Raw genomic sequence first — 55235 nt, 5'->3', positions numbered from 1 at the left:
GCGGGCCAGCATCTTCGCCACGTCCATCTTCACGCCGGTGGCCGTGATGCCGTGCTCGGCAAAGTGCTTGTTGGCGTGCTCGAAATGCTCGGACGATTGCAGCAGCGCCTTGGAGGGGATGCAGCCCACGTTGGTGCAGGTTCCGCCCGGTGCGGGGCCGCCCTTGTCGTTCTTCCACTCGTCGATGCAGGCCACGTTGAAGCCCAGCTGGGCAGCGCGGATGGCGGCGATGTAGCCGCCGGGGCCGCCACCGATGACGATCACGTCGAATTGTTTGCTCATATATATTTCCTTCTAAATCAGGTCAGGCGCTCGAATCGCCAGCATTTAAACGCCTATTTATATGCAGTCTCGCGACTTTTAATAGTTGGTGTCCATTTGGGCACTTCAATCTATTGAAGTTCCAACTCGGGAGTCCCTTGTCATCGCGCGGAATCAAGCTACCAGTCGAGTATTTCTTTCTGCATTCCATGCAGACAACATCGGATTCCCCGGCCCTTACCAACTCATCAGCAACATAGATGAATCGACCCCAAATTGATGGAACGGACACAGGATCAAATTTTGTCTCATCGAAATCGCTCACCCATTTGAAAATTGCGCCCTCATCGTCCCCTTGTAGAACTGGGATGAGTAGGAGTTTTTTTTCAAGAATTGCAGCTAGATCATCCCGTTTGAAAAGAAATTTTCCCAAAAAGATTTCACCACCACTTGCAGGCTGCTGATAACTTACAAAATTACCGCACTTCACACCATTTAGTGCCTTTGCGTTTTCTTGCGCGAGTTCAATTTTCCTGGTTTGAATTAAATTTTGAAAATACTCCCGATCAATGGCAGGTTTTTCAGCAATCCGAAAAATACGCCTTAAGAAAGGGAGCATAAAAATCGCCTTGATCGTGTTAGATATCGAACAGCAGGCGCGATGGGTCTTCCAGCGCTTCCTTCATCGCCACCAGGCCCAGCACGGCTTCGCGGCCGTCGATGATGCGGTGGTCGTAGGACATGGCCAGGTAGTTCATCGGGCGGATCACGATCTGGCCGTTCTCCACCACGGCGCGGTCCTTCGTGGCGTGCACGCCCAGGATGGCCGACTGCGGCGGGTTGATGATGGGCGTGGACAGCATGGAGCCGAAGGTGCCGCCATTGCTGATGGAGAAGGTGCCACCGGTCATCTCTTCGATGCCCAGCTTGCCGTCCTTGGCCTTCTGGCCGTACTCGGCGATCTTCTTCTCGATCTCGGCAAAGCTCATCTGGTCCGCATTGCGCAGGATGGGCACCACCAGGCCACGGGGCGAACCCACGGCGATACCGATGTCGAAGTAGCCGTGGTAGACGATGTCGTTGCCATCGACCGAGGCGTTGAGCACAGGGTACTTCTTCAGGGCATGCACGGCTGCCTTCACGAAGAAGCTCATGAAGCCGATCTTCACGCCGTGTTCCTTGGTGAACGCGTCCTGGAACTTCTTGCGCATGTCCATCACCGGCGCCATGTTCACTTCGTTGAACGTGGTCAGGATGGCGTTGGTCGATTGCGACTGCAGCAGGCGCTCGGCCACGCGGGCACGCAAGCGGCTCATGGGAACGCGCTGCTCGGGGCGGCCGCTCAGGTCTTCCTTGCCAGCCGGTGCCGACACCTGGGGCAGTGCCTTGGTCGGCACGCCCGTGGGGATGGCACTGGGGGCTGCCACGGCGGCCTTGGCCGCACCGCCAGCACCACCGGCCACCGCGCCGAGCACGTCGCCCTTGGTCACGCGGCCATCCTTGCCCGAACCGGCCACATCCGATGCGGACAGGTTGTTCTCGGCCAGCAGCTTGGCAGCCGCAGGCATGGCCACGTCGCCCTTGGAACCACCGGTAGCCGCTGGTGCGGCAGCAGGGGCCGATGCGGTCGCAGCGGCAGGTGCTGCTGCGGCAGCGGCAGCGGCCGCAGGCGCAGCTGCGCCGGCCTTGCCTTCGGTGTCGATCTTGGCGATGAGCTGCTCGGCCACCACGGTGGCGCCGTCGCCCTGCACAATTTCAACCAGCACGCCAGCCGAGGGGGCGGGCACTTCGAGCACGACCTTGTCGGTTTCGATCTCGATCAGGATCTCGTCCACTGCGACCGCTTCACCGGCCTTCTTCTTCCAGGTGAGCATGGTGGCTTCTGCCACGGACTCGGACAGCTGGGGGACTTTGACTTCTACGATAGCCATATCAATTCTTTCGGAATGGGGTTCTGTTCTGTGTAATCGGGGGTTGCCGGCCTTACTTGGTCAGGACAAAACCCTTGAGCTTGCCAAACGCGCCGTCCACCAGTGCCTTTTGCTGTTCCTGGTGCAGGTGCGAGTAGCCCACGGCAGGCGATGCGGACGCCGCGCGGCCAGAGTACCCCAGCTTCTGGCCGTCGAGCATGTTCTCGTGGATGTAGTGCTGCACGAAGAACCAGGCACCCTGGTTCTGTGGCTCGTCCTGGCACCACACCACGTCGGTGGCGTTGGGGAAGCGCTTGAGCTCGTTGGCAAACGCCTTGTGCGGGAAGGGGTACAGCTGCTCGACGCGGATGATGGCCACGTCGTCGTCTTCGCGCTCGGTGCGCTTCTTGACCAGGTCGTAGTAGACCTTGCCCGAGCAGGCGATCACGCGCTTGACCTTGGCGGCCTTCTTCACGATGGCTTCGTTCTGCTCCGGAATCACCGTCTGGAAGCTGCCCTTGGTGAACTCCGAAAGCGGCGACGTGGCGTCCTTGTTGCGCAGCAGCGACTTGGGCGTCATGATGATCAGCGGCTTGCGCAGATCACGCACCATCTGGCGGCGCAGGATGTGGAAGATCTGGCTGGCCGTCGTAGGCTGCACCACCTGCATGTTGGCGTCGGCCGACAGCTGCATGAAGCGCTCCAGGCGGGCCGAGCTGTGCTCTGGGCCCTGGCCTTCGTAGCCGTGCGGCAGCATCAGCGTGATGCCGTTGACACGGCCCCACTTGACTTCACCCGAGGCGATGAACTGGTCGATCACGACCTGCGCGCCGTTGGCGAAGTCGCCGAACTGGGCTTCCCAGATCACCAGGGTGTTGGGGTCGTTCGATGCGTAGCCGTATTCGAAGCCCAGCACCGCCTCTTCGGACAGGATGGAGTCGATCACGACGAACGGAGCCTGGTTCTCGCTCACGTTCTGCAGCGGCACGTAGGTGCCGATGTCCCACTTCTCGCGCTTTTGGTCATGGATGACCGAGTGGCGGTGCGTGAACGTGCCGCGGCCGCAGTCTTCGCCCGACAGGCGCACCGGGAAGCCGCTGGCCACCAGCGAGGCAAACGCCATGTGCTCGCCCATGCCCCAGTCCACCGGGATGTCGCCACGGCCCATGGCGGCGCGGTCGTCGTACACCTTCTTGACCAACTGGTGCGGCGTCACGCCTTCGGGGATGGTGGTGATCTTCTCGGACAGGCGCTTCCACTCGGCCAGAGGGATCGCGGTGTCGCCAGCATCGGTCCACTTCTTGCCCAGGAACGGGCTCCAGTCCACGGCGTACTTGCTCTTGAAGTTGGTCAGCACCGGATCGACCGTGTGCTTGCCCGCGTCCATGGCGGCGCGGTAGGCCTTGGCCATGTCGTCGCCCAGCGTCTCGCCCATGCCCTGGGCCGCCAGCTTGTCGGCATACAGCTTGCGCGTACCGGGGTGCTGGCCGATCTTCTTGTACATCAGCGGCTGGGTCAGCGCGGGGGTGTCCTGCTCGTTGTGGCCCAGCTTGCGGAAGCAGATGATGTCCACGACCACGTCCTTCTGGAATTCCATGCGGAATTCAAGGGCGAGCTGGGTGGCCAGCACTACGGCTTCAGGATCGTCGCCGTTCACGTGCAGCACGGGCGACTCGATCATCTTCACGATGTCGGTGCAGTACAGCGTCGAGCGTGCGTCGCGCGGATCGGAGGTGGTGAAGCCGATCTGGTTGTTGATGATGATGTGCACCGTGCCGCCCGTGGAGTAGCCACGGGTCTGCGCCAGCGCCAGGGTTTCCTGGTTCACGCCCTGGCCGGCAAAGGCCGCGTCACCGTGCACCAGCACGGGCAGCACCTGCTTGCCCAGCGGGTCGGCGCGGCGGTCCATGCGGGCACGCACGGAGCCTTCGACCACGGGGTTCACGATTTCCAGGTGGGACGGGTTGAACGCCAGCGACAGGTGGACCGGGCCGCCAGGGGTGGTCACATCGGAGCTGAAGCCCTGGTGGTACTTCACGTCGCCCGAGGGCAGGTCTTCGGGGGCGGTGTGGTCGAACTCGGCGAACAGGTCCGCAGGCATCTTGCCCATGGAGTTCACCAGCACGTTCAGGCGGCCACGGTGGGCCATGCCGATCACGATTTCCTGCACGCCCTTGGCACCGGCAGACTGGATCAGCTCGTCCATGGCGGCGATGAAGCTCTCGCCCCCTTCAAGGGAGAAGCGCTTTTGGCCGACGTACTTGGTGTGCAGGAAGCGCTCCAGGCCCTCGGCGGCCGTCAGGCGGTCGAGGATCTGCTTTTTCTTCTCGGCGTTGAAGCTGGGCTTGCTGCGGATGGTCTCCAGCTTTTCCTGCCACCAGCGCTTTTGGTTCTGGTCGGTGGCGTACATGTACTCGGCACCGATGGAGCCGCAGTAGGTTTCGCGCAGGGCGTTGATCAGCTCGCGCAGCGGCAGGGATTCCTTACCGAAGAAGGTGTTGCTGATGTTGAAGACGGTTTCCTGGTCCGCGTCGCTGAAGCCGTAGAACGAGGCTTCGAGTTCGGGGATCGCAGGGCGCTCGGTGCGCTTCAGGGGATCGAGGTCGGCCCAGCGCTGGCCCACGTTGCGGTAGGCGGCAATCAGCTGCTGTACGGCGGTGCGCTTGCGGCCCAGTTCCGAATCGGCACCTGTGGCGACGACGACCTTGGTGCCGCCCTGCTTTGCGCGCTCGGCGAAGGCATTGACGACCGGAAGGTGGGGAACGTCCTTGGCATTGGAGCCATCGACGGCAGGCACATGCTGCAGTGCGTCGAAATACTCGCGCCAGGTGTCAGGCACGCTGCCGGGGTTGGCGAGGTAGTTCTCGTACATCTCTTCGACATAGGGCGCATTGCCGCCGAAGAGGTAGGTGTTGCCTTGGTAGGCTTGATAGACGGATGTCGTATCGCTCATATTCCGCTGACCTCCGCTTCCCTGAGGGAAGCATTAGCTGGTTGAGAAACCTTCCGCGACACGGCTGGACCGGTTGGCGGATGCGACTGTGGCTGGGGAAGGGCCTTGGTACGGGCTGCATTGTGCCACTGATCTGCATCAAGCCCAAAAAACGCAGTCCATATGTATTCATGCACCGTGGACATGCAGGGCCCACTGGCACCTCGCGTACATTGCGGGTACACGCGATAGGGCGGGTATACGTTCTCAACAGGTTCCAATGAGCCCCAACACACTCCAAGACAAGACTTTCCTGCTGCTACTGGTGCTGGTCACCGTGGCCTTCGGCGCCATCCTCTGGCAGTTCCACGGTGCGGTGTTCTGGGGCATGGTGCTGGCCATCCTGTTCGCACCGCTGCACCGCAAGGTGCTGCGGCGCCTGCGCCCGCGCACCAACCTGGCCGCGTTGATCACACTGGGGCTGTGCCTGGTGATCGTGATCCTGCCGGTGGCCTTCCTCACCGTCTCGCTGGTCCAGGAGGCCACGGCCATCTACGAGCGCACGCGCACGGGGCAGCTCAACTTCGGCATGTACTTCCAGCAGGTCATCGCTGCCCTGCCCCAGTGGGCCGTGAACCTGCTGGACCGCTTCAACCTGACCTCGGTGGCGCAGCTCCAGGAGCGACTTTCGTCCGTGGCCGTGCAGGCCAGCCAGTTCATCGCCACCCAGGCGGTCAACATCGGCCAGAACACGCTCGAGTTCCTGGTGGGCTTCGGCATCATGCTGTACCTGCTGTTCTTTTTGTTGCGCGATGGCGCCGCCCTGGGCGCCCGCATCGGCCGCGCCATCCCTCTCGAGACCGATCACAAGCGCCAGCTGGTCACCAAGTTCACCACCGTGATCCGCGCCACGGTCAAGGGCAACATCGTGGTCGCCGCTTCGCAGGGTGCCCTGGGCGGGCTGATCTTCTGGATCCTGGGCATCCAGGGCCCCGTGCTCTGGGGCGTGCTCATGGCCTTTCTGTCGCTGCTGCCCGCCGTGGGCGCCGGCCTGATCTGGCTGCCCGTGGCCATCTACTTCCTGGCCACCGGCGCCGTATGGCAAGGCGTGGTGCTGATCGCCTACGGCATCGGCGTCATCGGCCTGGTGGACAACGTCCTGCGCCCCATCCTGGTCGGCAAGGACACCAAGATGCCCGACTACGTGGTGCTGATCTCCACCCTGGGCGGGCTTGGGCTGTTCGGGCTCACGGGCTTCGTCATCGGCCCCGTGATCGCGGCGCTGTTCATGGCGACCTGGGATCTGTTCTCGCCCGAGCCGGACCAGATACACCGCGATCCGAGCTGATCGAAGCCTGCACACCATCTGGGAGCACTCGTTGGCAGCCGCTCGCAACGCAATTTTCCTGATCGCAGGCGCATGGTTTGCTGGCGGCCTTGCATTTGCGCAAGCTCCCGCCTGCAAAGGCCACACGACCTACCAGGGAGGTGCACTGTATTCAGATGGCGGCTCGGTCGAAGTCTGGTTGCAGCGCCCCTGCAAGGAAGGCATCACTACCCTGGCAGTGAAGCGCACCCTGACCGACGAGATCTATCCGCTGACAGTCGATGGACAGGTGCTGCCCAACGGGTCCAAGGAAGAGTCGGCGCAATTGCGGGAGCTCGATGCCATCGTCACCAGGCGCGCAGGGGCGAAAAGCCTCTCCGAGTTCATGAAGGAGCAGCTCGCCACGTTCCTCGAGCTGAGCCCGGAAGACAACTACATGGCTGCATCGGCCCTGATCCAGAGCAGTTGCGGCTCGCTCAAGACATTGGCGAAGAATCCCATGCTTTGCCTCAAATACGCAGTAGGCTCCATCCCCTAAAGCCCGTGCCGGACCGCTGGGCGGGGCCCACTAGGTTCACATCACCCGCACCCCCAGCTCGCTCACCAGCGCCGCCGCCTGGTCCTGCGAGATCACGGCGCCCTTGAAGAACTGCGCCACATTGGCGATGCGCAGCCCCGCCAGGTCCACCGCGCGCAGGTCTGCGCCGTCGAAGCGGGCGTTCTTGAGGTTGGCATCGCGCAGGCTGCCGCCTTCGAACACCGCATCGCGAAAATCGCAGCCGCCCAGGTCGGCGTCACTCATGTCCAACTGGCCAATGGTCTGCTTGCGAAACGACATGCCGCGCAGGTCCGCCCCTACCAGCAGCGAATCGTGAAACGCGAGGCCCAGCGTGTGCGCCTCGCGAAAGCCTGCCCCGGTGAGCTTGACCTCGGCGAACACGGCAGAGCCCAGCTTGCTGCGTGCCCAGCTGGTGTTGTTCAGGTCGCAGCGGTACCAGCGCGCATCGGTCAGGTCCGCCAGGTGGAAGTTGGCCAGCCCGGCCCGGCAGCCCAGCCAGCGGCTGTCGGCGAGGTTCGACTTTTCAAAAGACGCCTCGGCCAGCACGCACTCGGTGAACTGCACCCCGCGCAGCTCCAGCCGCGACAGGTCTGCCCTTTCGAAGTCGCATTGCTCGAAGTGCAGTGGCCCAGGCCCACGCTCCAGCAGGGCCAGCACATCCGTGCGCGACAGGGTCTGGCCCGTGATGGGTGCGACCGCCGGCAATGTGGCGGACGACGAAGAGCAGGCATAGGAGGCGGTCATGGCATCACCAGAAAAATCAGGAAAAAGAAAGCGTGCTCAGTGGCCAACGCTCTTGGAAAACAGGTTCACGACGAGCACCCCGGCAATGATCATGCCCAGGCCGATCACCGCCGGCAGGTCGAGCTTCTGCCCGTAGACCACCCAGCCCACGGCCGAGATCAGCACGATGCCCACGCCCGACCAGATCGCGTAGGCAATGCCGACCGGCAGCGTCTTGAGCGTGAGCGACAGCAGGTAGAACGACAGGCTGTAGGTGACCACCGTGATGGCGCTGGGCCCCAGGCGGGTGAAGCCCTCGGAAGCCTTGAGCGCCGAGGTGCCGATCACCTCGGAGACGATGGCAATGCCAAGCAACAGGTAGGCAGTGGTGAGATTCATGGGTACTCGCTTTTTGAAATCAGTTGCACAGATCAAGCAGGGTTTTGAGGATGCGGGCCTTGCGCGCTTCGTCCATCGGGTACACGTCGAGCATCTGGCTGAACCAGTAGCCGTCTGCCGCCAGGCGGCAGGCCAGCAGGCGGTCGGCCATCTGCGGGTTATCGCCATCCTCCGCAAGGGCGGCCTGCATCGTGGCGCTCCACTGCTCCCGGCAGTGGGGCAAGGTCAGCGCCAGCAGGCCGATGGCGCGCTGGGCCTCCACCCGGTTGCAATCGGTGCCTTCGTCGAACGCCGTGCGGATGTAGGCCCGGGCATGGCGGCCTGGCCGGCCCTCCTCTTCCATGGCCAGCGCCTGGGCATAGCCCTGCTGGAATTCCTCGAACAGCTGGTCGCTCAGCGCATCGAGCAGTGCCTGCTTGCTGCGAAAGTGGTGCTGCAGCCCGCCCTTGGTCACGCCGGCGCGGGCAGACACGGCATCGAGCGTGACCGCATGGGGCCCCTGCTCGACCAACAGCGTGCGCACCACGGCCAGCAACTGGCTGCGCACCAGTTCGGGGTGTTTCTGGCGGCGGTGGGCGTCGGTCATTTCAAAAACAAACCATCTGGATGGAATGTTTAATGTAGCAGGAAAAAATCACTCACGCATGGTAGGTTAGAGGACTCAGACAAAGGGGATCAGCAGATGAGCGCACAAGCCTCGATTGAAAAAATCGGATTGCTTATGTCCAACTTTCAGGAAGTTTTTGAAAATCGTCCGGGTATGTTGGGATCGCCGATTGAGGTCTATTCGATGTTTTTTTACATTGATCGCGTGACATTCATCGTCCAGCATGGCCGCGAAATGGACCCGCTGAGCGAGTCATGGCTGATCTTCATGAATGAAAAGGGTTACACCAAAGGTGCGAACGATTTGGTGCGACGAAAACTGGAACAAATGGGATCGGATTTCTCATATCTGCAGGCTGTCAGGGCTGAGTACACAAGCTGGTTAAAGGCAAAGTTCCCACCAAGCAAGAGTCAGGACAGCTCGTCAAAATAGGTACGTCTGCCTCCGCCGACGCACCAACACACTCAGCTGTTGACCTGCGTCCACAGCTTCTCCAGCCGTTTCACGCTCACCGGCTGCGGCGTGCGCAGTTCCTGCGCAAAGAAGCTCACGCGCAGTTCTTCCAGCAGCCAGCGCAGCTCCTGCATGCGGCTGTCCACCTGGCCCTTGCGTTCGGCTACCAGCCGCCAGTAGCGCTGCTCCTGCGGGCGGACCTCCGCCAGCTTGGCGGCGTCGCGCGCGGGGTCGGCGCGGTATTTGTCCAGGCGCAGGGTGATGGCCTTGAGGTAGCGGGCGTAGTGGGCCAGTTGCGTCCAGGGCGCGATGGCGATGAAGTTCTTGGGCATCAGGCGGGCCAGTTGCTGCTGGGCGTCCTGCGTGGCCTCGGGGGCGTTCTTGGTGTCCTTGATCTTGCGCGAGGCTGCAGCAAACTCGATGAGGATGGTGCTTGCCAGGCGCGCCACCTCGTTGGCGATCAGGGTCAGGCGGCCCCTGCCCTCCTCCAGCCGGCGCTTGAATGCGTACTCGTCGGTGGGCAGCGGGTCAAGCAGGAAGGCGCGGTCCAGCGCCACGTCGATGACCTGGCTGCGCAGCTCCTCCTGGGTGCCGCCGCCGGTGCCGTCGGCGTTGCGGCCCACCTGCATGTAGGCCACGGCCATCTTCTGCAGGTCGGGGATGTTCTTTTCGAGGTACTTGAGCGCGTCCTTGATCTGCAGCGCGAACAGGCGGCGCAGGCCGGCGCGGTGCTTGGCGGCAGCCACCTCGGGCTCGTCGAAGACCTCGATGCTCACGGCGTCGCCGCCATCGATCAGGGCCGGAAAGCCGATCAGCGTCTGCCCGGCCTTGCGGATCTCCATCAGCTCGGGCAGCTCGCCGAAGGTCCAGGCGGTATAGCGCTGGCCGGCCGGTGCAGCAGGTTTGGCGGCCGGCTGGTTGGATGACGGTGCGGATGGGCCCTTGGTGGCACCGGGTTTGGCAGGCGCCGGCGCGGCAGCCGGCGCATCGGCCTGTGCCGCAGCACCACTGGTAGCGGCCAGCTTGAGCCCGGCCAGCGCCTGGAAGGCGCCGCGCGCCTTGGCGCCCCATTCGGCCTTCAAGGCGCCCAGGTTGCGGCCATGGCCGAGCTGGCGGCCGTGCTCGTCCACCACGCGGAAGTTCATGAACAGGTGCGGGCTGAGCATGTCGAGCTTGAAGTCGGCCCGCTTCACATCGAGCGAGGTCTCGTCGCGCACCTGCTTGAGCAGCACGTCGGTCAGGCTGCCCTGGCCAAAGCGCTCGGGCGTGCCCAGCAGGCCAGCCAGTCGCGTGGCGTTCTCGGGCAGCGGCACAAAGCGGCTGCGCGGGCGCTGGTGCAGGCTCTTGAGCAGTGCCTGGATCTTGTCCTTGAGCATGCCGGGCACCAGCCATTCGCAGCGCTCGTCGTTCACCTGGTTGAGCACGAACAGCGGGATGGTCACGGTGATGCCGTCGCGCGCGTCGCCCGGCTCGTGCAGGTAGGTGGCGGCGCAGTCTACGCCGCCCAGGCGCACCGTCTTGGGAAAGGCGTTGCTGGTGATGCCCGCGGCCTCGTGGCGCATGAGCTCCTCGCGCGTGAGCTTGAGCAGCTCGGGCTGCTGGCGCGAGGCCTCGCGGTACCAGGCCTCGAAGCCGTGGCCGCTGCACACGTCGGGCGGCAGCTGCTGGTCGTAGAAGGCGTAGATCAGCTCATCATCCACCAGCACGTCCTGGCGGCGCGACTTGTGCTCCAGCTCCTCCACCTTGGCGATGAGCTTCTGGTTGGCGGCCAGGAAGGGCAGCTTGCTCTCCCAGTTGCCACCCACCAGCGCTTCGCGGATGAAGATCTCGCGCGCCGCATGCGGGTCGATCTTGCCGAAATTGATGCGCCGGCCGTTGTAGACCACCAGGCCGTAGAGCGTGGCGCGCTCGAGCGCCGTAACCTCGGCCGACTTCTTTTCCCAATGCGGGTCGAGCAGTTGCTTCTTGAGCAGGTGGCTGCCCACCTCTTCGAGCCACTGCGGCTCGATGGCGGCGATGCCCCGGCCGAACAGGCGCGTGGTCTCCACCAGTTCGGCCGCCACGATCCAGCGGCCGGGCTTCTTGGCCAGGTGGGCGCCCGGGTGCTTGTAGAACTTGATGCCGCGCGCGCCCAGGTACCAGTCTTCCTCTTCGCTGCGCGCGCCGATGTTGCCCAAAAGGCCCGCCAACATCGACAGGTGCAGTTGCTCGTAGCTTGCGGGCTGGCTGTTGATGGCCCACTTGTGCTCGGCCACCACCGTGAGCAACTGGGTATGGATGTCGCGCCACTCGCGCAGGCGGCGGATGCTGATGAAGTTCTGGCGCAGCAACTGCTCGTACTGGCGGTTGCTCAGCTTGTGCGTGGGCGCAGGCGCCTCGGCACTGGCCACGGCGGGCGCTGGCGCTGCAGCGGCCACCATGCGCTGCGCTACAGGCAAAAAGGCCTGCGAGGGCGCACGCTGGTTGGCCATGGCCTTTTGCGCGCGGGCCGACGGCAAGGTGGGCGCACCGCCCCGGGCCTCGTTGATCCACTTCCACAGCTTGAGGTAGCCGCTGAACTCGCTCTTTTCGTCGTCGAACTTGGCGTGGGCCTGGTCGGCCTGTTGCTGCGCCTCCAGGGGGCGGTCGCGCACATCCTGCACGCTCAGGGCGCTGGCGATCACCAGCACCTCGTCCAGCGCCTTGCGGTCGCGTGCCTCCAGGATCATGCGGCCCACGCGCGGGTCGAGCGGCAGGCGCGACAGCTCCACGCCCATGGGCGTGAGCTCGTTGGCCTCGTCCACCGCGCCCAGCTCGCCCAGCAGCTGGTAGCCGTCGGCAATGGCGCGGCCCGAGGGCGCCTCGATGAAGGGGAACTGCACCACGTCACCCAGGTGCAGCGACTTCATGCGCAGAATGACGCCGGCCAGCGAGCTGCGCAGGATTTCCGGGTCGGTGAAGCGCGGGCGGGCGTTGAAGTCCGCCTCGTCGTACAGGCGTATGCAGATGCCGTTGGCCACCCGGCCGCAACGGCCGGCGCGCTGGTTGGCCGCCGCCTGGCTGATGGGCTCCACCAGCAGTTGCTCCACCTTGCTGCGAAAGCTGTAGCGCTTGACGCGGGCCGTGCCCGCATCGATCACGTAGCGGATGCCGGGCACCGTGAGCGAGGTCTCGGCCACATTGGTGGCCAGCACCAGGCGGCGGCCGGTATGGCCGTCGAAAATGCGGTCCTGCTCGGCCTGCGACAGGCGGGCGAACAAGGGCAGCACCTCGGCGTTGCGCATCACCGGCTGGTGGGCCAGGTGCTTGCGCAGGTGGTCGGCGGCCTCGCGGATCTCGCGCTCGCCGGGCAGAAAGATCAGGATGTCACCGGCCGCATTGCCCTGCCAGAGTTCATCCACGCCATCGGCAATGGCTTCATTGAGGCCGTAGTCGCGCGTGTCCTCGAAGGGCCGCCAGCGCTGCTCTACCGGAAAGGTGCGCCCCGATACATAGATGATGGGCGCCGGCCCCTTGGCCGACTCGAAGTGCTTGGCAAACCGGTCCGCATCGATGGTGGCCGAGGTCACCACCACCTTCAGGTCCGGCCGGCGCGGCAGGATCTGGCGGATGTAGCCCAGCAGGAAGTCGATGTTCAGGCTGCGCTCGTGCGCCTCGTCGATGATGATGGTGTCGTAGGCCTTGAGCAGCGGGTCGGTCTGCGTCTCGGCCAGCAAGATGCCGTCCGTCATGAGCTTGACCGAGGCGTCGCGCGAGAGCCGGTCCTGAAAGCGCACCTTGAAGCCCACCACGTCGCCTAGCGGCGTCTTGAGCTCTTCGGCGATGCGCTTGGCCACACTGCTGGCCGCAATGCGGCGCGGCTGGGTGTGGCCGATCATCTGGCCCTTGTGCCCTGCCGGCGCATTGCACTTGCCCCGGCCCAGGGCCAGCGCGATCTTGGGCAGCTGCGTGGTCTTGCCCGAACCGGTTTCGCCGCAGACGATGACGACCTGGTGCTGGCGGATGGCCGCCATGATCTCCTCGCGCTTGCCCGAGACGGGCAGGGATTCGGGGAACTCGATGTGCAGCTTGGCGGGGGGCCTGGCAGGCGCGACGGGCTGGGCGGGCTGGGAAAGGGGAAGCGTGGAGTCGGTCATGAAGCCCGCATTATCCGAGGCTGGGCGTTGGCCTTGTGCAACAACGGCCATGCGCGAGCGGCCAGGGGGCACGCGGCCGCCCCATAGGGTCGAATTTTCGGTGCGCAACAACGGTCGGAGCAGGCGATTTTCAGGATGTAATCACCCCATTACCACCCGGCAATGTCGTCACGCTGCGCGCACCCCAGAATATCCCGAATGCCCCCGCAGACATCTGCTTCCAAGCCTCCCCTGGACGAACGCCTCCCCACCCCATCGCGCCGCGACTGGCTGGCATGGACCGGCACGGCGGCCCTTGCCCCCTGGCTGCCCGGTTGCGGTGGCAGCGGCGCCCCCGCGCCCAACCTGGATGCCACCATGGCCTGGGGCCGCCGCCAGATCCGCCAAGCCATGCAGGCCAGTGACACACGGGCCGCCTCGATTGCGGTGATGTACGGTGACCGCATCGTCTGGCAGGAGGCCTTCGGGGTGCTGCGCGATACCTCTGCCAACCCAGCCACCCCGGCCGCCCCCGCCACGCCGGAAACCCGGTTCAACGTAGGCTCGGTCAGCAAGGTGGTCGCGGCGCTGGCCGTCATGATCCTCGCGGACCGCCAGCTGGTGCAGCTCGATGCCCCGGTGGTGCGCTACCTGCCGCAGTTCAGCATGCTGTCACCCGGCTACCGCGACATCACGGTGCGGCATTTGCTCAGCCACGCCTCGGGCCTGCCCGGCACCTACCTGCACAACATGTTCGCGTTTGCCCCGATTCCAGGGTATGCGGCCGGGGTGGAGGCCGCGCTGGCCGACATGCACCTCAAACACGCCCCCGGGGCCATGGCGGTCTACTGCAACGATGGCTTCACGCTGATCGAGCGCATCGTGCAGGCCGTCACGGGCCAGAGCTACCCCGCGTTCGTGCAGTCGGCCATCCTCACGCCGCTCAGCATGGGCCGCTCGGGCTTCACGCTGCGGCCCCTGCCCGAAGGCAGCTTCGCGCCGGGCTACATCGGTCAGGCCCGGCAAGGCCAGGAGTTCGTGATGGGCTACGCCACGAGCGGGCTGTGCACCACGCCCGGCGACATGATGCGGCTTGCCGCACTGCTGATACAGGGTGGCGAGCAGGATGGCCAGCGCGTGGTCTCGAAGGCCGGCGTGGCGGAGATGGGCCGCGACCAGAACCAGGGCATGCGCATCGACCTCGCCCCCGACTGGCACTGGGGCCTGGGCTGGGACAGCACGCAGCAGCCGGGCCTGGACGCCGCCGGCGTGCGGGCCTGGCAAAAGAGCGGCAGCACGGTGTTCTGCGCAAGCGACTTCTACGTGCTGCCCCAGGCCGGCATGGCCTTGCTGCTCACGGGCAACGCACCGGGCTTTCGCCCCGGCCCCATCGCCGAAGGCATCTTGCTGCGGGCCCTGCAGGAGACAGGCCATCTGCAGGCCCTGCCTGCCAAGGTCAGCACCACCGTGCCTTCGGTGGCCACGTCATCCACCACCGACGTCGATGCCGTGCTTGGCATCTATGGGCGTGCGTCCAAGCCGTTGAAGGTGGTTTCGCCCGACAGCCAGCAGATCGATATCTCGGTGTGGTCCGCAGCGCTCAAGGACTGGGAGCCGCTGTGCGAGGGCCTGCGCCTGCGCAGCGATGGCTGGTGGTGGGCGGATGCCAAGCCCGGCACGCACTACCGCTGGGAAGAGGCCGATGGCCGCCGCTACCTGCTGTCGCGCGAGCCGGCCCGCGCCGGGCACTACTGGGTTACCACGCCGATGGCACAGCAGATGCCCCGCGCGAGCGCCCCGCTGCCCGCCGCCTGGGCCGACCGCCTGGACACCACCTGGATCCAGGCCAACGAAGCGCCGGAATCGATCCTGCTGGCAGCCGGCAGCATGGCCACCGCCACCCTGAGGGAGTTGCCCGAGCTGCGCGGCTACCTGTTCTGGGATGACCGCCAGTTCCTGCTCCCCCTGTCGGCAGACCGCGCCGGCATGGCGGTGCAGGTGCCGCTGCACGAAGGCCGCGACCTGGTCGAACTGGTCGTACGAACGCAGGACCAGCAGGAGTGGCTGCACGCTGCGGGCTGGGTCTATCGCCAGGGCGATTGACCGGCGCACGCCGTCACTGTTCCTTTCACGCGACAGTCAGCGTTTTTTGCAACGCCCCCGGCTTGCCACACGCTGCGCGGCTCGCCACAATTGCGCCTTCTTTCCGCAACGCTTGGCCATGTCGGCCACCGCTGAAAGCCCTGGAGGTCACCGCTATGTTTGTTCCCTTGTTCGCTCCTGCCTGACCACAGTCCACCGCCCCGGCTGGACTGTGCATTCACGAGTCCAGCCACGGCAAACAAGCGCACCTTGCACCCAGTGCAGCGCTCCACAAGCCCTGGCTACCTTGCCGGGGTTTTTTGTTTGTGGAGTGCATATGAGTGCCCAAAAATTGTCCCGCGCCTACGCCCAGGGTGAAATCAAAAAGCTGCGCCGCATGAAGCAGCCCCTGGTGCTGAAGCTCGAACCCTCGGGCCCGCCCCGAAACCCTGTGGCCACCGCGCTGGCCCGGCGCAGCCTGTCCAGCGCGGCAGGCAAGCACATACGCAGCCGCGGGGCCCAGCGCCGCGCGGACAACGTCGCCCTGCGCAAGGCGACCCAAGGCAAGCTACAGAACGATTGATTGATTGACGACATGAATCCATTCACCAACGACGTGCCGCCGCACCTGCGGCACCCCCTGCACCCCACCGTGGCCCTGGCCGTGGGCGGGGTGCCCACCACCGCAGCGCAGGCAGCGCCGGCCCCCGTGCATGCGCATGGGGGCCCTGCCCCTGCGGGCGCCGTGACTGCAGCCGAGTTGGCCGTGCGCCAGCAGGCGCTGGCCCAGGCGGCCGCGCAGCTCAAGGCCGAGCTCTTCGGCATCGACGACGTGATCGACCGCGTGATTGATGCCGTGCGCGCCTGGTATGTGCTGCCCCAGCTCATCAGCCGCCCGGTCATCGTCTGCCTGTGGGGCCTCACGGGCACCGGCAAGACGCAGCTCACGCGGCGCCTGGCGCAGCTGCTGGGCTTTTATGACCGCTTCGTGGAAGTGCAGATGGACGGCTTCAGCCATGGCGCCAGCTACCGCAGCTCCACCATCTCGGGCATGCTGGGCGACTCGGGCATCCACGAAGGCGCACCGGGCGTGCTGGTGCTCGACGAGTTCCAGCGCTTTCGCACCATGGACCGCAAGGGCGAGGACGTGAAGGTCGAGCGCTACCAGGACGTGTGGACGCTGCTCTCCGACGGGCGCCTGCCGCCTGCGCTGAGCGCGCTGTCCAACATCGAGCGCAAGCTGGCCGATGCCCACTACGAGGCCGAGCGCGCCGAAACCGACGATGACGCGCGTGCGGGCAAGGCCCCCTACCGCTTCCAGCTCGACGCCTGGGACGGGCAGGAGCTCAAGCGCATGCTCAAGCTGCAGGAGCCGCTGGCCGAGATCATGCAGTGGCCGCCCGCCAAAGTGCAGGCGCTGTTCACGCGCTTTCAGCAGTCGCACCACTCCTGGGAGACCGACTACAGCAAGCTGCTGGTCTTCGTCTGCGGCAACCTCGACGAGATGTACCACGAGACCGCCCAGCGCGTGGAGGATTGCGATACCGACGCAGACATCTTCCACCGCCTCACGCGCAAGCTGTCGCTGATCGACGTGAAGAAGGCCCTGGGCGAACGCTTCAAGCCCGAGCAGATAGCGCGCCTGGGCAACGAGCATGTGATCTACCCCTCGTTCAGCAAGGCGACCTACGAGCAGCTCATCCGCAACCTGTGCACGCGCTATGTGGACGACATCGCTGCGCAGTGCGGCGTGCGCTTTGCCATCGGGCAGGACGTGCTCGATGAGCTGTATGCCAATGCCGTCTTTCCGGCGCAGGGCACGCGGCCGCTGTTCTCGTCGGTGCACGCCATCCTGAGCGCCAACCTGGTCAACGCGGCGCTGTGGGTCATGCAGGAGCAATTGCCGCTGGGGCAGGAATTCCCCATCAGCCTCGCGCCTGGCAAGCGCCACCTGCTGGTGCAGGGCCTGGGTCCGCAGGGGCCGGCAGAAACTACCTTCCCGGTGGTGCTGGAATTGAACCGCCTCAAGCAGCGCGCCAACGCCGACTTTCGCGCTTTGCTGGCGGTGCACGAGGCCGGCCACGGCCTGGCGTACTGCGTGCTGTTCGGCCATGCCCCGCAGGAGGTGAAGATCAACATCGCCTCGTTCGAGGGCGGGTACAACAGCTTCTCCAGCCTGAAAGCCACCACCCGCCAGAACGCGCTGGACATGATGTGCGTGGGCCTGGCCGGCCGCGTGGCCGAAGAGCTGGTGTTCGGCGAAATGGCCTGCACCACCGGCGCCGAGCAGGACTACAAGCAGGTGACGGCCGAGGCCGCGCGCTACATCCGCCACCACGGCTTCGGTGCGCGCCTGGCCCGCACCGACGTGACGGTGGAGATGGACAACCACGTCAACACCGACGTGGCCCCAAGCAACGAGGCCATCGAGGCGCTGATGCAGCAGCAGTACCGGCGCGCCCAGGAGCTGCTGCAGACCCACCGCGAGGCCCTGGGCCGCACGGTGGACGCGCTGCTGCACCAGGGCACCATCGCCCCGGTGGAGATGGTCGCTTTGCTTAAGGACTGCGGCATCGCGCTGGCAGCCCCGGTGCAGGGTGGCCTGCCGGACGAAGGGCTGGTGCTGGAGCCGTTTGCGGCCAAACTGGGCGCGTTCCGCCAGGCTGTGTGAACCGGCCCGCAGCGCGGGGCGGGGTACGCCCTTATGATGCCGGCCTGCCAACGCATTCTTATTATTCGGTCGCCCCACCCCTCGCTGCCCATGTCCGCCGTTTTCAATTTCACCTTCGTCCCCTGGTTCCGCTCGGTGGCGCCCTACATCCACAAGTTTCGCAACCAGACCTTCGTGATCGGGCTGACGGGTGAAGGCATCGCGGCCGGCAAGCTGCACAACATTGCCCAGGATCTGGCGCTGATCCAGGCCATGGGTGTGAAGATCGTGCTGGTGCACGGCTTTCGCCCGCAGGTCAACGAGCAACTGGCGGCCAAGGGGCATGAGGCCAAATACTCGCACGGCATCCGCATCACCGACTCGGTGGCGCTCGACTGCGCGCAGGAGGCCGCCGGCCAGCTGCGCTACGAAATCGAAGCCGCCTTCAGCCAGGGCCTGCCCAACACGCCCATGGCCGGCGCCACGGTGCGCGTGATCTCGGGCAACTTCCTCACGGCACGGCCCGTGGGCATCATGGACGGGGTGGACTTTCAGCACTCGGGCCTGGTGCGCAAGGTCGACGTGGCCGGCATCCAGCGAACGCTGGACATGGGCGCGCTGGTGCTGCTCTCGCCGTTCGGCTTCTCGCCCACCGGCGAGGCCTTCAACCTGAGCATGGAAGAAGTCGCCACCAGCGTGGCCATCGAGCTGCGCGCCGACAAACTGATCTTTCTGACCGAGGTGCCCGGCATCCGCATGCTGCCCGGCGAGCCCGAGGGCGATGACAACCCCATCGACACCGAGCTGCCGCTGGCCGCAGCCCAGGCCCTGCTGGCCACGCTGCCCACCGCACAGCAGCCCACCGACACCGGCTTTTACCTGCAGCACTGCGTGAAGGCCTGCAAGGCCGGCGTGGAGCGCAGCCACATTCTGCCGTTTGCGGTGGATGGCTCGCTGCTGCTGGAGGTGTACGTGCACGACGGCATCGGCACCATGGTGATCGATGAAAAGCTCGAGGAACTGCGCGAGGCCACCATCGACGACGTGGGCGGCATCCTGCAGCTGATCGAGCCGTTCGAGAAGGACGGCACCCTGGTCAAGCGCGACCGCACCGAGATCGAGCGCGACATCTCCGCCTACACCATCATCGACCACGACGGCGTGATCTTCGGCTGCGCGGCGCTCTACCCCTACCCCGAGGCCAAGACGGCCGAGATGGCCGCCGTCACCGTGTCGCCGCAAAGCCAGGGCACGGGCGACGGCGAAAAGCTGCTCAAGCGCATCGAGCAGCGCGCCCGCGCTGCGGGCCTGGACAGCATTTTCGTGCTGACCACGCGCACCATGCACTGGTTCATCAAGCGCGGCTTTCAGCCCGCCGACCCCGACTGGCTGCCCGAGGCGCGCAAGCGCAAGTACAACTGGGACCGGCGCAGCCAGGTGCTGGTCAAGAAGCTCTGACGAATTTGCCTTCAACCGGCTAACGTTGTTGGGGAGCCTTGCCGTGCTACAGCACTGTCTGCGGCTCCCCGCCTAGTTATCCGATTGAATGCAAATTCGTATGAGCACCAATATATGACCCGGTCCGGCGTCCTGTTTGTTTTCCAACCAACCCTGGTGATCCCCCGATGAACAGCTTTGATGCCGACACCCTGCTGACCCGTTGCCGCACGCTGACGCCAGCGCGCACTGCCATCGTCCACGCGGTCAGCGCCAATGTGCTGCAGGCAGCGCGCGAGGCCCACGAGGCCGAGCTGATCACCCCCGTGCTGGTGGGGCCCGCCGCGCGCACCCGCGAGGCTGCCGAAGCGGCGGGCGTGGACATCTCGGCCTGGCAACTGGTCGATGCCGAGCACAGCCACGACGCGGCCGCGAAGGCGGTGGCACTGGCCGCCGCGCGCGAGGTCGATGCGCTGATGAAGGGCTCGCTGCACTCCGACGAGCTGATGGGCGCGGTGGTCAAGAGCGACGCCGGCCTGCGTACCGAGCGGCGCATCTCCCACGCCTTTCTGATCGACCAGGAGAGCTACTCCAAGGCCTTCATCATCACCGACGCAGCGGTGAACATCGCGCCCGACCTGGCCACCAAGGTCGACATCGTGCAGAACGCCGTCGATCTCTGGCATGCGCTGTTCGGCGCCGACGTGCTGCCCAAGGTGGCGGTGCTGGCGGCGGTAGAGACCGTCAGCCCGAAGATGATCGCCACGCTTGATGCCGCCGCCCTGTGCAAGATGGCCGACCGCGGCCAGATCACGGGTTGCCTGATCGACGGGCCGCTGGCCTTCGACAATGCCATCAGCGTGGAGGCGGCCCGCACCAAGGGCATCGTCTCGGCGGTCGCGGGCAACGCCGACATCCTGCTGGTGCCCAACATCGAGGCGGGCAACATGCTGGCCAAGCAGCTCATCTTTCTGAGTGGTGCCGAGGCCGCCGGCATCGTGCTGGGTGCGCGCGTGCCCATCATCCTGACCAGCCGGGCCGACAGCCAGCGGGCACGCCTGCTGTCGTGCGCCGTGGCGCTGCTGCTGGCCCATGCCCGCAGCAAGGGGCTGATCAAATGAAGAGGGCCACCCCGGTGCTGCTGGTGCTGAACGTCGGCTCGTCCAGCATCAAGTTCCAGGTGTTCGAGCGCGAGTCGCTCGCCGTGCTGATGGCGGGCAAGGTGACCGGCATCGGCACCAGCGCGCAGCTGTCGGCCACGCTGGCCGGGGCCGAGGCCCCGCTGCGCAAGCCCCTGCCTGCGGCCGACCACGACACTGCCATGGCGGCCGTGATCGCGCTGATCGACCAGCACGACGACGGCTGGCACCTGGCAGCCGTGGTGCACCGGGTGGTGCATGGCGGTGCGGACTTTCGCGAGCCGGTGCTCGTCACGCCCGACATCGTGGCTCGCCTCCAGGCCCTGGCCCCGCTGGCGCCCCTGCACCAGCCGCACAACCTGGCCGGCATTGCGGCATCGGAGCGCCTGGCCAGCCATGCGCTGGACATCGCCTGTTTCGACACCGCCTTCCATGCGCGCATGGACCCGCTGTTTCAGACCTTTGCGCTGCCCCAGGCGCTGCGCGCCCAGGGCGTGCGCCGCTACGGCTTCCATGGCCTGTCGTACGAATGGCTGGCGCACGAGATCGCCCGCACCCGCCCGGATCTGCGCGAGGCTCGCGTAGTGGCCGCGCACCTGGGCAACGGCGCCAGCCTGTGCGCCATGCATGCAGGCCGCAGCGTAGACACCACCATGGGCATGACTGCCCTGGACGGCCTGCCCATGGGCACGCGCAGCGGCGCCATCGATGCGGGCGCCGTGATCTACCTGCAGCGCGAACTGGGCATGGATGCCGCGCAGGTCGAGCACCTGCTGTACCAGGAATCGGGCCTCAAAGGTCTGTCTGGCGTCAGCAGCGACATGCAGACGCTGCTGGCCAGCGCCGACCCGCAGGCGGCCTTTGCGGTCGACTACTTTGCGCTGAAGGTGGCGCAGTACACGGCCATGCTGGCAGTATCGATGGGCGGGCTGGATGCCCTGGTGTTCACCGGCGGCATCGGCGAGAACGCCGAGCCGGTGCGTGCCGCAGTGCTGGCGCGACTGCCGATGCTGGGCGGTTTCGAGACCCTGGTCATCGCCGCCAACGAAGAAAAGATGATGGCCCTGCACGCCCAGCGCCTGCTGGCACTGCAGGGTTGACCCGCCCCTAAGCTGCTGCCAGGGCCCACTGGGCCACCAGCGCCCCGATCTCTGCCATGGCGGCATCGCGCTGCTCCGGCGGCGCCTCGCCGCCGGTCAGGTAGCAGCTCACCACGATGGGCTTGCGCGCTGGCGGCCAGAACACGCCCGCGTCATTGCTGGTGCTGCGCGATGCGGTGCCGGTCTTCTCTCCGGCCTTCCAGCCCTCGGGCAGGCGGGCGCGCAGGCGCTTGTCGCCCGTTTTGTTGGCCAGCAGCCAACCCTGCAGCTTTTCGCGCGAGGCCGGTGACAGGGCCTGGCCCAACGCCAGCGCCTGGATGCAGTGCACCATGGCCACGGGCGTGGTGGTGTCGCGCAGGTCGCCGGGTTTTGCCTCGTTGAGTTCGGGCTCGATGCGGTCCAGCCGGGTGATGCTGTCGCCCAGCGAGCGCACATAGGCCGTGAGCGCGGGTGGGCCGCCGTTGCTGGCCAGCAGCAGGTTGGCGGCGGTGTTGTCGCTCAGGGTCATGGTGCCGGCGCACAGCTCTTCCACCGTAAGGCCGGCGCCATCGGCGTGCGGCTCGGTCACGGGCGAGTAGGTCACCAGGTCCTTCTTGGTATAGGTCACGCGGCGGTCCAGCTTGTCGTGGCCCTGGTCCACGCGGCGCAGGGTCTGCGCGGCCAGCAGCAGCTTGAAGGTGCTGGCCATGGGAAAGCGCTCGCCCCCCCGGTGCGCGATCTGCCGGCCGGTATGGGTGTCGAGCGCGGCCACGCCCACGCGGCCGCCCACGCTGGCCTCGATGCGCTTGAGGTCGGCCAGCCAGGCGGTGTCGGCCGCAGAGCCACTGTTTTTCTGCGGACTTGTCTGGGCCAGGGTGGCCAGGGGGATCAAGCCGAAAGCAGCTACGAAATCTCGTCGAATCATCATTTACCTCTGTCGTTGAACGGAATAGCCGCAACGATACCGATTCGACGCGCAGCGCACCATCGACAATAATCGACCCGAGGCCCAAGAAAAACTTATGCATCTGCCGCTCAACGCCCTGCGCGCCTTCGAGGTGTCCGCCCGCCACCTGAACCTGACGCGCGCCGCCGACGAGCTCAACGTGAGCCAGACGGCCGTGAGCCAGCACATCCGCAACCTCGAAGACCGGCTGGGCAAGCCGCTGTTTCGCCGCCTGCCCCGGGGCCTGGCGCTCACGGACGAAGGCCAGGCGCTGCTGCCAGTGCTCAGCGAGGCCTTCGAGCGCATTGCGGCCGCACTCGAACACATGAGCGACGCCCGCCCGCGCGAGGTGCTTACCGTGGGCGTGGTCGGCACCTTTGCCGTGGGCTGGCTGCTGCCGCGGCTGCGCGACTTTCAGCACGCCTGCCCCTTCGTGGACCTGCGCCTGCTCACCCACAACAACCGGGTGGACATGGCTGGCGAGGGCCTGGACTATGCGATCCGCTTTGGCGACGGCGCCTGGCACGGCACCGAGGCGCAGTGCATATTGCATGCCCCCATGACCGCCATGTGCGCCCCGGCCCTGGCCCACCACCTGCGCCACCCGGCGGATTTGGCGCGCCAGCCGCTGCTGCGCACCTACCGCGTGGACGAATGGGTGGCCTGGTTCGAGGCGGCCGGTGCGCCCTGCCCCGTGGTGCGCGGCGCCGTGTTCGACTCGTCCCTGACCCTGGCCGAGGCCGCCGTGCAGGGCGCGGGCGTGGCCCTGCTGCCGGTGAGCATGTTCACGCGCGAGCTGCAGCAGGGCCGGCTGGTGCGCCCGTTTGCGCTGGAGCTGCAGCGTGGCGCCTACTGGCTCACGCGCCTGAAATCACGTGTGCCGAGCCCGGCGATGGAGGCCTTCCACCACTGGCTGATGGCGCAAGTGGCCTCTTAGCTGACCAGCGCCCTGGCGATCACCTCAGGGGGGATCTCGTCCACCTGTGCAGGCTCCAGAAACTCCTTGCCATAGCGCGCGTAGACGCCCTCGCGCACGAACACCTGGAACAGGTCGGGGTCGATATGGCCGTTGTCGCGCATCTTGCACATGATGGCCAGCGCCTGCGACAGCGTCATGCCGCTCTTGTAGGGCCGGTCGGCGGCAGTCAGCGCCTCGAAGATGTCGGCAATACCCATCATGCGCGCCTGCACCGACATCTGGTCGCGCGTGAGGCCGCGCGGGTAGCCCTTGCCGTCCATGCGCTCGTGGTGGCCGCCCGCGTACTCGGGCACGTTCTTGAGGTGGCGCGGCCAGGGCAGCGTCTCCAGCATCTTGATGGTGGCGACGATGTGGTAGTTGACGGTGTCGCGCTCGGCCTGGGTGAGCGTGCCCGAGCGGATGGTCAGGTTCTCGACCTCCTCGGCCGTGAGAAAGCTGGTCTGCACGCCCTGCGGGTTGCGCCACTGGCGCGCGGCCGAGATGTCGCGCACGCGCTGCTGGTCCTCGGCCCGCATGGCCTCGGCGCCCTGGTTGCAGCGGCGCATGAACTCGCGCTCCTCCTCCAGCGTGTGGATGCTGTGCTGCAGGCCCTGCAGCTCCAGCGCCTCGGCGGCAGCGTCCACCACCGGGCGCAAGGCCAGCTGGCGGCGCAGGGCAGCCAGCTCGGCATCGCGCTTGAGCACCTCGAAGCGCGTGTCCACCAGGCCGATGCGGTCGTACAGGGTCTGCAGCTTGGTGGCCTTGTCCACCACATGCACGGGCGTGGTGATCTTGCCGCAGTCGTGCAGCAGGCCGGCCATCTTGAGCTCGTAGCGGTCGCGCTCGGTCATGGTGAACGATGCCAGCGGCCCCTCCTGCGTGGTGTTCACCGCCTCGGCCAGCATCATGGTCAGGGCCGGCACGCGCTGGCAGTGGCCGCCGGTGTAGGGCGATTTTTCGTCGATGGCCAGGTTGATCAGGTTCACGAACGACTCGAACAGGCGTTCGAGCTGGGTGATCAGCAGCCGGTTGGTCAGCGCAATCGCTGCCTGCGAGGCCAGCGACTCGGCCAGGCTCTGGTCAGCCGTCGAGAACTCGGTGACTTCGCCGGTCTCGGGGTCGCGTGCATTGATGAGCTGCAGCACGCCGATGAGCTCGCGGTCGTGGTTTTTCATCGGCACCGTGAGGAAGGATTGCGAGCGGTAGCCGGTGCGCTGGTCGAACAGCCGCGTGCCCGAGAAGTCGAAGCCCTCTTCGGTGTAGGCATCGGCCACGTTCACCGTGCGGTCGTGGATGGCCGCATAGGCCGCCACCAGCGAATCGTTGGGCGTGCCATCGGCATTGCGCAGCGGCAACTGCGGAAAATCGATGGGCCGGCCCGTGGTGCCGCCCAGGCGGATATCGAGCGAATCGGTGCGCACGATCTCGAAGCGCAGGGCTGTCTGGTCCTCTGTCACGCTGTAGAGCGTGCCGCCATCGGCCCCGGTGATGGCCTTGGCGGCCTCCAGAATGTTCTCCAGCAGCCGGTCGATGTCCCGCTCGCGCGAGAGCGCGGCACCGATGCCGTTGAGCTGCTCGAGCCGGCGAAAAAGATGGACGGTGGATTCCTTGCTCATGGCGACCTTGGCTGCGGCGTTGGCGACCACCCATCGTAACCAAAAGTGACCGCTATCATCAGCCCTTCTGTCCTGTTTTACACCCGCCTCCGTGCAGTCTGTCACGCCCCCCATCCTCACCGCCGCCCTGTACCAGTTCGTCGACCTGCCCGACTTTGCGGATCTGCGCGACCCGCTGCAGGCGTTGTGCGACGCCCATAGCGTGCGCGGCATGCTGCTGCTGGCGCCCGAGGGCATCAACGGCACCATTGCCGGCCCGCCCGAAGGCGTGCACGCGGTGCTGGCCTGGCTGCGCAGCGATACCCGTTTTGCCGCCCTGCAGCACAAGGAGGCCCTGGGCGAGCGCCAGCCCTTCTACCGCATGCGCGTGCGCCTCAAGCGCGAGATCGTGACCCTGGGTGTGCCCGGCCTGAACCCGGCGCGCAACGCCGGTACCTATGTGAAGCCCGAGGACTGGAACGCGCTGATCGCCGACCCGGCCGTGGTGGTGGTGGACACGCGCAACGACTACGAGGTGGGCATTGGCAGCTTTGCGCGAGCCATCAACCCGCACACCAAGAGCTTTGCGGAGTTTCCGGCCTGGGTGGCCGAGCAGTCCGCCCCCGGCGGCGTGCTCGAAGGCAAGCCGCGCGTGGCCATGTTCTGCACTGGCGGCATCCGCTGCGAGAAATCGACCGCGCTGCTCAAATCCCAAGGCTTCGGCGAGGTGTATCACCTCGAAGGCGGCATCCTCAAGTACCTGGAGACCGTGCCCGAGGAAAACAGCCTGTGGCATGGCGACTGCTTTGTCTTCGACGAGCGCGTCTCGGTGGGCCACGGCCTCGCGCCCGGCCACCACCAGCTGTGCCGATCCTGCCGCATGCCCCTGGGCGAGGCAGAACTGGCCTCGCCCCACTACGTGGCCGGCGTGAGCTGCCCCTATTGCCACGGCACGCGCACACCCGAGCAGGAACAGGCCCTGGCCGAACGTGAACGCCAGATGCAACTGGCCAAGGCGCGCGGCGAGGAGCACATCGGCGCGCGACAGCCGGGCACGCCGCCCCGCAGCGGGGGCGGCGGCGGGGACGAAGGCGGGCCTGTATGAGCGCCCTGCCCGTCCTCTACTCCTTTCGCCGCTGCCCGTATGCCATGCGCGCCCGCCTGGCCCTGGCCGTGAGCGGCCAGGTGTGCGAACTGCGCGAGGTGGTGCTGCGCGCCAAGCCCCAGGGCCTGCTGCAGGCATCGCCCAAGGCCACGGTGCCCGTGCTGGTGCTGCCCGATGGAACGGTGCTTGAGCAGAGCCTGGACATCATGCGCTGGGCCCTTGCCATGAACGACCCCGCCGGCTGGCTGACCCCGAGCTCAGGCACCGAAGTCGCCATGCTGGCGCTGATCGCCGAATGCGACGGCCCCTTCAAGCAGGCGCTGGACCGATGCAAGTACCCGAGCCGGTATCCCGAGGCGGATGGCGCCCAGGCGCGCGTGCAGGCTGTGGAATGGCTTCAGGGGCTGGAGACGCGGCTGGCCGGCCAGCCGTTTCTGTTTGGCGATCATGCGGCGCTGGCCGACATGGCGATTGCGCCTTTTGTGCGGCAGTTTGCGGGCATTGACGCTGGCTGGTGGGATGCCCAGCCCTGGCCGCAGCTGCAGGCCTGGCTGGCGCAGTGGCAGGCCTGCCACCTGTTCGAGAGCGTGATGCACAAGCTGCCCGCCTGGATGGATGGCACCGAGGGTGTGGCGTTTCCGCATACCGAGGGCACCGAGCAGCCCGCCTGAACGGCCTGAACACCTGGCAACGGCACACAATGCTGGCATGCCTCTCCTTTCCTTCACGCGCGCCGGCCTGACTGCACTGGCCCTGGGCAGCGGCCTGGCCGCCACTGGGGCGCCGCTGCCCGACATGCCGGACACCCTGATCGAGAAGTCTCGCCTGGTGCGCGAGTCGCGCGACCGGGTGTGGGACCCCGCTTCGGGGCGGCTGGGCAACCTGCGGCAGCTGCGCATCGTGGCCGACGGCTGCACTGTGCGCGTGGTGTCAGGGCCAGACAACCGGCTGATCGGCCCCCGCGACAAGGTAGCGGTGGGCGAGGACCGCTACAACCCGGGCGACAAGGCCGTACCGCGCGATGTGGTGCTGCGCGTGCGCGGCGGTGCGCAGCAGCCCCGTGGCACGCCCTGCCTCACGCTCCAGCTGGCCACGGCCGACGACCTCATTCTCAGCGGCGACCACGCGGCCTACCTGTTCGACCGGGTGGAACAGCCGGCTATGCGGATCTACTTCAACCCCAGTTCGCAAGTGCGTGTGTGGTTTGAAGACGTGAAGGTGGGCTTGCTCAGCCTGAAGTCCAACGCCGATGCACTGGCTGGCGGCACCGGCCAGGTGCAGTGGCTGCAGCTGACCAGTACCCAAAGCAGCACCGTGATGCTTTTCCACGAGGTGAACGCCCGGCACATCGGCGTGAGCAGCCTGACCACCAAGGCGCGTTACTCCATCCGCATCGGCGTGGATACCAAGGCGGGCTACTATCAGCCCGCGCGTGCGCCCGGCAAGCTGGCCGAGCTGTACCCGATCTGGATCGACGGCCCGCTGGAGGCGCTGGACATACCCGCCAGCCGGGTGCATCCCATGGCGCTGACGCCGGACATCCGCCGCGAGGCACAGGCCCTGCGCGACGAGGTGCTGGGCCGCGCCGGCCCGCCGCCGGTGCTGCCCTTCCCCGGGCCTGCCGCGCTGGCGCCCGGAGCGCCGGTAGCCACCGCACCGCGCCAGCTGGCGGCCGACGGTTTCCGCCCCTACCTGCCGCCCGGCGTGGAACTGGCCTTGGTGAATTTGCACAAGGCCGGTGGCGCGATGGAGGGCACCGCACCCGACGTGGCGGCCGTGCGCACCCTGGTGCAGTCGCTGGGCCGCTCGCCCGATGTGATTTATGCCCGAGAGGCCTACACTCGCCCCCAGGGTGCGCAAGTGGCCTTTCGGGTGCTGTTCGACCTGGCCTGCCAGGCGCCGGGCGAGCCCAGCGTCTGCCTGCCGGGTACCGGCGGCAGCAGCGCCTACACCGAGGAGCAGATCCGGGGCGAGCTGCTGCCCCTGCTGGGTGCGCAGGTAGAGCTGACCCGGCTGCAGCTGCGCGAAGGCGGCGAGGTGCTGCTGGAAGGCCGCGCCGGCGACGCCGAGGCCAAGGCGGCGCTGGCCCGCATCGGCCAGCAGGCGCCCTGGCTGCGCGCCTCGTCCAGCGGGGTGGGCAATGGCAGCTTTTCGGCCCGCATGGTGCTTTTGTGCAAGGCGCCGCCGCCGCGCCAGGGCGGCATCTGCAGCGCCCCGCTCTCTGCCAAGCGCTGAGGGCACAGGCACCGGAACCGGAACCGGGCGGGCAGCGTTCCGGAATTCCGCACAGGTTTGCCGCCCGGTTCCGGTTTTCCGGCCAATGCCATCGCCGTGGAGTTCAGGCCGAGGCCGCGCGTTCCGGCGGAAATACCGGTCTTTCCCCCCGAAGCCGCCTGCGCGGCCCTCTGCTTCCGGCGATGCATGGGCTGCTGGCACGGCGATTGCGGTCAAACCTTGCCCCGGCACAATCACAGCAGCCCCCTGCTGCGCAGGTGCCCAGCCCAGGCACCCCCCTCGCTTTCCACAACAGACTGGAGACAACGACCATGACACTGAGCCCTTCCATCGCCACCCTCGCCGCCTTGTGCCTCGCCTGCGGCGCGGCATTTGCGCAGACCCCCACCAAACCGGTGGTGCAGTTCATCGCCACCGGCGGCACCATCGCCATGAAGGTCGATCCCGTCACCAAGGGCGTGGTGCCCGCCATCTCGGGCGACGACCTGATGCAGACCGTGCCCGACGCCGGCAAGTACGCCACCATCGAGGTGAACAACTTTTCTGCCATGTCGGCCAACTACGTCGAGGCCAAATGGTGGACGCGCCTGACCAAGGCCGTGGACGACGCCCTGGCCCGGCCCGAGGTGAGCGGCGTGGTGATTGCCCAGGGAACCGACACCATGGAAGAGACGGCCTACTGGCTGGACCTGACCGTCAAGTCCGACAAGCCCGTGGTCATGATCGGCGCCCAGCGCAACGCCTCGTCGCCCGACTTCGACGGCCCGCGCAACCTGCTCAACGCCATCCGCATCGCCACCACGCCCGAGGCCACCGGCAAGGGCGTGATGGTCGCCATGAACAACCAGATCAACGCCGCACGCAGCGTGACCAAGACGCACACCGGCAACGTGGAGACCTTCAAGTCGGGCGACTTCGGCTTTCTGGGCGAGGTGTGGGACGACAAGGTGGTGTTCTCACGCGCCCCGCTGCGCCGCCAGCACATCGACATCGGCACGGCCGAGATGCCTCGTGTGGAGATTCTGGCCATGTTCGGCGGTGCTGACGGCAGCCTCATGCGTTATGCCGTGGACCAGGGCGCCAAGGGCATCGTGGTGCAGGCCGTGGGCATGGGCAACATGAATGTCTCGATGTTCGAGGCGGTGAAGTACGCCCTGTCCAAGGGCGTGCCGGTGGTCATTTCCACGCGTGTGCACAACGGTCGCACCTACCCACTGTATGGCTTTCCGGGCGGCGGCAAGACGACGTTCGAGGCGGGTGCGGTGATGGCGGGCGACCTGAATCCCCAGAAGGCACGGCTGTTGCTCATGCTGATGCTGCACCAGGGGAAGGCGAGCAAGGCGGAGTTGCAGGCGGCGTTTGAGCGGTAAACGGCCAGAATGCAAACAAAAAAGGCGTTCAGAGAGTGTCTTCTGTTTCCCACAGATGGCTTTGTACCTCTGCGTTCGACCAAGACCGGTCGTGCCCAACCTTCTGTACCCAAATAGTCCAGTTGAAAAAGCCGTCCTCAGCCAAAGGTAGGCGATGCTCAACCAGAGAGGCGAGCAGTTTCATAAGAGCGAGCTTCAGCCAAGATCTAGCCCAACCATAGAACGGCACCTACTCCGCATGGAACATCAGATGCTGCTTATCGACATCGCGGGCCGGTTCCACCGCGATGGTGCCAATCTCTCGGTCACCACAGGCGGTGTCGCAATAGCAGCCGACCGTGCCGACTATGTTCGGAGCTTGCTGCCTACCGGCCTTCCCAAGTGGGGGCAGTGCACTTTTGCACAAGCAAAGGAGGTCGGGCGGATTTTGGCACGCGAGTGCCTTGCGGTCGGCGCTATTACACGATATCTCGGGACGACAGCGTGGGAGAGGTTCTGGGAAGACAGCGCGGCTCATGAATCCATGTTGAACCGCCTTCAAGGCGGCAAGGCTGGCTTGCTGAAGCCCGCTAACATAGCAAGGATTCTGGCGTTCATTGAAGGCGCTGCTGTAGCGAGCGGTCATGCAGCTTATCTCTCGAAAGCAATTGAAACGGCGAAGGCGAATGGCCCAATAACCATTGGTCAGACGCTGATCTTTGATGATGAACTTGGCGGGGAAAGCCGAGAATCATTCATGGAGTTGTGGAATGGCGCGCGGCCTCAATCAAGAACCCAAGCGGTTGGCGTTACGTTCAAGACCTGTGAGGTTCGACTCACCACGGAGCAAGACGAGCCCTTGCTCATGCTTCCCGACTATGTAGCCGGCTTGCACCACTGCGTGCAGTTAGCGGGTGCGGGGCCGAACAAATTTCCGTTGACAGCTTCTCAAGCCAATGAGTGCATAGGCCCGATGAGAAACGGAAAACTCAAGATTGGCACGGCCTATTTCGACCTTGACTATCGCTCAATGTTTGGCGAGGCCGTTGCATGCGCCGAAACTGAAATGCGTAGAAGATACCCGAACGGATGACTACTGAAACCGGACCGGAAGAAGCGTGGCAGCACCGGCGGCTTGGATGCACTTCCTAGAAGCCTTGTGTTTCGTTAAGAAAAGCCATGTTCCACTTCCTCGCGTCGGTGTCGGCTTCAAATGCGACCAAGATCGCACTCGGATCGGTTGTTAAGCATGGTGACATGCTTTGCAGCGATTTGCGATCGGTGATGGGCGCAGTGCGAAACACCGCTGCCTGCCACAAACTAGGTACTTGGATTAGTTATCCATGGTTTCGTTTTGACGGAACTCGCCGGGTATTTTGCGTTTGAGACGGCTTCTTTGCAGCTATGCAGTACCGTGGCGCTATAAATGAGTAATTTCGCAGCTTGACAGTCGGGAGAGCTGCATCGCAATCGCTTATGCTCGTTCTACGGAGGCGCCACATCTCGGCGGAATAGTTTCCAATGTCCAGCGAGGAAAAGGCCAAGAGCGACCCATTACGGGGAACGAACGTTACGAGCACGATCGCCACCGGCGGCGGCGGCGGGGTGTTCCAGTCCCGTGTTGGGGCGCTCTACCTAGCCAATATGCTCACCGGGTTCCCAACGGCTTTCAGCCTACACGGATACCGCGTCGAAGAACTTCGGTTCGAGGCGCGCTACGCGGGCGCGCACACTGACGATATTTTCTGCAAGGTTAAAAGCGCCGAGGGCAAGCATCTTCAGCTGATTCAGTGCAAGCGTGGGCTGAATATAACTGCCAGCAACGAGGACTTTGTCGACGGACTGCAAGGCGCTTGGCGGGACTTCCTTCGCGTCGAAGGAAGTCCGTTCGATCGTTCATGCGATGTTTTGGTTCTCGCCACGACTGCCCCTGCTACTGTCGCCAATCAAGCTGCCAAGAGGTTGTGCGAGCTATCCCGTGCGTCTGTGAATCTGGCCGATTTTCTTCTGAAGCTTCATACGCCGAAGCTACTTAGCCGCAAACATACCGAGGTCTGGGAAGTCTTCAAGGAGGTTTCAAAGAATACCCTTGCAGATGAGTACACCGATGAACTCGTCTTCCAACTCCTCCGCCGTCTTCGTATCGATGTACACGACCTTGGCACAGACTCCTCGCAAGAACTCAGCCTCATTCAAGCACTCTTGATGTCAGGCCAATCAGGCGACTCCGGCGAGCTCGTGTGGGACGGCCTGGTCTCCTATGTCTTTTCGCAAGGCACTGGCGTCGGAACCGTCACCCGGAACACGTGGACCACCACTGCGAACGCAGGCCTGCAGCAGGCAGTCAACCGCCTGAACTTACAGCGAGGCCTTGGTGGCATCGCTGAGCACTTCAGTGAAAGCTCCCGCCTTCAGCTGTCGCTTATCTCCACCGCACTGCCCAACGGCACCCACATACCGCGTGGGGAGTGTCTCGCTCGTGTGCTGGCAGGCTTTGAGGAGCGGCAACTCGCCATCGTCACAGGAGGACCGGGTGCCGGCAAGTCTGCTGTCATGGCGGGCCTGGCGCCCCTCTTGCGAGAGTCCGGCCCGCTGTTCTTCTTTCGGGCCGATGAACTCGATAAACCGAGTTTGGCGACGGTTCTATCACTGGCAGGGGTGCCCGACCCAATGCTCACCATTGCGAGCATCTTTCGCGGCGGTACGCCCACTGTTGTCATCGACTCGCTCGAGAAAGTGCTTGAGGCGAGAAACCCAGGCGCACTTGAAGAGTTGCTGGCGTTGGTCCGACAGAACAAAGGAGCGAAGCTATGCATCACAACGCGCTCCTACGCGCTCAATCCCCTTTATACGAATTTCCTGACCGGCTTCTCCAGCCAGGTTGTCGAGGTTCCGCTCCTCTCAGACTTGGAGATCTCTGCTGCAGTAGTAGGCAGCGATATTGAAGAAGCCGTCGTCAAGGATGCTGGTGTTCGAGCAGTGCTGCGCGCACCGTACTACCTACGGCTTGCGTTCAATTTCACTGCTGGCGGTACCACATTGCCCTCGGTATCGGGCAACGATCTGCGACGGATGCTTTGGACAGCGCGTATTGCTCCCAGCAAGGGCCTACCTCAAGGGATGGCGGCTCGAAGACAAGTTGCCTTTGACCAAGTTTGCTACCAACGTACTGAGCGCTTCGCGCAGTTTGTTGAGGCTCCAGTCGACGCAGAAGCGGTGACGTCACTTCTGCAAGACGCTGTGTTGGTAACGGACGCCGCCGACCGGGTGGCACCGGCGCATGACGTCCTGGAGGACTGGTCGCTCTTCTTTCGTATCGAGCGAGAGGTTCGATCTGCAGAGCGCGACTGGGCAGCGCTCTTTGCAAGGCTTCGCTCGCACGCCGGCATGCGTCGTGCACTGCGTACATGGACGGCGCAGCGGTCTGCGGAGGGTGATACAGACGCCTATGCTCTGTTAGACGCTGCGCTCAGGCAAGACTCAGCAATTCCACAGCTATGGCGAGATGAAGTAGCGATCGGTCTGTTGCGCTCCGATCAAGTGGAGTCCTTGGTCGCAAGGCTTGCCAGCAATGTCTCATTTGACAACGAGAGCCTCTTGAAGCGCCTAGGTCACTTGTTGCGAGTTGCCTGCAAAGGGCCATCGTCCATCGACTACTCAAGCCTAGCAGACGACACTGCGAACAAAGAAATCCTCGCTCGCATCGGGATGGCTGCACCTGTGGGCAAAGCCTGGGACGTGATTGTCCAGCTGGTCGCAAAAGTCTTTCCTCTTCTGCCACCTGAGAGTCACCCATGGGTCGTCCAGCTCGCCGATGACGCCATCGCACACAACGAGAGCTGGCGGCGACCTTCAAAAAGGGTGCGCGACGTGTTCAGCATTGCTGAGCACTACTGCGTGAATGACAACGAGACCTGGTACGGGGGGCAATCTATCGGCCGGCGCTTCTACGCGCTCCTGTGCAGTTGCTGCGGGGCAGACACGACGCGGTTCAAGGCGTTTATCGAAGTGCTTCTGAGGCGCTTGGCTCACGAATCCGATGGACGAGATTTTTACTCGGAGGAGCGGCTGGAGTTTATGATCGACTTCAAGCACAGCAGGGAGCCGAGTTACTTCACACCGGACATGGCGCGCGAAGTGTTCCGGACCCTATACACGGTGACCGAGCCTCGGCTCAGACGCAACTTTAGAACACACGGCTGGGAATCCGACTTCGGGCTTACTGAACGGGCGGCTGACAAATTTTTCCCGCCATCTGTGCTGCAGGGACCGTTTCGCTCACTTCTACTCTATTCCTTTCCGAAAAGCCTGCGCTTTTTGGTCGAGCTGTGCAATCACGCCGCCAGCGCTTTCGCAAAGGCGCACCCAGACAAGGTTGTGATTTTGCAACCCGAGGTCAGCCCCAACGCGCGTACTCACGTCCACGACTGGCGCCTTTGGACCGCATATCGTGGCCATTCAGTTACCAGTTACTTACTTAACTGCGCCCTCATGTCACTAGAGGAGCGACTGCTGATCGAGGCAGAAGATCAGCCAGAAATTACATCTCAAGTGATTGAAGTAATTCTTGAGACTGGCGAGTCGAGCTTAACGACTGGCCTCGCGGCTGGGGTATTGATGGCAAACCCGAACCTAGTGACCGAGAAAATGCTCTCCATTTTCAAGTGTTCGGCGTTCTTTGCTGATGACATCGCGCGTAGTGTGCATGAGCCCAGAGCCCTTGCCATTCATGGGGGGCATGATGGCCTAGACAGTGAACGACAGAACGAGCGTGGTGCGAGCAACCGACTCCCGCACAGGCGGAAAACCTTGGAAGGTCTGGCACTGCAGTTGCAGTTCAATCGACCAGATCTGCGCGATGCCATCTTTGCGATCTTGGACAAGCATACGGCTGACTTAGCTGCTGCCACACATGCGCCCGAAGGTTGGCGGATGACGCTCAAGCACATGGATGCTCGCGGCCTGAAGTTTGGCAAACCTGTAGGCGACGGAAATCTAGTGCCTCTGGAGGTTGCCGACCTCGAACCCGAGCTAAAGCAATACAGTGATCAGGCTGAGGATCGCGCGCAACTCATGAACCGTCTGGCCGCGGTGCGGCTATGGGCAAGGGCCATCACGGACCGCTGCGCGCACCGATGAATCTGATCAGCTAAACCAATCTTGGACTATCAGCTCACCGACAAAGAGCGCCTTGGGGTGTTCTGTGTGAAGCTTAAAAGCAGCAAGTTTTCCTCTACCCTGTGGAAAACTCCCCGCGGCCCATCGAATGTTGATAACCCGCTTACGAGACCCAAGGGCGCCGGGCAGCGCGACGATACCTGGCTGGAATTGAGCACGAGCCCAGTCTTCTTGGGCAAGGATCAGCCAATCGTTCGAGCGCTCTTCTGCGCAAAGTAGAACCACTCGTTGCCAGGCAGCGCCCCCGGATTCGGGAAGACCACAAAGCCATCGGCAGGAGCTTTCACTTCGCGGCCATCGTGCCGCAGCCCGATGACTTGCCCGGCCACCACGGGATCGAAGCTTTTCCACGGTTGGGCAAAGCGGTCATCGCCATGCTCGCGATCCACCACGTCCTCAAGTCGCAGGACCTGGAACTTGGACGCTGGCGGCTTGAGCGCAAGCGCTGTCAACCCCAGCACGGCCAGTGTCTGCCGGATCGCACGGTAGGCCACACCGCGACCGCCTCCGGGTCGATGCTGTCCGCATTCCAGCGTCACGCCGTAGCCGCCACGCGAGCGCATGTACTCGGACGTGCCGATGCCGTACCCAGTGTCCAGCAGAGCGGCATTGGCAGACTGCTGGGCCCGCTGGCGCCGCTGAACGCCCCGGGCATACACATCCATCCAGCCCTCCACCACGCGCCGAGGCTCGAGGTGCGCGACCAGACGCTCCTCTTCCTGCGAATGCTAGAAAGGCTCCAGGGTGCCGGTGTTGTTGGTGGGGCCGACCATGGTGAAGGGCTGCCCCGGGGTGTGAAACGAGTGCAGGTCGAGCAGCACGTCATGCGCGTCCAGCAAGGGGCATAGGACATTCGCAATCTGGTCCTCGTAGTCGGCAGGTTGGGCACCGACACGCAGATTGCGGTTGAGGTTGCGGTCCCCTTGCCGGGTGCGCTGCTGATAGGCGTAGGGATTCGTCACCGGCACCATCGTGAGGACACCACGTTCGATGCCGAAAGCTCCTGCGTATTTCGGAGTTCCTGGACACCAAGTTCGGCACCGTTGACTCCTGCCCGTCGCTGCACTTGAGCTTGATCCAGTCAGCCCGCTTTCAATATGCGCCAGGACACTGTAGCCATCGAGTTTGAGTTCGTAAAACCATGCTCCAGGGTCAGGAGGCAGGCCATCCACCAGGGTGGCTAGTGTGCTGTCCCGCTGATACGTGAGCAAAGTCGATGCAGCTTTTCGAGAATCGAATCAGCGGTGGCGGTCCACTTGAAAGGCTGGCAGTCAACATTGTGGGCTGCGACGAATTGATCGATGCGCTGCACGAGTTGTTTGACACTGGTGAAGGAGCCGCGGCGGATCGCCTTGTCGGTGATCAACGCGAAGAAGCGCTCGACCTGATTGAGCCATGAGCTGTAGGTCGGGATGAAGTGCATGTGCCAGCGTGGCCGACTCGCCAGCCACGCCTTGATCTTTGGGTGGCTGTGGGTGGCGTAGTTGTCAACGATGCAGTGGACATCCAGCTGGGCTGGAACGGCCTTGTCGATCTCGCGCAGGAATGCGAGGAACTCCTGATGCCGGTGGCGCGGCTTGCATGCGGCCAGCACCGCGCCGTTGAGCACATTCAGCGCTGCGAACAGCGTGGTCGTGCCGTGGCGCTTGTAGTCGTGGGTGACCCCTTCGATGTAGCCAAACCCCATGGGCAGCATCGGCTGCGTGCGCTCCAGCGCCTGGCATTGGCTTTTCTCGTCCACGCAGATCACCAGCGCGTTGTCCGGCGGACTCAGGTAAAGACCGACCACGTCGCGCAGCTTCTCGATGAAGAACGGGTCGTTGGACAGCTTGAAGCTCTCGGTGCGATGCGGCTGCAGCCCGAAGAGCTGCAAGTAGCGCTGCACGCTGGTCTTGGAGATGCCAGTTTCAGCGGCCACTGTGCGCACGCTCCAGTGCGTCGAGCCGTTGGCAGGCTTGGTGTGCAGCGTCGTCTTGATCAGGTGCGCCACCCGCTCGTCGTCGATAGTGCGCGCCGGGCCAGGGCGAATGTCGTCGTACAGGCCGGCGATACGACGCTCGATGAAGCGCGTGCGCCACTTGCCCACCGTCTGCTTGGCCAGCCCCAGTCGCGCGGCGATTGCGTTGTTGGCCTCGCCTTCGGCGCTGGCCAGCACAAGGCGCGCGCGGTTGCTCAATGCTGCCGACAGCGAGCGACTGCGCGCGAAAGACTGAAGCTGCAAACGCTCTTCGTCCGTCAGCACCAACTCGGCCTTGGGTCTGCCTGTTCTCATTGCGGTATCTCCGTTGCAAGATACCGAAAAGGTATGCACGACTAATGCCAGTTATCTGCGGGACAGCACACTAGCTGAGGTGAGCTTGCGGTCCTGTCCAGTGCTCTGCTTGCTATCAGACATGAAGTATCCTGCTTTGTAAAACTACACTTGACGCAGACCCGCGTGCGCCCATCATTGCTTCTCGCAAGGCGGGCGGAAACGGGCCGGGTTCAGAACAAAAAATGAAATAAGGGGAGGTGCGCGATGGCATTGAGCGACTATTTCAAGGGGCCCGAGCACAGGGCGGCCGCAACGCGGCTGGAGACCGAGCTTCAGTCGCACCGGCTGCAGTCACACAGAGACCAAGAGGTGCTGCAAGCCAAACAAGATGAGCTTGTGGCTCTCCGGCTGCAGTCACAAAAAGACCATGAGGTGCTGCAGGCCAAATACGATGAGCTTGTGGCCCAGAATAAGGCGCTCGGACTGTTCGATTTACTGGCAGTTCAGGACCAAATTCGCACCGAGCAGGCCCTCCTCGTCAACACTCGCGCAGCAGTTCAGGATCAAATTCGCAGCGAACAGGCGCTCCTTATCAACACTCGCGCTCAGAACGCCAAAAAAGAGTCGGAGCTGGCCGCTGCACAAAAAGCCCTTCTCGACAACACTCGCGCTCAGATCGCCTCGCACGAGGCTGACCTGGCCGCTGCGCAGCGGCAGCTTCAAAACCTCCAGGCACAAATTCTCGGCGCTGAGGATGCAATCCAGTTGGAATCATTCGCCCTCTATGAGCCTAAGTTCCAGTTCACGAACAGTGCTGAGTACAAAAAGAGACTGGACGAAAACCGGGAAGACCAAAAGAGCACTGCTCGGGGCTTGAGCGCCGCGATCGATGCGTTCGACAACTACGCTGTTGAATTTACGAAGGCGCAGTGGAAGAAGATGCGCAAGGATGTGATGAAACTGGCGTTGAGGTCCTTCAACAGCGAGAGTGACTATTGCGTTGACAACGTCAAATTCAGCAATTTGGACAAGATGGAGGAGCGCATTCGCCGGTCCTTCGCCACATGCAACACCTTGGTGAAGGCGATCGACGCTTTCTGGAAAGACATCGTTTTGGAGCGCAAGCTGGAAGAGCTCTACCTTGCGCACGAGTACCAGATGAAGCGTCAAGAGGAAAAAGAGGCGATCCGCCAAGCCCGCGAGGACCAGCGCGAGCAGGAAAAGCTTGAGAAAGAGATCCGGGAAGCCCGCGCGAAGATCGACAAAGAGCGCCGCCATTTCACCGGCGCCATCCAGAAACTTCAGTTGCGCCTCACTGCATCGACTGACTCTCAAGAGCGTGCTGAGCTGCAGACGCGCATCGAAGAGATCACAGGCCAGAGCGTCAAGCTCGATGATGAGGAGCGGCTGCTGGACTACCGCGAGCAGAACGCACGTGCTGGCTACGTCTACGTCATTTCCAACATCGGAGCCTTCGGCGAAGGCATCTTCAAGGTCGGTATGACGAGAAGACTGGAGCCCATGGACCGGGTCGACGAGCTGGGTGACGCCTCAGTGCCCTTTCGGTTTGACGTGCATGCACTCGTCTTCTCGGACAATGCCCCGGCATTGGAGGCCAAGCTGCATACGCATTTCGCAGCCGGCAGACTGAACAAGGTCAATGGACGCAAAGAGTTTTTCCGTGCTGATCTCCAAGAGATCGAGGCCGTGATCCGGGTCAATTACGACGCGGTAGTGGAAGTGGTTCATGCGGCTCCAGCAGAGCAGTACCGGGAAAGCTTGCGGTTGGCTATGCCTGTGCCAGCAATCCAGATCGCTGAGCAAGCAGCGATGGGTAAGTGACGCGACATGCCTTTGGCCTCGCGGAAGCTGCGAATTTCTGCAACTATCGTTGAGCGCTGCCGGATCATGCGTGGCCGCGATTCCCGCTTTCCGACTTCCTTATCCGACCAGTGCTGTGCAATTTCCATTCTGACGTGTGATGCGGTCGTTGCGGCTGCAATGCCGAGCATTGCCAATGACGGCTCAGCAGCGATTGCATTCAACCGTGTTTTGAAGTCGAGCGCGTACTATCGGCCAGAAGGAGACATTGGAGGAGCATGGCTACAACACAGATCAATGACTTTATCGTTCGTCTGATGACCGGCCAGCGAACGACGTTGCGGCGACTGCATCCGTTGTTCCAACAGTTTGAGCCGTACCGCCGCCCAAGCCCAGGTACCGGCGGGGAAGTGCCAGTTCCTGAGAGCGCCGAGGCGTTCCTTACCGCGACCGGCTACGGCGATATCGCTGAAGTACTGAGCTTCCGCGCAGAGTGGATGCACCTGATTGATCGTGGAAAGTTGGCTGGGTGTGTCATCTGCTCAGGATGACGGTGGCAACCAATATGCTTGTCCAACGTCTGATAATAAGATCTATTTTATTCGCGCTGCTCATCTGAATACGTGCTCATAGCTGCTTCAATCGGTGATTTTCTAGAGGGGCTTGAACTTCGCCGCTTCGATCTCGAAGGATGGAGAAACGGGCTTGAGTTGAAGCCGTGCAGCTGAGAGTACATAACTTTAAGTTTTGGAGCCGCCTTCAGGGAAAGCCCACCATATACAAATGAGGGAAATAATGTCCAGCCATCTTCAAGAAATAGAGGAGCTAACCGATTTAATGAGGAATGAGTGGCTTGATGTCAGGCTATGCATTGAGCTGCTTGGCTATGATCCGGCGGAAACACTGCTTGTCGCATTTGCGGAAAGCGAAGATGAAATGGAGTATTCAATAATTGTCACAAGAGATCGGCGAATATTTGAATGCTCCCGTAGTACAAATGAAATTGCCGAAATAAAATTCAGCAAAGTAGAAGAGCTTCCGAATTCGGAAGAAACTTTTAAGTTGACTCCAACGATTAAATTGGCGCTGAGCATTCAGGAGAATTTATAACAAACTGCTCTCGGCCATCCGCTGACCTTGACGAACGACTGCTTGAGGCAGGCAGCTCTCCCAAAACCCGGTCTCGGCAGCTAAAAAGTGTCTACAACCCGAGGCAACTCAGATCGACAGTGTCTTCAACTTTTTGGGGATCTGTTCCGCGAGAAACGCCATCAGTGCCCGAACTGTTGGCGATTGATGGCGTTGCAGGGGGTAGACCAGTTGGACTTTCAGCGCGGACATTTGCCAGCCTTCCAGCACCCTGACCAATTGCCCCGATGCGACCAGCGGCGCCGCCTGAAACTCGGGCAGTACAGCGATTCCGAGTCCGTCCAAGGTAGGCGCAAGCAAGGCGTCGGAAGGGCCGATGACCAAACGTGAACGCAAAAATCCTTTTGCGGTTCTGTTTCGCGAATGCAGCTTGATTTCTGCTGCGTCCCTCGACTGCAGAAGGCCGGCGTGCGCACTGAGTTCACCTGGATGCTGAGGCAACCCGTATTGGCTTGCATAGGCGGGGCTTGCAAACAGCGCTGGGCGCACGGTGCCGATGGCACGGGCCTTCAGGCTGGAATCGGCAAGTTCGCCAATGCGCACGGCCAGATCAATGCCTTCTTCGACGATGTTGACGTGGCGGTTGCTGAGCTTGACATCGAGTTCCAGATGTTCGTGCTGGAACAGGTACTCGGTCACCAGCGGCAGCAGCACGACTTTGCCAAAGGTCGCGGACGCAGCCAGACGAACGCGACCCCCTGGCGTTTGATCCGGAGAAAAAACCTCCTGGGTGACGGCGTTCAGTTTATGGATCAGTGGACCTGTTCCGTCTAGCAGGCGTTGGCCTGCATCAGTCAATGCGAAGGCTCGGGTATTGCGCTTGACGAGGCTGACCCCTGCTGCCGTCTCCATGCGCGCCAGGCGGCGCGACAAGGTTGATTTCGGAACATCCAGTTGGCGAGAAGCCCGTGAGAGGCTGCCCGCCTCCGCGATCTTGATGAACCACTGCAGATCGTCGATCGAGTAGTTTTCATTGTTCATATTTTGGTACACCGGTGTCTACACAACGAGTCTATTGGAATAAGGTCAAACCATCAACAATGGGGCTTGTTGCGGGTCGAACAAGCCCACATGGATCGCTTCCTTGCCTGGCCGCAGACCCGCTTCATTCACAACCATTGCACACTTTCAAGCAACTCAAATGACCATACTCGTTACGGGCAGCACGGGGCTTATCGGCTCCCATGTGGTGGCGCTGCTAGCCGCGCAAGGCGCAGACGTTCATGCACTCACAAGAACACCAGAAAAGCGACAGTTTCCACCCGGCGTTACGGCCGTCAAGGGAGACTTTCAGGATGTGGATTCGATGCGCGCGGCCATGGGTCGCGCAAGAACGCTTTTCTTGCTCAACACGGTGGCCGCAGACGAAGTCACCCAGGCACTGATTGCACTCAACCTGGCGCGCGAGGCGGGTATCGAGCGTATCGTGTACCTGTCTGTCATGCACAGCGACCGCTTCACCGATGTTCCGCATTTCACGGGAAAGCACACGGTTGAACGCATGATCGAACAGCTTGGAATGCACGCGACCATTCTGCGCCCCGCTTACTTCATGCAGAACGACGATGCCTTGATTCAGTCCAGTGTTCTGGAGCGGGGCGTGTATCCCATGCCCATCGGCAGTGCAGGCATTTCCATGGTGGACGCGCGTGACGTGGCGCAGGTTGCCGCACGGCATCTGCTGCGCCGAGACGCGGCAAGCGAACCCTTGCCAACGCAGGTGTTGGATGTCGTGGGGCCCACAGCGTTGTCGGGTCGCACCGCCGCCGCTGTCTGGAGCGATGTGCTGGGCAAGACCATCCTGTACGCGGGTGACGACATCGGGCCTTTTGAGGCACAGTTTCGGAGCTTTGCACCCGGGTGGATGGCCTATGACATGCGGCTCATGATGGCGCGCATGCAGTTGGATGGCGAGCTGGGTTCCGCTGCCGCAGTCGAACGTATGCAGCAAGAACTGGGCGCCCCGTTGCGCAGCTACCGCGACCATGCGCTGGAAACGGCTAAGCGCTGGAGGGCTGCCCCATGAAGGCAGAAAACACCCTGCCGTCCATTGTCGTTGTCTACCATTCCGGTTACGGCCATACACGGCGATTGGCGCAGGCCGTTGCCCAGGGCGCAGAAGCCGCATTGCTGGAGATCGATGCGCAAGGTACTCTGCCCGAGTCCGCCTGGATGCGACTGGCTGCCGCGGATCTCATTGTGCTGGGCTCACCCACTTATATGGGCAGCGCGAGTTGGCAGTTCAAGCGATTTGCCGATGACTCTTCCGCCGCGTGGATGGCCCAGAAATGGAAAGACAAACTCTTCGCAGGCTTCACCAACAGCGGAAGCATGAGCGGTGACAAGCTGTCCACCTTGCAGTACTTCATGACATTTGCCATGCAACACAGTGGCCTGTGGGTGGGCACCGGCATGATGCCCTCCAATACCAAGGCAGCCCTGCGCAATGACCTGAATTATGTCGGTTCATCTTCAGGCGCGATGGCCACAACCCCGGTCGATGCGTCGGTTGACGAAGTGTTGGAAGGTGATATCGAGACGGCCAGACGCTTTGGTGAACGGCTTCAGGACGTTGCGAAGCGCTACTCGAATGCGTCGCCTCACGAGGCGTAACAGGTAACTTCTTTCAGCATCCTGGGCTTCAGCCGCGGGGCCAGCCTCCATCGGGAATCTCGGCATCGAGTTCCGGCCCGCGGGTCGGGCCGGATTGCGTCTGTGCACGACCCAACTCGGCTGCTCGCCAATATTAAGCACCGTTCGATACATCAATGGACTTGCAATCATGAACACACTTCTTGGAAAACGCGCTTTTGTCACTGGCGCAAGCCGCGGAATCGGAGCTGCGGTCGCGCGTCGCCTTGCGTCTGAAGGTGCCGATGTCGCAATTGGCTACGAGAAGTCCGCCGCGGCAGCGGATGTGATTGCCAAGGCGATTCGTAGCACCGGACGCAATGCGGTCACGGTTCCGATGAGCGCAGCCGACCCGACTTCAGTGAAAGCAGCGGTCGATCGCGCTGCGGCAGAACTCGGCGGGCTCGACATCCTGGTCAACAACGCCGGGATCTTCCGCACGGGCTCCATCGAATCCGCCAGCCTCGCGGATATTGACGAGACCCTTTCAGTCAACCTGCGCGCGGTCGTCGTCGCCACGCAAGCGGCGCTCGCCTACATGAGCGATGGTGGCCGAATCATCAACACAGGCAGCAACCTGGCGACTCGTGTGCCGGGAGGCGGAATGACCTTGTATGCGGCAAGCAAAGCCGCATTGATCGGCCTCACCAAGGGCCTGGCACGCGACCTCGGCTCCCGCAGTATCACCGTCAACGTCATCCACCCGGGCTCAACCGACACGGACATGAATCCTGCGGACGGCGAGCATGCGCAGTTCCAGTTGCAGCGCATGGCGATTCCGCGTTACGCGGACCCCGACGAGTTGGCCGCTCTGTATGCCTTTGTTGCCAGTCCGCAGGCTAGGTCGATCAACGGAGCGGAACTTACGGTGGACGGCGCAGCCAACGCATAAATTTGGCCTCATCGCGTTGTTGCAGCGAGCGATCTTCTCGCTCGTTCGGACGGCGTAGTAGCGATGAACGTGCGCCGCTTCTTGACTTTGCCATCGCCAAGATATTCCCCGACAGATCCTCAAGCTGCTTTTGGTCACGGGGTGAAGCGGTTGTGAAAGCAGCCGTCTTCGATCCCGGTCTTTTCTGGCAATTGTTGGCGCCGACCGGAATTTGAGCCACTTTTCAAGTAGTGCCGAAGTAAAAGCGAGCCAGGTGTTCAACCTACCCTGCTGTTTTTAAGCGGCGGTGTGCAAGGAGTGATCACCATGGACATGATTGGCAAGATCCGACGGCTGCACGCGAGGGACAAGCTGTCTTGCGGGAGTGCCACCCGAAAGCTGCCGTTAATTTGCTGCACGCTGCCGCTGGAAATCCCGGTGTCTGCATACGGCAAGCTATAGTTTGCTGGCTTAACGCGTGCCGGATTTCATTGATTTTTTATGCCTGGATATCTGAACAGGCCATCTCTCGCAAAGCTATGCAGCAAGCCGCCTACAGGGGAAAACAGTGTCCAGAATATCCCGCACGGTCCTGCTCATCCCGCAGGTTTTGCGGTCTAAATTCATTCGTTAGCGTTCACCCCTAAAGCCATGCACGGACTTACTCAAGAGGATTCATCGCTGATCGGATTTGTCGTAGCGTGTTACTTCTGTGATGCCATCGACAGCGAAGAGCTCAACAGGTGGGCCGAGCACATGATTGCAACGCGAGAGGGTTATCCGGACTACATGCTGGATCTGCTGTACTTCGACGAAGCGCGTTTTCACATCTTTCGGGTTATTGGGTTCACCCCATCGGAAGAAACATCAGAAAAAGAGGATCAAGCAATCTGCGGCATCGCATACTTACGTGGGCGCCCCCAGGCTGATGGTCCAGCGATTGATGTTGCGTTCAATGCACTGATAGAGTCTCCGGCAATCAAAGAAAGGTTTCTTCCAACCTTCCCGTTCCTGGAGGTCCCACTTGAACGCTAACCTCCCTACAGTCAAGCGGACCGCTACAAGCTGTGCTTGTGGTTCCCTCCGCGTTTCGCGCTCCGGCGTCCGCTTACTTCCACGTTAAGCCTCATGAACGAAATAGTGCTGCGTGACCTCGGTATCTCCGAAGGCATCCTTCAGCATTTGCGTGTATACGAGCCTTCGTCTCCGCTCGGGTTTAGGGTTCAGCCAGCGCAACACTGGCGTTCATCTCCAATCGCGCAGCGCAGTATTGTTCCGCTGTGGGAGTGCGGCACTGTGCTGACGTACTTCGATCAAAGCTCGGCCACGTACCGAAGGTGCTCCATAGAAGACCCTAAGACAGATTGGTTCAGCTACCGGTCATTTCAGGCAGCGCTGGCTCAGCTGTTCATCGAGTTGTACGAAGATGAACTGCCAGACGAGGAGATGCTCGCTATTGCCAAGAAAGTTGGCTTTCGTTATGCAGAGCGCCTCATTGCAGAGTCCGCGGGCCTAAATCGAGAGGCTTATCACGCCTGGGCCTCAGCTTTTCCCCGGGCGTGTGAGGCCTAACCCTTTGTCGGAGCGGACCGCCATCGGAAAGCCGCTTGGCCCGCCAACCGGTCTGGTCCATCATCCGTCTAGCGGGCCAACGCCTGGAAGGCGTTGGCCTCTCAGCTCAAACGTTGAACATCCGCTTTCATTTGCGGTGACTGGCTGCTCCTGGCCGATAGTACTCATTCCTTTGCGGTCAGCGTATGACTGCAACCAGCCTCAAGCCGTCGTCGACTTTCGCTTCCCGAATGGCCGCTCTTGGTGGCGGAAGTCTGGCTGGTCGCTCCAGCGCGTTGTATCACCCAAGAAGGCGACTCGACAAAGCTGAGCAGATGCTCACGTCCGCGATTTGGAAATTACCACGAGAGCCGAACTGAGTGCCCAGCTCCGGCCGTTCCAGCTGTCCAACTCAGTTCGTCCCCGCAGTCCATCAGCGACCGAAATACGCATGAGCTCTGCAACGCCGGCAAACCAGCGCGCCGGGGTGACCGTGGTGCCCCACGAGGGCAAGATTGAACAGACTCTGTTCATCATCAGCCGCCCAGGGTCCAGCGAGGCCGTCAACAAGGTCGTTCAGGCGATCAAGACCGTTGGCGCGCAGACTTTGACGAACTGACAGGGGTCCTAAACTCTTGTACTCGCCGCGAATGCGCCTGGCGAACAAGAGCCGGGGCACAAGCTGAGGGTCTCTCCGGGTGCCCCGGAGAGATGCCTCGGCGGTTTCACTTGAATCCGCGATACATGGCCTCGGCAATCAGGCCACGGCCAGCAAGCCCTGTGGGGGAGGACAGCAGTCCTGCCCCTGTATCCAGGACATCCGGGAGGCTCAATCCGTACAGAAACGGGAACTCGGGCAGGTTCAGCAAATTGTTGGAGCGGGTGCCATCTGGCTCCGTGCGCAGATGCAGCAGCCCTGAAGGTCCGTACTTGGCGATGACATTCACACGCCGCAAGCCGCTTTGCACGTAAAACTGGACGCCCCCATCCCATTGCAGTTGAGCGGCACTGCGCATCTCCATATGCCACGTGGATGGCCAGTGCCCACCCACGTACAAGATAGGACGAAATGGGTCGTAGCGAGGGTTCTTCTTGATGAAGCTGATTTCGATGCTGGGAGCCAATGACATGAAAGCCTTTCCGCCCTGAGGGCACGCGTTAGCGAAGAAAGGCAACTCGAACACAGGAACATCACGATCTGCAGGTCTTGCCTGCCGGGGACTATATATGGTGTGTCGTCATTCTCCAAAACACCATAGGTAGCGTTGACTAAATTTACAGAATGTGAAACCTGTTGATAAAATCAGTGGTTTCGACAAGGCCTTGTGGTCCGGCAATGCGAGGACGAGGCGGACTGGCAACGCGTATATCCATGGAGGATGGCCAATGAGAATCTATGCATCGGGCGAGGCACAACACCTGAATGCCCCTGGTGAATTTTTGTCCCCGAACCCGTTCGGGCGCGTGGTCGGTTTGATCGATCTCGGCGACAACAATGGCTGCAATGAATTCGGCTGGACCGGCTTGAAGGCCGTCATCGACGTTGACGGAGAGGAGTTCGTCTTGGACTTCCCCGAGTTCACGCGCGTCGAAACGGATGACGGGATCGAGATTGCCAGTGGCGATGCGGGCACCATTCTGAGCTGGTGGCCATCGCGAGAAGATGCCCAGCGCTACGGCTTGCGCACGGTCTTCGCATAAAGCGGGAGATGCAGGGGTCTCAGCTGGTTTTCATCACTCTGCTCCGGCCCAACCTGCCGATTTACCTGGTGTCTGCACCCACCCCCAGATGATTCCCACGAGTTCATATGCAAGTATCTACCAGGATTTCCTGGCAGCGATGACGTGGATGACTAGCCTGGGGATCAATCTCCAAACCGGACGCACGTCCCGCTATGAAAAGGTCATGGGCTACTGGAAGGATGCCTACCGCACCGCCTCCATCGAGGAAGCGAACAAGGCGTTTCCAGACTTCGTCAGCTCCCTGTTTGAAATCGTAGAGTTCACACGAATCCATGAGGCCCTGCAGAATGTGCCATCGCGGGAGTTGACCTCCGTGATCGACAAGCTGAAAAAGGCAGTCAACGGCCCCATCGATGTGGCGAGTGAAACCCCAAAATCAACAGCCGCACGCAATTTCCTGTTCGAGGCCAGTGTAGCCGCCATGGCCCACCGGCCGGCGCGCAACGTGGAGGCCATATTGAATGCACGTAGCGATACCGGCATCAAGATCGAAGGGCGCAAGATTTGGGTCGAGTGCAAACGTGTGACCTCAGAACTGACACTGGAGGGCAACCTGCGCAAGGCCTGCTCACAGCTTCAGGACACATTCGAGGCTGAGGCGGGGTCAGATCATCGAGGGGTCGTCGCGATGGACGTGTCAAAGATCCTCAATCCGAGAGGAGATCTCCTTGTCGCCAGAAACGACGATGAGCTCTTAAACGCCGTAGCGCGCTTGCTGCAGGATTTCAGTTACAAGCACTCTGGTCTTTGGCGGCGCGTCTATGCCGAGAAAAGCCAGCGAAGTAATCGGCCCGTCCGCGCCGCAAACCGTACCGAAGAAACAAGTGGCGTTGGCCTGCTGGGTGTGGCAAGGTGGAACGCGGCGCCGACGAAGACCGATGTAGCAATGGTGCACATTGCCCGCGAGCCAGCGTGGTCATGGGCTGCGTCATCGACATTGGTGAGCCTGTGCCAGGCTTTTTGGCTTGGCCCAGACATCCCGTTTGAGAGAGTGATCAAGACGACGTACCCGAGTCGGTGCCACGTTCCACTTCTCATGATGGAGGATGCCATGGCACAACGCAAGCGGCCCACCACACAGTCGGCCATCACCCTGACACACCCCAACGCAGCCGGTATCGACATCGGCAGTGCCTCGCACTTCGTGGCCGTGCCGCCTGACCGCGATGACGAACCTGTGCGCGAGTTCGCCAGCTTCACGGCCGATCTCAACCGCCTGGTCGACTGGCTTGACGCCTGCAACGTGGATACCGTGGCCATGGAGTCCACGGGTGTTTACTGGATACCGTTGTACGAGCTGCTTGAATCTCGCGGCTTTACCGTGCTGCTGGTCAACGCCCGCCACGTCAAGAACGTCTCGGGACGTAAAAGCGATGTGCTGGACTGCCAGTGGCTGCAGCAGCTCATGAGCTTTGGGCTGCTGCATGGCGCCTTCCGCCCGGCCGAACAGGTCTGTGTGCTGCGCTGCCTGAACCGCCAACGCATGATGCTGCTGCGCAGCCAGGGGCGCCTGGTGCAGCACATGCAAAAGGCGCTGGCCCAGATGAACATCCAGTTGGCCAACGTCATCTCCGACGTGGTGGGCCAGACTGGGCAAAGAATTCTGCGCGCCATCCTCGCCGGTGAACGCAATGGGATGGCCCTGGCCAAGCTCAAGAGCGCGCGCATCCATGCCAGCGAAGACGAGATCGCCAAGAGCTTGCAGGGAAGCTGGCGGGCCGAACACCTGTTTGCCCTCAAGCAGGCGTTGGACGCGTTTGATTTCTGCGCCACCCAACTGGCTGAGTGCGACGCGCAGATTCAGGCGCAGTTGCAAGCGCTGCATGTTCGTGATGACGAGCCAGCAGCAGGCAGCAAGCGCGCACGTGGGCGTGCCCGCAATGCGCCGAAGTTTGATCTGCGCACGCAGCTGTTTCAGATGTGCGGCGTGGATCTCACGCGCATTGACGGCATAGACGTGACCACAGCGCTGGTGGTGGTGTCCGAGGTGGGCGCGGACATGGGCAAATTCCCCAGCGACAAGCACTTTGCCTCCTGGCTGGGATTGTGTCCCGGCACCAGGATCACCGGGGGCAAGGTCATGAGTGGAAAGACCAAACGCTGCGCCAACCGTGCGGCCCAGGCGCTGCGCCTGGCGGCAGCATCCTTGCGTTCGAGCCAATCGGCGCTGGGAGCGTATTACCGACGCATGTGCGCGCGCATGGACAAGCCCAAAGCCGTCACTGCTGCTGCCCACAAGCTAGCGCGGTTGATCTACGCCATGCTCACCCATGGGCAGGAGTACACCGACCAAGGGCAAGAGTACTTTGAGGAGCGTTATCGCCAAAGGGTGTTGCACAACCTCGCCCAAAAGGCCAAGGTCATGGGAATGCAGCTCGTACCGGGCGACAGTACTGTTTAAAAACCTCAGGAAAATCAACTGGTTATCTGTTGTTTCTTGAGAGCAGATCATCGGAACAGCTTTTCGGCTTTCATGCTTGGCGATGTCTGAATCGAGGGGAATGGTCGTTCAGTGCTCCCAATGGGCAGTGAGCCCAAGAGCAGATGCCTCAGCTGCGGACGCGCAGATTCAATATCGACTGGTGGAGGCCTTGTCGCAAGACCCCTGAAGCATGCACAGGCAATGCGCCAACGAAAAAGGGCCCAAAGGCCCTTCTCGGGATCCGCCCAGCGAAAGACCCATACGAGATTCTGTTGCCCCTGCTGGTGTGCAGGACCTGACCGATACCAGGCAGCAGGTCCATATCATCACTCGCTCTCAGACCGTCTTGCCATCATTTTAGCCCCCGGACGGCTCCTGCTTCAGGCCAGTCTGCAGCCCCAGAACTACTACTGAAACTGCGGCAGCAAGCAGCCTTCTTGAGCAGACCACGTGCCGGTCAATATCGCGCTCCAGATAATGTCGCTCACATCTCCAGACAGGAACAGCAGATCCCTCATAGCGCTGGCTACCATCGCGGCGCGCAAGAATTCATCCGCCTCCGGAGGTGTGCATAGGTGATAACTGCGGCCGGATTCTGTACTAATCAGGGCTCGTTGCAAGTCGATCGCGATCAGCACGGAGGTCAGCCTGAATGACCCTGAAGCCAATTGTGCGGTGATGTGCAGTGCTCCGTTGCCGCGCTGCACTATCCGCCAGTGGTACAGCTGCACATGCGGTTGTGATTGAACATCAGGCGCTGGACGGTCGTTGCCAAAGAAAAACCAAACCATGAAGACACCTCAGCTCCCGCAGGCAGCGCAGCATGGAAACTGAGCGCCCCTGATGAGGTCAGTCCAGCTTTCGCCCGAGGCCGCGACGAGCTTGCCACCCGTGTTCAAGGGGAAAGCCTCCGAAGTCATTGCGTGCATGGCGCTCAGTTCCCCAGGTTGATGATCAAGCCGACATCGAAGTCCGGGTTCTCATACTCTGTCGATCCCTTACCCAACGGATAGCCCCGGGGATTGCAGACAATGCGGCACCCTGCTACCTGATAGTCGAACGAGGTATGGGTGTGCCCGTGGATCCAGAGATGCGCACTTCCGACCAGTTGATCAGGCAGCCCCGAGCCAAAGGCCCCGGTGGCCAGATCATTGCGGTACCGCGCAGGCGTAGATTCCTTGCGTGGGTAATGGTGGGTCACTACCACCCGGGGTGCTGCGATGCCAGGCTCTTCCAACTCGCGTTGCAACCAGGCGCGGCTGGCTACATGGCGATCAACGGTGGCCTGGGGCGTGCACCCTTCGATGAGACGGTAGTCGGCGACGAAGCCTTGTGCTTCCCGCATGGAGGCCCTGCGGAGATCTGCGCCGAAGTATTCAAAGTCTGTCCATAGGGTCGCGCCCAAAAAGCGCACACCCTCAATCTCGATAGCGTCGTTTTCCAGGAAGTGCACGTCATGCGAACGTGCGGACTCGCGAATCCTGTCGAGTGTCCGCTCCCAATGACCGTGGTAGAACTCATGGTTGCCGGCGATCAGCACGATAGGCTTGTCGGGAAAGGTACTTCGAGTCCACGATGCCGCTGAATCGCCCAAGTGAATATCCCCGGCTAGCACTACAACGTCGGCAGATGCCGCTGATTCAGGATCTGGGCTGAAGGGTGAGAACTCGACGTGGAGATCTGAGAGAACGAGAATTTTCATGAAGGGGGTGCGTTGATGTTATTACGTACTCGGCTGGAAAGCGACAGCACTGCATAATTAATGGCTGAGGGAGAGACTTTCGCAGCACATGCGAATTCCACCTACAGAACAACTCGTGAGCAGTCGCCAAAATCCGTGACTGGAAAATCTAACTACTTCTTTTTTTAAAAACAACATGCCAAGCTACAAAGACCTTCTCGCTCAAAAACAAAACCTCGAAGCCCAGATCGAAGCTGCCCGCAAGTCTGAGATGAGCGAAGCACTTTCCACGATCCACAGCTTGGTCAAAGAATTTGGCCTCACCGCATCTGATGTGTTCCCCTCCGGCCGGGCCAAGAGCGCATCGAAAGGCTCCACTGTGGCTCCGAAATACCGGGACCCAAGCACGGGTTCGACCTGGACCGGTCGCGGCAAGGCGCCCTTGTGGATCGCGGGCAAGGACCGCGCCCAGTTTGAAATCAATTGACCTGACGGAGGTGCTACTCCACAGCACCTCTACCTAGATAGTTCATTCAACCTCGCTCGCAACAATTGCGACGAGCGCTCATCAAATCCACGCGCACCGTCGACGAGAACCAGGTTTGGACAGAATGGCCTGTAAAGCCAAGACCGATCGTCGACGGCGACCCATGAAGCGTAAACAGGTCGGTTGACAGACAGCCAAGCCGCACATTCCGCCTGCCTTTCGTATAAGGCGAGCGTGCTTGGCACTTCAAGCAACTGGGAATATCGCGGTGTCATTCCCACCACTCTCTCAGAAATGGCGTCTGACAGCAACGCCTTGATTTCTTTCAAATCTCTGTCATGGCGCCAAGTGCTACTCACCACGATCTCCAGATCGAGCCCGTCAATTGCAGACGAAAAACATGCCTCGCATTCAAAATGTCTAGAAGCATGGCAAAATTCAGGATGAAGCACGCCGTCAAAATCAAGAAACAGGACGGGTAAGCTTATTTGCTGAAATACGACCTGTTTGAGATTATTATTTCACGCAAGCATCAACGAAGCGTTCTAGGAACGCTTCCGTTGCTATGGCTGGCGATTGCAGTGATGTAATGTGTCGTGAGCATTCCTGTCCTATGTTTGAATGAACTTTCAATCCTATTGAGTTTCGCTAATTTAAATCGTTGGTGATGCGCAAGTGAAATTCATTTCTGCATTGATGCCTGTCAGCACTGACAAAGATGCCGCATCACTTTGACGTCTCAGCAAGCGATAAATGATCTCTTGGTTAGCCGCCACGTGCAGCGTCATTAAAATATTTCGCAGAAGTTCTTCTTTTCCTCCCCATGGGAGCGATTCGTTGTACGGCAGAGAGGATGGGTCGACCTTGGCCAAAAGCAACAACGCCAGCGCAATCGCTGCACTGGTTTTCTCGTCAGGGTTAAGTTCTCCTTCATCCCAAAGAAAGCCGCGCAACTGATCCGCCAGGCGCACCAATTGATGGTCTGGCAGGCCTTTGGGCAGTATTGCCTCCCACCCATCCGTTTCGAGGATCTTCATTAGATCCTCTCCACTGAACGAATCCGCTACTTTTATGTTTGGTGGTAGCATATTTTTATTTCTCGATTGGTTAGATTATTTTTATTTATTGAATAAATGTTGATGCGACAAGTTTGGCGTGGTCAAACTTGTCGCATGACGCCCCAATCGGGTCAATGTCGTCCAAAAAGAAGATTTACTCAAAAGTTGATTTCGGCCGTGCCTTGCAGCAGCTCCGTGAGGTTCGTGGCGTCACCCAGGAAGATCTAATACCCAGCTCAAGTCGTCGATCTGTTGGAAGGATTGAGCAAGGGTCGCAAGTTCCATCCTTTCGGACTATCGACAGCTTGGCAGAAGGGCTGAGAATTCACCCTCTGACCCTCATCGTGCTTGCGTACTGTCAAGACTCCAGCGCCGCGTCGGTGACCCAACTGTTTGAGACCATCAAGTCTGATCTCATCGAGCTGGTGGACGAAAAACGGCATGGCCAACCGCGGTCAAGCGGGCTCGAATAGATCTTGTTTGGCCAGCACGCGGAGCACCTCTGTGAGGGCCTCCACCGTCTCATCGCTTTGCTCTCCCAACACCCTGCTTACGATCTCCCGGTCTACGTTCAAGCTGAGCATTGCCATCGCTTGCTGAAGGGTGGATAGGCCGAACTGCTGGGTGTCCTCGATGGCATCGACTTCCTGGCTGCAACTTATAAGCAACAGGATTGCCATCTGCATAACTGGGCTTGCAAGGTGGTGCTCTTCCTCCCATCGGTCGCTGTAAAGCAGTGAGCGCAGACCCCGAGCAGTGCACAACAGCTGTGAATCGGACAAGGCATTTGGCAGAAGTCCCCTCCAGCCGCTCTTCTTGAATATGGAGGTTACATCTGCATGGCCAAAATTCCCTATCTCAGTGCGCTCAATAAATAACATAATATTCGTATAAAATTTTATGAGACAACTTTGTCCCATCGGTTGCTGAGTGCGAAGATAGCTGAACTTGGTCAGGAGATGATCGAAAACGACCAGCGTTTGCTGAAAAGGAAACACGGCGGTTGCTGCAACTCCCCAAAAAGGAAACCGATCAGTTGTCGAAGAACCATCACATACGCTTTGCTGTGAACGCTCACTTGAACATCCATCGCCTGGCCGAGATAGACAGGCAACTGCATGCGGCTGGGAGCCTCGGTGGAATCGAAACGCCGCGCTCTGGATGGGTGAAAACTTTGCGCTTGGCGATGGGGATGAGCTCGCTCGCTTTGGGCGAACGCACATCGATGTCCCCTCAGGGCGTTCGCCAGCTTGAGCGCGCAGAAGCCGACGGCACCATCAGCCTCAAGACCTTGGCCAGGCTTGCAGACGGGCTGGACTGCGAGGTCCGATATGTTCTGATTCCTCGCACCCGCCTAGTCGATCAAGTGCTGCGCAGAGCGCAGGAGCGGTCGATGGATATCGGAGCGTTGGCAAGGCGAGACGCGGCGGCCGGCCCCCTTGACACCGAAGGACTGCTGCAACTCACCCTCTTGCTTAGCGGCGTCAATCGTCGAGGTTTTTGGTAGCTCGCAGGTGAGGCACTGCATGATGCCAAGCAGTGACCTACCTAACTCAACAGACCGGGTGGGCCAGCCTTGCACAGACAGAGCCGGGGGCATGCCCTGGCTCTGCAATACACACATCGGTGAAGTGATCAAGAGGTGCGGTTGCGCATCCAAGAAGGGTGATAACCGTGATCAGGGTGCAGCATCAGGAGTCATGCGGCGCATCGAGTCCCCCTTGAGCTCAATCGTGTGCTTGTTATGCAGAACACGGTCCAAGATGGCGTCCGCGATCGTTGGCTCTCCCAAGAAGTCGTGCCAGGTCTTGGTCGGCAACTGTGATGTGATGAGGACTGACTTTCCCGGGACCCGATCGTCGATAACTTCCAGCAGGTCCTGCCTCCCACGCGCCCCGATGGGAGCAACGCCCCAGTCGTCAAGAATCAGCAACTGCTGCTTGGCAAGCCGTGTGCGCACGGCGGGCAAGCTTCCATCTGCGTGAGCGACCTCAAGTTCCTCCAGAAGCCGGGGCAGACGGCAGTAGAGAACTCCGTATCCCTTGCGCGCGGCCTCTCGCCCCAACGCGCAGCCCAACCACGTTTTTCCCGTGCCAGTGGGGCCCGTGATGACGACGTGCTGCCCACGCTGAATCCATTGGCACGTGAGCAGGTCAATGACTTGTCGTTTATCAATGCCTCGCTTGGCAGAAAAGTCGATGTCTTCCGGAAACGCGTTTGCCGCCTTGAGCTTGGCGCCCTTGAGCAGCTTTGCAAGGCGACGGCTTTCCCTCTGGGCAAGTTCCGCATCGACGAGCAGTCCCAACCGGTCGTCGAAGCCGAGAGAGTGCGTTGCCGGGTTGTTCAGTTGGTCGTCATACGCCTGGGCCATGCCTGGCATGCGCAGGGTGAGTAGTGCTTGACGGGTCGGGTTACGCATTCTGGTTGCCTTGTTGGTAGTAGCCTGCGCCACGGACATTGGTATGGACGGGCATGTCGTTGCTTGTTGGCAAAGTCTCGGCTTTGCCCTCCAGTTGGTGCTGGAGCAGAGAGCGGATGCTCTTCACAGT

Annotated in this window: 53 protein-coding genes (2 of these 53 running past the window's edge); 31 read left to right on the top strand and 22 right to left on the bottom strand. The window is 62.1% G+C overall.

The genetic code is table 11. The features are described 5' to 3' along the window. The 4 genes in view from lpdA to ACSQ3Y_RS18330 are tightly spaced (at most 52 nt apart) and all read right to left on the bottom strand, a layout consistent with a single transcriptional unit that may run on beyond the window. Window positions 1-282, bottom strand: the start of a protein-coding gene (gene lpdA, locus ACSQ3Y_RS18345) for a dihydrolipoyl dehydrogenase (RefSeq protein ID WP_436178379.1). The gene continues 1146 nt to the left of window position 1, outside the view; 282 of the gene's 1428 nt are visible here — the first part of the coding sequence; it begins with the start codon at window positions 280-282; the stop codon falls past the left edge of the window. Window positions 283-304: 22 nt separating this feature from the next. Then, window positions 305-880 (bottom strand): hypothetical protein, encoded by a 576-nt coding sequence (locus tag ACSQ3Y_RS18340; protein ID WP_157412631.1) that lies wholly within the window; start codon window positions 878-880, stop codon window positions 305-307. 19 nt (window positions 881-899) lie between these two features. Next, window positions 900-2192, bottom strand: coding sequence for a 2-oxoglutarate dehydrogenase complex dihydrolipoyllysine-residue succinyltransferase (odhB, locus tag ACSQ3Y_RS18335; protein ID WP_436178378.1), 1293 nt, complete (start codon window positions 2190-2192; stop codon window positions 900-902). A gap of 52 nt (window positions 2193-2244) precedes the next feature. Then, the gene (locus ACSQ3Y_RS18330; RefSeq protein ID WP_436178377.1) at window positions 2245-5124 is read right to left on the bottom strand and encodes a 2-oxoglutarate dehydrogenase E1 component; all 2880 of its coding nucleotides are present in this window, start codon (window positions 5122-5124) and stop codon (window positions 2245-2247) included. Between the two features lie 259 nt (window positions 5125-5383). Between ACSQ3Y_RS18330 and ACSQ3Y_RS18325 the strand changes: the two genes are divergently transcribed. Further along, window positions 5384-6451, top strand: a complete 1068-nt coding sequence (locus ACSQ3Y_RS18325) for an AI-2E family transporter (protein WP_436178376.1) — start codon at window positions 5384-5386, stop codon at window positions 6449-6451. 31 nt (window positions 6452-6482) lie between these two features. Then, window positions 6483-6968, top strand: a complete 486-nt coding sequence (locus tag ACSQ3Y_RS18320; RefSeq protein WP_436178375.1) for a hypothetical protein — start codon at window positions 6483-6485, stop codon at window positions 6966-6968. Between the two features lie 36 nt (window positions 6969-7004). Here ACSQ3Y_RS18320 and ACSQ3Y_RS18315 read toward each other — a convergent pair whose 3' ends face one another. From ACSQ3Y_RS18315 to ACSQ3Y_RS18305, 3 genes are read right to left on the bottom strand one after another with little or no spacing between them, the layout of a single operon-like run. Continuing rightward, on the bottom strand, window positions 7005-7733 hold the full coding sequence (locus ACSQ3Y_RS18315; protein WP_436178374.1) for a pentapeptide repeat-containing protein: 729 nt from the start codon (window positions 7731-7733) through the stop codon (window positions 7005-7007). Window positions 7734-7769: 36 nt separating this feature from the next. Continuing rightward, a complete protein-coding gene (locus tag ACSQ3Y_RS18310) occupies window positions 7770-8111 on the bottom strand; it encodes an SMR family transporter (RefSeq protein ID WP_179680179.1) in 342 nt (113 codons plus the stop codon). 19 nt (window positions 8112-8130) lie between these two features. Next, window positions 8131-8697 (bottom strand): TetR/AcrR family transcriptional regulator, encoded by a 567-nt coding sequence (locus ACSQ3Y_RS18305; RefSeq protein ID WP_436178373.1) that lies wholly within the window; start codon window positions 8695-8697, stop codon window positions 8131-8133. Window positions 8698-8793: 96 nt separating this feature from the next. Between ACSQ3Y_RS18305 and ACSQ3Y_RS18300 the strand changes: the two genes are divergently transcribed. Further along, the gene (locus ACSQ3Y_RS18300) at window positions 8794-9150 is read left to right on the top strand and encodes a hypothetical protein (RefSeq protein WP_436178372.1); all 357 of its coding nucleotides are present in this window, start codon (window positions 8794-8796) and stop codon (window positions 9148-9150) included. 32 nt (window positions 9151-9182) lie between these two features. Here ACSQ3Y_RS18300 and hrpA read toward each other — a convergent pair whose 3' ends face one another. After that, the gene (hrpA, locus tag ACSQ3Y_RS18295) at window positions 9183-13286 is read right to left on the bottom strand and encodes an ATP-dependent RNA helicase HrpA (RefSeq protein ID WP_436178371.1); all 4104 of its coding nucleotides are present in this window, start codon (window positions 13284-13286) and stop codon (window positions 9183-9185) included. A gap of 198 nt (window positions 13287-13484) precedes the next feature. Between hrpA and ACSQ3Y_RS18290 the strand changes: the two genes are divergently transcribed. The 6 genes from ACSQ3Y_RS18290 (at window position 13485) to ACSQ3Y_RS18265 (ending at window position 21673) form a co-directional block, all read left to right on the top strand. Further along, window positions 13485-15368, top strand: a complete 1884-nt coding sequence (locus ACSQ3Y_RS18290; RefSeq protein ID WP_436178370.1) for a serine hydrolase domain-containing protein — start codon at window positions 13485-13487, stop codon at window positions 15366-15368. A 316-nt stretch (window positions 15369-15684) separates the two neighbouring features. After that, a complete protein-coding gene (locus tag ACSQ3Y_RS18285) occupies window positions 15685-15930 on the top strand; it encodes a hypothetical protein (RefSeq protein ID WP_057204289.1) in 246 nt (81 codons plus the stop codon). 12 nt (window positions 15931-15942) lie between these two features. Beyond that, entirely contained in the window at window positions 15943-18018 is a 2076-nt protein-coding gene (locus tag ACSQ3Y_RS18280; protein WP_436178369.1) for an AAA family ATPase, read from the top strand. Window positions 18019-18108: 90 nt separating this feature from the next. Continuing rightward, entirely contained in the window at window positions 18109-19455 is a 1347-nt protein-coding gene (gene argA / locus ACSQ3Y_RS18275; RefSeq protein WP_057204284.1) for an amino-acid N-acetyltransferase, read from the top strand. A gap of 167 nt (window positions 19456-19622) precedes the next feature. Beyond that, window positions 19623-20555 carry a bifunctional enoyl-CoA hydratase/phosphate acetyltransferase gene (locus ACSQ3Y_RS18270; RefSeq protein ID WP_436178368.1) on the top strand — a complete coding sequence of 311 codons (933 nt, stop codon included), beginning with the start codon at window positions 19623-19625 and terminating at the stop codon, window positions 20553-20555. Further along, window positions 20552-21673: an acetate/propionate family kinase gene (locus ACSQ3Y_RS18265; RefSeq protein ID WP_436178367.1), complete on the top strand. Its 1122-nt coding sequence runs from the start codon at window positions 20552-20554 to the stop codon at window positions 21671-21673. Before ACSQ3Y_RS18270 ends, ACSQ3Y_RS18265 begins: the two co-directional genes overlap by 4 nt. Window positions 21674-21680: 7 nt before the next feature. Here ACSQ3Y_RS18265 and bla read toward each other — a convergent pair whose 3' ends face one another. Next, on the bottom strand, window positions 21681-22577 hold the full coding sequence (gene bla, locus ACSQ3Y_RS18260; protein ID WP_436178366.1) for a class A beta-lactamase: 897 nt from the start codon (window positions 22575-22577) through the stop codon (window positions 21681-21683). 97 nt (window positions 22578-22674) lie between these two features. On the opposite strand from bla, the gene ACSQ3Y_RS18255 reads away from it, so the two are divergent. Continuing rightward, window positions 22675-23535: a LysR family transcriptional regulator gene (locus tag ACSQ3Y_RS18255; protein ID WP_436178365.1), complete on the top strand. Its 861-nt coding sequence runs from the start codon at window positions 22675-22677 to the stop codon at window positions 23533-23535. On the opposite strand, the gene ACSQ3Y_RS18250 is transcribed toward ACSQ3Y_RS18255, so the two are convergent. Beyond that, window positions 23532-25172, bottom strand: coding sequence for an HD domain-containing phosphohydrolase (locus tag ACSQ3Y_RS18250; protein WP_436178364.1), 1641 nt, complete (start codon window positions 25170-25172; stop codon window positions 23532-23534). The genes ACSQ3Y_RS18255 and ACSQ3Y_RS18250 overlap by 4 nt on opposite strands. Before the next feature lie 91 nt (window positions 25173-25263). On the opposite strand from ACSQ3Y_RS18250, the gene trhO reads away from it, so the two are divergent. The 6 genes from trhO (at window position 25264) to ACSQ3Y_RS18220 (ending at window position 34979) form a co-directional block, all read left to right on the top strand. Further along, the gene (trhO, locus tag ACSQ3Y_RS18245; RefSeq protein WP_436178363.1) at window positions 25264-26256 is read left to right on the top strand and encodes an oxygen-dependent tRNA uridine(34) hydroxylase TrhO; all 993 of its coding nucleotides are present in this window, start codon (window positions 25264-25266) and stop codon (window positions 26254-26256) included. Beyond that, window positions 26253-26927, top strand: coding sequence for a glutathione S-transferase (locus tag ACSQ3Y_RS18240; RefSeq protein WP_436178362.1), 675 nt, complete (start codon window positions 26253-26255; stop codon window positions 26925-26927). The genes trhO and ACSQ3Y_RS18240 overlap by 4 nt, the downstream gene beginning before the upstream one ends. A gap of 37 nt (window positions 26928-26964) precedes the next feature. Then, window positions 26965-28491 (top strand): hypothetical protein, encoded by a 1527-nt coding sequence (locus ACSQ3Y_RS18235; RefSeq protein ID WP_436178361.1) that lies wholly within the window; start codon window positions 26965-26967, stop codon window positions 28489-28491. 311 nt (window positions 28492-28802) lie between these two features. After that, a complete protein-coding gene (locus ACSQ3Y_RS18230) occupies window positions 28803-29861 on the top strand; it encodes an asparaginase (RefSeq protein WP_436178360.1) in 1059 nt (352 codons plus the stop codon). Between the two features lie 238 nt (window positions 29862-30099). Then, a complete protein-coding gene (locus tag ACSQ3Y_RS18225; RefSeq protein ID WP_436178359.1) occupies window positions 30100-30933 on the top strand; it encodes a hypothetical protein in 834 nt (277 codons plus the stop codon). Between the two features lie 428 nt (window positions 30934-31361). Beyond that, a complete protein-coding gene (locus ACSQ3Y_RS18220; RefSeq protein ID WP_436178358.1) occupies window positions 31362-34979 on the top strand; it encodes a hypothetical protein in 3618 nt (1205 codons plus the stop codon). 221 nt (window positions 34980-35200) lie between these two features. Here ACSQ3Y_RS18220 and ACSQ3Y_RS18215 read toward each other — a convergent pair whose 3' ends face one another. The 3 genes from ACSQ3Y_RS18215 to ACSQ3Y_RS18205 all read right to left on the bottom strand — a co-directional run bounded on the left by ACSQ3Y_RS18215 (window position 35201) and on the right by ACSQ3Y_RS18205 (window position 37290). After that, a complete protein-coding gene (locus ACSQ3Y_RS18215; protein ID WP_436178357.1) occupies window positions 35201-35683 on the bottom strand; it encodes a hypothetical protein in 483 nt (160 codons plus the stop codon). Between the two features lie 63 nt (window positions 35684-35746). After that, window positions 35747-35980, bottom strand: a complete 234-nt coding sequence (locus ACSQ3Y_RS18210) for a hypothetical protein (RefSeq protein ID WP_436178356.1) — start codon at window positions 35978-35980, stop codon at window positions 35747-35749. A 218-nt stretch (window positions 35981-36198) separates the two neighbouring features. Then, complete coding sequence (locus ACSQ3Y_RS18205) at window positions 36199-37290, bottom strand: IS630 family transposase (protein ID WP_436180137.1); 1092 nt, start codon at window positions 37288-37290, stop codon at window positions 36199-36201. Between the two features lie 246 nt (window positions 37291-37536). On the opposite strand from ACSQ3Y_RS18205, the gene ACSQ3Y_RS18200 reads away from it, so the two are divergent. From ACSQ3Y_RS18200 to ACSQ3Y_RS18190, 3 genes are all read left to right on the top strand, one after another. Continuing rightward, window positions 37537-39114 (top strand): DUF4041 domain-containing protein, encoded by a 1578-nt coding sequence (locus ACSQ3Y_RS18200; protein WP_436178355.1) that lies wholly within the window; start codon window positions 37537-37539, stop codon window positions 39112-39114. 257 nt (window positions 39115-39371) lie between these two features. Beyond that, complete coding sequence (locus ACSQ3Y_RS18195) at window positions 39372-39644, top strand: hypothetical protein (protein WP_436178354.1); 273 nt, start codon at window positions 39372-39374, stop codon at window positions 39642-39644. A gap of 244 nt (window positions 39645-39888) precedes the next feature. Beyond that, window positions 39889-40203, top strand: a complete 315-nt coding sequence (locus ACSQ3Y_RS18190) for a hypothetical protein (RefSeq protein WP_436178353.1) — start codon at window positions 39889-39891, stop codon at window positions 40201-40203. Between the two features lie 108 nt (window positions 40204-40311). On the opposite strand, the gene ACSQ3Y_RS18185 is transcribed toward ACSQ3Y_RS18190, so the two are convergent. Then, window positions 40312-41223: a LysR family transcriptional regulator gene (locus tag ACSQ3Y_RS18185; RefSeq protein WP_145698838.1), complete on the bottom strand. Its 912-nt coding sequence runs from the start codon at window positions 41221-41223 to the stop codon at window positions 40312-40314. A gap of 160 nt (window positions 41224-41383) precedes the next feature. Between ACSQ3Y_RS18185 and ACSQ3Y_RS18180 the strand changes: the two genes are divergently transcribed. From ACSQ3Y_RS18180 to ACSQ3Y_RS18150, 7 genes are all read left to right on the top strand, one after another. Further along, the gene (locus tag ACSQ3Y_RS18180; RefSeq protein ID WP_145698839.1) at window positions 41384-42268 is read left to right on the top strand and encodes an NmrA/HSCARG family protein; all 885 of its coding nucleotides are present in this window, start codon (window positions 41384-41386) and stop codon (window positions 42266-42268) included. Next, the gene (locus tag ACSQ3Y_RS18175) at window positions 42265-42855 is read left to right on the top strand and encodes a flavodoxin family protein (RefSeq protein ID WP_436178352.1); all 591 of its coding nucleotides are present in this window, start codon (window positions 42265-42267) and stop codon (window positions 42853-42855) included. The genes ACSQ3Y_RS18180 and ACSQ3Y_RS18175 overlap by 4 nt, the downstream gene beginning before the upstream one ends. A gap of 169 nt (window positions 42856-43024) precedes the next feature. Then, complete coding sequence (locus ACSQ3Y_RS18170) at window positions 43025-43765, top strand: SDR family oxidoreductase (protein WP_145698840.1); 741 nt, start codon at window positions 43025-43027, stop codon at window positions 43763-43765. A gap of 306 nt (window positions 43766-44071) precedes the next feature. Continuing rightward, window positions 44072-44206 carry a hypothetical protein gene (locus ACSQ3Y_RS18165; RefSeq protein WP_436178351.1) on the top strand — a complete coding sequence of 45 codons (135 nt, stop codon included), beginning with the start codon at window positions 44072-44074 and terminating at the stop codon, window positions 44204-44206. A gap of 189 nt (window positions 44207-44395) precedes the next feature. Next, entirely contained in the window at window positions 44396-44779 is a 384-nt protein-coding gene (locus tag ACSQ3Y_RS18160) for a hypothetical protein (RefSeq protein WP_436178350.1), read from the top strand. Between the two features lie 93 nt (window positions 44780-44872). Further along, window positions 44873-45316: a hypothetical protein gene (locus ACSQ3Y_RS18155; protein WP_436178349.1), complete on the top strand. Its 444-nt coding sequence runs from the start codon at window positions 44873-44875 to the stop codon at window positions 45314-45316. A gap of 430 nt (window positions 45317-45746) precedes the next feature. Next, window positions 45747-45914 carry a hypothetical protein gene (locus ACSQ3Y_RS18150; RefSeq protein ID WP_436178348.1) on the top strand — a complete coding sequence of 56 codons (168 nt, stop codon included), beginning with the start codon at window positions 45747-45749 and terminating at the stop codon, window positions 45912-45914. Window positions 45915-46020: 106 nt separating this feature from the next. On the opposite strand, the gene ACSQ3Y_RS18145 is transcribed toward ACSQ3Y_RS18150, so the two are convergent. Continuing rightward, a complete protein-coding gene (locus ACSQ3Y_RS18145) occupies window positions 46021-46425 on the bottom strand; it encodes a DUF3892 domain-containing protein (protein WP_436178347.1) in 405 nt (134 codons plus the stop codon). Between the two features lie 256 nt (window positions 46426-46681). Between ACSQ3Y_RS18145 and ACSQ3Y_RS18140 the strand changes: the two genes are divergently transcribed. Next, on the top strand, window positions 46682-46996 hold the full coding sequence (locus ACSQ3Y_RS18140; RefSeq protein WP_436178346.1) for a hypothetical protein: 315 nt from the start codon (window positions 46682-46684) through the stop codon (window positions 46994-46996). Window positions 46997-48089: 1093 nt separating this feature from the next. Continuing rightward, on the top strand, window positions 48090-49439 hold the full coding sequence (locus tag ACSQ3Y_RS18135) for an IS110 family transposase (RefSeq protein ID WP_436180136.1): 1350 nt from the start codon (window positions 48090-48092) through the stop codon (window positions 49437-49439). A gap of 428 nt (window positions 49440-49867) precedes the next feature. Here the strand turns inward: ACSQ3Y_RS18135 and ACSQ3Y_RS18130 are convergent, their stop codons facing one another. Beyond that, complete coding sequence (locus ACSQ3Y_RS18130; protein ID WP_436178345.1) at window positions 49868-50251, bottom strand: hypothetical protein; 384 nt, start codon at window positions 50249-50251, stop codon at window positions 49868-49870. A gap of 143 nt (window positions 50252-50394) precedes the next feature. Beyond that, complete coding sequence (locus tag ACSQ3Y_RS18125) at window positions 50395-51162, bottom strand: metallophosphoesterase (protein ID WP_436178344.1); 768 nt, start codon at window positions 51160-51162, stop codon at window positions 50395-50397. Window positions 51163-51337: 175 nt separating this feature from the next. On the opposite strand from ACSQ3Y_RS18125, the gene ACSQ3Y_RS18120 reads away from it, so the two are divergent. Then, the gene (locus tag ACSQ3Y_RS18120) at window positions 51338-51628 is read left to right on the top strand and encodes an H-NS histone family protein (protein WP_436178343.1); all 291 of its coding nucleotides are present in this window, start codon (window positions 51338-51340) and stop codon (window positions 51626-51628) included. 29 nt (window positions 51629-51657) lie between these two features. Here ACSQ3Y_RS18120 and ACSQ3Y_RS18115 read toward each other — a convergent pair whose 3' ends face one another. After that, window positions 51658-52101 (bottom strand): HAD domain-containing protein, encoded by a 444-nt coding sequence (locus ACSQ3Y_RS18115; RefSeq protein WP_436180135.1) that lies wholly within the window; start codon window positions 52099-52101, stop codon window positions 51658-51660. A gap of 180 nt (window positions 52102-52281) precedes the next feature. After that, window positions 52282-52665, bottom strand: coding sequence for a hypothetical protein (locus tag ACSQ3Y_RS18110; protein ID WP_436178342.1), 384 nt, complete (start codon window positions 52663-52665; stop codon window positions 52282-52284). Window positions 52666-52820: 155 nt separating this feature from the next. Here ACSQ3Y_RS18110 and ACSQ3Y_RS18105 point away from each other — a divergent pair, with 155 nt between their 5' ends. After that, window positions 52821-53159 (top strand): helix-turn-helix domain-containing protein, encoded by a 339-nt coding sequence (locus ACSQ3Y_RS18105; protein WP_436178341.1) that lies wholly within the window; start codon window positions 52821-52823, stop codon window positions 53157-53159. Here ACSQ3Y_RS18105 and ACSQ3Y_RS18100 read toward each other — a convergent pair. Beyond that, window positions 53142-53684 carry a hypothetical protein gene (locus tag ACSQ3Y_RS18100; RefSeq protein WP_436178340.1) on the bottom strand — a complete coding sequence of 181 codons (543 nt, stop codon included), beginning with the start codon at window positions 53682-53684 and terminating at the stop codon, window positions 53142-53144. The genes ACSQ3Y_RS18105 and ACSQ3Y_RS18100 overlap by 18 nt on opposite strands. Window positions 53685-53689: 5 nt before the next feature. Here ACSQ3Y_RS18100 and ACSQ3Y_RS18095 point away from each other — a divergent pair, with 5 nt between their 5' ends. After that, a complete protein-coding gene (locus ACSQ3Y_RS18095) occupies window positions 53690-54193 on the top strand; it encodes a helix-turn-helix domain-containing protein (protein ID WP_436178339.1) in 504 nt (167 codons plus the stop codon). A gap of 171 nt (window positions 54194-54364) precedes the next feature. Here the strand turns inward: ACSQ3Y_RS18095 and istB are convergent, their stop codons facing one another. Both istB and istA read right to left on the bottom strand, forming a co-directional pair. Next, a complete protein-coding gene (gene istB, locus ACSQ3Y_RS18090) occupies window positions 54365-55105 on the bottom strand; it encodes an IS21-like element helper ATPase IstB (RefSeq protein ID WP_436178338.1) in 741 nt (246 codons plus the stop codon). Continuing rightward, a protein-coding gene (gene istA / locus ACSQ3Y_RS18085) for an IS21 family transposase (RefSeq protein ID WP_436178337.1) crosses the window boundary here: on the bottom strand, window positions 55098-55235 show its 3' end. The gene runs 1392 nt beyond the window's last position; the window shows 138 of its 1530 coding nt (coding positions 1393-1530); the start codon falls outside the window, past its right edge; the stop codon is at window positions 55098-55100. The genes istB and istA overlap by 8 nt, the downstream gene beginning before the upstream one ends.

This window comes from Acidovorax sp. LjRoot66, assembly GCF_964253305.1.
In the GTDB taxonomy this organism is placed as follows: Bacteria; Pseudomonadota; Gammaproteobacteria; order Burkholderiales; family Burkholderiaceae_C; genus Acidovorax.
The sequence above is the reverse complement of the archived record's forward strand: the minus strand, read 5'-3'. Positions and strand labels throughout refer to the sequence as shown.

What these genes read in the sequence shown, in the direction of transcription:
- ACSQ3Y_RS18155 (WP_436178349.1), top strand. Translation starts at nt 44,873, where the DNA reads ATGAACGAAATAGTGCTGCGTGACCTCGGTATCTCCGAAGGCATCCTT.
- ACSQ3Y_RS18140 (WP_436178346.1), top strand. Translation starts at nt 46,682, where the DNA reads ATGAGAATCTATGCATCGGGCGAGGCACAACACCTGAATGCCCCTGGT.
- ACSQ3Y_RS18170 (WP_145698840.1), top strand. Translation starts at nt 43,025, where the DNA reads ATGAACACACTTCTTGGAAAACGCGCTTTTGTCACTGGCGCAAGCCGC.
- ACSQ3Y_RS18340 (WP_157412631.1), bottom strand. Translation starts at nt 880, where the DNA reads ATGCTCCCTTTCTTAAGGCGTATTTTTCGGATTGCTGAAAAACCTGCC.
- ACSQ3Y_RS18290 (WP_436178370.1), top strand. Translation starts at nt 13,485, where the DNA reads ATGCCCCCGCAGACATCTGCTTCCAAGCCTCCCCTGGACGAACGCCTC.
- ACSQ3Y_RS18305 (WP_436178373.1), bottom strand. Translation starts at nt 8,697, where the DNA reads ATGACCGACGCCCACCGCCGCCAGAAACACCCCGAACTGGTGCGCAGC.
- ACSQ3Y_RS18145 (WP_436178347.1), bottom strand. Translation starts at nt 46,425, where the DNA reads ATGTCATTGGCTCCCAGCATCGAAATCAGCTTCATCAAGAAGAACCCT.
- ACSQ3Y_RS18235 (WP_436178361.1), top strand. Translation starts at nt 26,965, where the DNA reads ATGCCTCTCCTTTCCTTCACGCGCGCCGGCCTGACTGCACTGGCCCTG.
- ACSQ3Y_RS18250 (WP_436178364.1), bottom strand. Translation starts at nt 25,172, where the DNA reads ATGAGCAAGGAATCCACCGTCCATCTTTTTCGCCGGCTCGAGCAGCTC.
- ACSQ3Y_RS18280 (WP_436178369.1), top strand. Translation starts at nt 15,943, where the DNA reads ATGAATCCATTCACCAACGACGTGCCGCCGCACCTGCGGCACCCCCTG.
- odhB (WP_436178378.1), bottom strand. Translation starts at nt 2,192, where the DNA reads ATGGCTATCGTAGAAGTCAAAGTCCCCCAGCTGTCCGAGTCCGTGGCA.
- ACSQ3Y_RS18135 (WP_436180136.1), top strand. Translation starts at nt 48,090, where the DNA reads ATGGCACAACGCAAGCGGCCCACCACACAGTCGGCCATCACCCTGACA.
- ACSQ3Y_RS18185 (WP_145698838.1), bottom strand. Translation starts at nt 41,223, where the DNA reads ATGAACAATGAAAACTACTCGATCGACGATCTGCAGTGGTTCATCAAG.
- ACSQ3Y_RS18300 (WP_436178372.1), top strand. Translation starts at nt 8,794, where the DNA reads ATGAGCGCACAAGCCTCGATTGAAAAAATCGGATTGCTTATGTCCAAC.
- ACSQ3Y_RS18310 (WP_179680179.1), bottom strand. Translation starts at nt 8,111, where the DNA reads ATGAATCTCACCACTGCCTACCTGTTGCTTGGCATTGCCATCGTCTCC.
- ACSQ3Y_RS18190 (WP_436178353.1), top strand. Translation starts at nt 39,889, where the DNA reads ATGTCCAGCCATCTTCAAGAAATAGAGGAGCTAACCGATTTAATGAGG.
- ACSQ3Y_RS18265 (WP_436178367.1), top strand. Translation starts at nt 20,552, where the DNA reads ATGAAGAGGGCCACCCCGGTGCTGCTGGTGCTGAACGTCGGCTCGTCC.
- ACSQ3Y_RS18215 (WP_436178357.1), bottom strand. Translation starts at nt 35,683, where the DNA reads ATGGATGTGTATGCCCGGGGCGTTCAGCGGCGCCAGCGGGCCCAGCAG.
- ACSQ3Y_RS18325 (WP_436178376.1), top strand. Translation starts at nt 5,384, where the DNA reads ATGAGCCCCAACACACTCCAAGACAAGACTTTCCTGCTGCTACTGGTG.
- ACSQ3Y_RS18110 (WP_436178342.1), bottom strand. Translation starts at nt 52,665, where the DNA reads ATGAAGATCCTCGAAACGGATGGGTGGGAGGCAATACTGCCCAAAGGC.
- ACSQ3Y_RS18240 (WP_436178362.1), top strand. Translation starts at nt 26,253, where the DNA reads ATGAGCGCCCTGCCCGTCCTCTACTCCTTTCGCCGCTGCCCGTATGCC.
- ACSQ3Y_RS18220 (WP_436178358.1), top strand. Translation starts at nt 31,362, where the DNA reads ATGTCCAGCGAGGAAAAGGCCAAGAGCGACCCATTACGGGGAACGAAC.
- ACSQ3Y_RS18125 (WP_436178344.1), bottom strand. Translation starts at nt 51,162, where the DNA reads ATGAAAATTCTCGTTCTCTCAGATCTCCACGTCGAGTTCTCACCCTTC.
- ACSQ3Y_RS18175 (WP_436178352.1), top strand. Translation starts at nt 42,265, where the DNA reads ATGAAGGCAGAAAACACCCTGCCGTCCATTGTCGTTGTCTACCATTCC.
- ACSQ3Y_RS18165 (WP_436178351.1), top strand. Translation starts at nt 44,072, where the DNA reads ATGGACATGATTGGCAAGATCCGACGGCTGCACGCGAGGGACAAGCTG.
- ACSQ3Y_RS18285 (WP_057204289.1), top strand. Translation starts at nt 15,685, where the DNA reads ATGAGTGCCCAAAAATTGTCCCGCGCCTACGCCCAGGGTGAAATCAAA.
- ACSQ3Y_RS18315 (WP_436178374.1), bottom strand. Translation starts at nt 7,733, where the DNA reads ATGACCGCCTCCTATGCCTGCTCTTCGTCGTCCGCCACATTGCCGGCG.
- bla (WP_436178366.1), bottom strand. Translation starts at nt 22,577, where the DNA reads ATGATTCGACGAGATTTCGTAGCTGCTTTCGGCTTGATCCCCCTGGCC.
- ACSQ3Y_RS18120 (WP_436178343.1), top strand. Translation starts at nt 51,338, where the DNA reads ATGCCAAGCTACAAAGACCTTCTCGCTCAAAAACAAAACCTCGAAGCC.
- argA (WP_057204284.1), top strand. Translation starts at nt 18,109, where the DNA reads ATGTCCGCCGTTTTCAATTTCACCTTCGTCCCCTGGTTCCGCTCGGTG.
- ACSQ3Y_RS18150 (WP_436178348.1), top strand. Translation starts at nt 45,747, where the DNA reads ATGAGCTCTGCAACGCCGGCAAACCAGCGCGCCGGGGTGACCGTGGTG.
- ACSQ3Y_RS18195 (WP_436178354.1), top strand. Translation starts at nt 39,372, where the DNA reads ATGGCTACAACACAGATCAATGACTTTATCGTTCGTCTGATGACCGGC.
- ACSQ3Y_RS18230 (WP_436178360.1), top strand. Translation starts at nt 28,803, where the DNA reads ATGACACTGAGCCCTTCCATCGCCACCCTCGCCGCCTTGTGCCTCGCC.
- hrpA (WP_436178371.1), bottom strand. Translation starts at nt 13,286, where the DNA reads ATGACCGACTCCACGCTTCCCCTTTCCCAGCCCGCCCAGCCCGTCGCG.
- ACSQ3Y_RS18130 (WP_436178345.1), bottom strand. Translation starts at nt 50,251, where the DNA reads ATGGTTTGGTTTTTCTTTGGCAACGACCGTCCAGCGCCTGATGTTCAA.
- ACSQ3Y_RS18225 (WP_436178359.1), top strand. Translation starts at nt 30,100, where the DNA reads ATGGAACATCAGATGCTGCTTATCGACATCGCGGGCCGGTTCCACCGC.
- ACSQ3Y_RS18200 (WP_436178355.1), top strand. Translation starts at nt 37,537, where the DNA reads ATGGCATTGAGCGACTATTTCAAGGGGCCCGAGCACAGGGCGGCCGCA.
- ACSQ3Y_RS18330 (WP_436178377.1), bottom strand. Translation starts at nt 5,124, where the DNA reads ATGAGCGATACGACATCCGTCTATCAAGCCTACCAAGGCAACACCTAC.
- istB (WP_436178338.1), bottom strand. Translation starts at nt 55,105, where the DNA reads ATGCGTAACCCGACCCGTCAAGCACTACTCACCCTGCGCATGCCAGGC.
- ACSQ3Y_RS18255 (WP_436178365.1), top strand. Translation starts at nt 22,675, where the DNA reads ATGCATCTGCCGCTCAACGCCCTGCGCGCCTTCGAGGTGTCCGCCCGC.
- ACSQ3Y_RS18180 (WP_145698839.1), top strand. Translation starts at nt 41,384, where the DNA reads ATGACCATACTCGTTACGGGCAGCACGGGGCTTATCGGCTCCCATGTG.
- ACSQ3Y_RS18105 (WP_436178341.1), top strand. Translation starts at nt 52,821, where the DNA reads ATGTCGTCCAAAAAGAAGATTTACTCAAAAGTTGATTTCGGCCGTGCC.
- ACSQ3Y_RS18160 (WP_436178350.1), top strand. Translation starts at nt 44,396, where the DNA reads ATGCACGGACTTACTCAAGAGGATTCATCGCTGATCGGATTTGTCGTA.
- ACSQ3Y_RS18205 (WP_436180137.1), bottom strand. Translation starts at nt 37,290, where the DNA reads ATGAGAACAGGCAGACCCAAGGCCGAGTTGGTGCTGACGGACGAAGAG.
- ACSQ3Y_RS18270 (WP_436178368.1), top strand. Translation starts at nt 19,623, where the DNA reads ATGAACAGCTTTGATGCCGACACCCTGCTGACCCGTTGCCGCACGCTG.